45 protein-coding genes and 1 pseudogene (2 of these 46 running past the window's edge) are annotated in these 57,671 nt (G+C 71.5%); 29 read left to right on the top strand and 17 right to left on the bottom strand.

Features of this window, described 5'->3' with window-relative positions; all coding sequences use genetic code 11:
- Positions 1-1,065 carry the 5' portion of an FAD-dependent oxidoreductase gene (locus tag P3T39_RS13910; protein ID WP_280697844.1) on the bottom strand. The gene continues 651 nt to the left of window position 1, outside the view, so the window shows 1,065 of its 1,716 coding nt (coding positions 1-1,065); the start codon lies at positions 1,063-1,065; its stop codon lies beyond the left edge, outside the window.
- Between the two features lie 445 nt (positions 1,066-1,510).
- Between P3T39_RS13910 and P3T39_RS13905 the strand changes: the two genes are divergently transcribed.
- From P3T39_RS13905 to P3T39_RS13895, 3 genes are all read left to right on the top strand, one after another.
- Positions 1,511-3,484 carry an MFS transporter gene (locus P3T39_RS13905; protein ID WP_280697891.1) on the top strand — a complete coding sequence of 658 codons (1,974 nt, stop codon included), beginning with the start codon at positions 1,511-1,513 and terminating at the stop codon, positions 3,482-3,484.
- Complete coding sequence (locus P3T39_RS13900; RefSeq protein ID WP_280697843.1) at positions 3,481-4,020, top strand: MarR family transcriptional regulator; 540 nt, start codon at positions 3,481-3,483, stop codon at positions 4,018-4,020. The genes P3T39_RS13905 and P3T39_RS13900 overlap by 4 nt, the downstream gene beginning before the upstream one ends.
- A 182-nt stretch (positions 4,021-4,202) precedes the next feature.
- A complete protein-coding gene (locus P3T39_RS13895) occupies positions 4,203-5,060 on the top strand; it encodes an MBL fold metallo-hydrolase (RefSeq protein ID WP_280697842.1) in 858 nt (285 codons plus the stop codon).
- A gap of 61 nt (positions 5,061-5,121) precedes the next feature.
- Here the strand turns inward: P3T39_RS13895 and P3T39_RS13890 are convergent, their stop codons facing one another.
- Entirely contained in the window at positions 5,122-6,558 is a 1,437-nt protein-coding gene (locus tag P3T39_RS13890; protein ID WP_280697841.1) for a pyridoxal-phosphate dependent enzyme, read from the bottom strand.
- 239 nt (positions 6,559-6,797) lie between these two features.
- Here P3T39_RS13890 and P3T39_RS13885 point away from each other — a divergent pair, with 239 nt between their 5' ends.
- From P3T39_RS13885 to P3T39_RS13850, 8 genes are all read left to right on the top strand, one after another.
- Positions 6,798-7,742 (top strand): hypothetical protein, encoded by a 945-nt coding sequence (locus P3T39_RS13885; RefSeq protein ID WP_280697840.1) that lies wholly within the window; start codon positions 6,798-6,800, stop codon positions 7,740-7,742.
- Positions 7,743-8,453: 711 nt separating this feature from the next.
- A complete protein-coding gene (locus P3T39_RS13880) occupies positions 8,454-9,515 on the top strand; it encodes a 3-oxoacyl-[acyl-carrier-protein] synthase III C-terminal domain-containing protein (protein ID WP_280697839.1) in 1,062 nt (353 codons plus the stop codon).
- A gap of 3 nt (positions 9,516-9,518) precedes the next feature.
- Complete coding sequence (locus tag P3T39_RS13875) at positions 9,519-10,454, top strand: hypothetical protein (RefSeq protein WP_280697838.1); 936 nt, start codon at positions 9,519-9,521, stop codon at positions 10,452-10,454.
- 4 nt (positions 10,455-10,458) lie between these two features.
- Complete coding sequence (locus tag P3T39_RS13870; protein WP_280697837.1) at positions 10,459-12,780, top strand: fatty acid CoA ligase family protein; 2,322 nt, start codon at positions 10,459-10,461, stop codon at positions 12,778-12,780.
- Positions 12,762-13,823 carry an NAD-dependent epimerase/dehydratase family protein gene (locus P3T39_RS13865; RefSeq protein ID WP_280697836.1) on the top strand — a complete coding sequence of 354 codons (1,062 nt, stop codon included), beginning with the start codon at positions 12,762-12,764 and terminating at the stop codon, positions 13,821-13,823. Before P3T39_RS13870 ends, P3T39_RS13865 begins: the two co-directional genes overlap by 19 nt.
- A gap of 42 nt (positions 13,824-13,865) precedes the next feature.
- Positions 13,866-17,069, top strand: a complete 3,204-nt coding sequence (locus tag P3T39_RS13860; protein WP_280697835.1) for a non-ribosomal peptide synthetase — start codon at positions 13,866-13,868, stop codon at positions 17,067-17,069.
- A complete protein-coding gene (locus P3T39_RS13855; protein ID WP_280697834.1) occupies positions 17,066-17,833 on the top strand; it encodes a formyltransferase family protein in 768 nt (255 codons plus the stop codon). The genes P3T39_RS13860 and P3T39_RS13855 overlap by 4 nt, the downstream gene beginning before the upstream one ends.
- Positions 17,834-17,855: 22 nt before the next feature.
- Positions 17,856-18,686 (top strand): alpha/beta fold hydrolase, encoded by an 831-nt coding sequence (locus P3T39_RS13850; RefSeq protein WP_280697833.1) that lies wholly within the window; start codon positions 17,856-17,858, stop codon positions 18,684-18,686.
- A 34-nt stretch (positions 18,687-18,720) separates the two neighbouring features.
- On the opposite strand, the gene polX is transcribed toward P3T39_RS13850, so the two are convergent.
- Positions 18,721-20,445 (bottom strand): DNA polymerase/3'-5' exonuclease PolX, encoded by a 1,725-nt coding sequence (gene polX / locus P3T39_RS13845; protein ID WP_280697832.1) that lies wholly within the window; start codon positions 20,443-20,445, stop codon positions 18,721-18,723.
- A gap of 252 nt (positions 20,446-20,697) precedes the next feature.
- Here polX and P3T39_RS13840 point away from each other — a divergent pair, with 252 nt between their 5' ends.
- The 5 genes from P3T39_RS13840 (at position 20,698) to P3T39_RS13820 (ending at position 26,881) form a co-directional block, all read left to right on the top strand.
- Positions 20,698-21,420, top strand: a complete 723-nt coding sequence (locus tag P3T39_RS13840; RefSeq protein ID WP_280697831.1) for a WXG100 family type VII secretion target — start codon at positions 20,698-20,700, stop codon at positions 21,418-21,420.
- A complete protein-coding gene (locus P3T39_RS13835) occupies positions 21,417-25,217 on the top strand; it encodes an HYD1 signature containing ADP-ribosyltransferase family protein (RefSeq protein WP_280697830.1) in 3,801 nt (1,266 codons plus the stop codon). The genes P3T39_RS13840 and P3T39_RS13835 overlap by 4 nt, the downstream gene beginning before the upstream one ends.
- Positions 25,214-25,492, top strand: coding sequence for a hypothetical protein (locus P3T39_RS13830; protein ID WP_280697829.1), 279 nt, complete (start codon positions 25,214-25,216; stop codon positions 25,490-25,492). Before P3T39_RS13835 ends, P3T39_RS13830 begins: the two co-directional genes overlap by 4 nt.
- A gap of 42 nt (positions 25,493-25,534) precedes the next feature.
- A complete protein-coding gene (locus tag P3T39_RS13825) occupies positions 25,535-25,903 on the top strand; it encodes an NADAR family protein (RefSeq protein WP_280697889.1) in 369 nt (122 codons plus the stop codon).
- Positions 25,904-26,065: 162 nt separating this feature from the next.
- Complete coding sequence (locus P3T39_RS13820; RefSeq protein WP_280697828.1) at positions 26,066-26,881, top strand: polysaccharide deacetylase family protein; 816 nt, start codon at positions 26,066-26,068, stop codon at positions 26,879-26,881.
- 127 nt (positions 26,882-27,008) lie between these two features.
- Here P3T39_RS13820 and P3T39_RS13815 read toward each other — a convergent pair whose 3' ends face one another.
- Both P3T39_RS13815 and P3T39_RS13810 read right to left on the bottom strand, forming a co-directional pair.
- On the bottom strand, positions 27,009-30,515 hold the full coding sequence (locus P3T39_RS13815; RefSeq protein ID WP_280697827.1) for a S8 family serine peptidase: 3,507 nt from the start codon (positions 30,513-30,515) through the stop codon (positions 27,009-27,011).
- 338 nt (positions 30,516-30,853) lie between these two features.
- Complete coding sequence (locus P3T39_RS13810; protein ID WP_280697826.1) at positions 30,854-31,363, bottom strand: universal stress protein; 510 nt, start codon at positions 31,361-31,363, stop codon at positions 30,854-30,856.
- Positions 31,364-31,555: 192 nt separating this feature from the next.
- On the opposite strand from P3T39_RS13810, the gene P3T39_RS13805 reads away from it, so the two are divergent.
- The 6 genes from P3T39_RS13805 (at position 31,556) to P3T39_RS13780 (ending at position 40,100) form a co-directional block, all read left to right on the top strand.
- Positions 31,556-32,275, top strand: a complete 720-nt coding sequence (locus P3T39_RS13805; protein ID WP_348534339.1) for a 2'-5' RNA ligase family protein — start codon at positions 31,556-31,558, stop codon at positions 32,273-32,275.
- Positions 32,276-32,712: 437 nt separating this feature from the next.
- A complete protein-coding gene (locus P3T39_RS13800) occupies positions 32,713-33,975 on the top strand; it encodes an AMP-binding protein (protein WP_280697825.1) in 1,263 nt (420 codons plus the stop codon).
- Complete coding sequence (locus tag P3T39_RS13795) at positions 33,972-35,273, top strand: MFS transporter (protein ID WP_280697824.1); 1,302 nt, start codon at positions 33,972-33,974, stop codon at positions 35,271-35,273. The genes P3T39_RS13800 and P3T39_RS13795 overlap by 4 nt, the downstream gene beginning before the upstream one ends.
- On the top strand, positions 35,270-36,415 hold the full coding sequence (locus P3T39_RS13790) for a GNAT family N-acetyltransferase (RefSeq protein ID WP_280697823.1): 1,146 nt from the start codon (positions 35,270-35,272) through the stop codon (positions 36,413-36,415). The genes P3T39_RS13795 and P3T39_RS13790 overlap by 4 nt, the downstream gene beginning before the upstream one ends.
- Complete coding sequence (locus P3T39_RS13785) at positions 36,412-37,578, top strand: acyl-protein synthase (RefSeq protein ID WP_280697822.1); 1,167 nt, start codon at positions 36,412-36,414, stop codon at positions 37,576-37,578. Before P3T39_RS13790 ends, P3T39_RS13785 begins: the two co-directional genes overlap by 4 nt.
- Positions 37,575-40,100, top strand: a complete 2,526-nt coding sequence (locus P3T39_RS13780; protein ID WP_280697821.1) for an aldehyde dehydrogenase family protein — start codon at positions 37,575-37,577, stop codon at positions 40,098-40,100. The genes P3T39_RS13785 and P3T39_RS13780 overlap by 4 nt, the downstream gene beginning before the upstream one ends.
- Before the next feature lie 51 nt (positions 40,101-40,151).
- Here P3T39_RS13780 and P3T39_RS13775 read toward each other — a convergent pair whose 3' ends face one another.
- The 5 genes from P3T39_RS13775 to dacB all read right to left on the bottom strand — a co-directional run bounded on the left by P3T39_RS13775 (position 40,152) and on the right by dacB (position 46,360).
- Positions 40,152-40,985 carry a M55 family metallopeptidase gene (locus tag P3T39_RS13775; RefSeq protein WP_280697820.1) on the bottom strand — a complete coding sequence of 278 codons (834 nt, stop codon included), beginning with the start codon at positions 40,983-40,985 and terminating at the stop codon, positions 40,152-40,154.
- A 66-nt stretch (positions 40,986-41,051) separates the two neighbouring features.
- On the bottom strand, positions 41,052-42,011 hold the full coding sequence (locus tag P3T39_RS13770; RefSeq protein WP_280697819.1) for an ABC transporter permease: 960 nt from the start codon (positions 42,009-42,011) through the stop codon (positions 41,052-41,054).
- Positions 42,004-42,930, bottom strand: coding sequence for an ABC transporter permease (locus tag P3T39_RS13765; protein ID WP_280697818.1), 927 nt, complete (start codon positions 42,928-42,930; stop codon positions 42,004-42,006). The genes P3T39_RS13770 and P3T39_RS13765 overlap by 8 nt, the downstream gene beginning before the upstream one ends.
- Positions 42,931-42,999: 69 nt before the next feature.
- Positions 43,000-44,631 (bottom strand): ABC transporter substrate-binding protein, encoded by a 1,632-nt coding sequence (locus P3T39_RS13760; RefSeq protein WP_280697817.1) that lies wholly within the window; start codon positions 44,629-44,631, stop codon positions 43,000-43,002.
- Positions 44,632-44,743: 112 nt separating this feature from the next.
- On the bottom strand, positions 44,744-46,360 hold the full coding sequence (dacB, locus tag P3T39_RS13755) for a D-alanyl-D-alanine carboxypeptidase/D-alanyl-D-alanine-endopeptidase (protein WP_280697816.1): 1,617 nt from the start codon (positions 46,358-46,360) through the stop codon (positions 44,744-44,746).
- Between the two features lie 370 nt (positions 46,361-46,730).
- Between dacB and P3T39_RS13750 the strand changes: the two genes are divergently transcribed.
- Positions 46,731-47,219 carry a glutathione peroxidase gene (locus P3T39_RS13750; RefSeq protein ID WP_280697815.1) on the top strand — a complete coding sequence of 163 codons (489 nt, stop codon included), beginning with the start codon at positions 46,731-46,733 and terminating at the stop codon, positions 47,217-47,219.
- Between the two features lie 118 nt (positions 47,220-47,337).
- Here the strand turns inward: P3T39_RS13750 and P3T39_RS13745 are convergent.
- Positions 47,338-47,517, bottom strand: a pseudogene (locus P3T39_RS13745) (ATP-binding cassette domain-containing protein); the annotation flags it as partial.
- A 311-nt stretch (positions 47,518-47,828) separates the two neighbouring features.
- On the opposite strand from P3T39_RS13745, the gene P3T39_RS13740 reads away from it, so the two are divergent.
- The gene (locus tag P3T39_RS13740; RefSeq protein WP_280697814.1) at positions 47,829-50,024 is read left to right on the top strand and encodes an amino acid adenylation domain-containing protein; all 2,196 of its coding nucleotides are present in this window, start codon (positions 47,829-47,831) and stop codon (positions 50,022-50,024) included.
- 99 nt (positions 50,025-50,123) lie between these two features.
- Here the strand turns inward: P3T39_RS13740 and P3T39_RS13735 are convergent, their stop codons facing one another.
- Entirely contained in the window at positions 50,124-50,384 is a 261-nt protein-coding gene (locus P3T39_RS13735; RefSeq protein ID WP_348534338.1) for a hypothetical protein, read from the bottom strand.
- Between P3T39_RS13735 and P3T39_RS13730 the strand changes: the two genes are divergently transcribed.
- Together P3T39_RS13730 and P3T39_RS13725 are read left to right on the top strand one after the other, a co-directional pair.
- Positions 50,377-50,928, top strand: a complete 552-nt coding sequence (locus tag P3T39_RS13730) for an NAD(P)H-binding protein (protein WP_280697813.1) — start codon at positions 50,377-50,379, stop codon at positions 50,926-50,928. The two genes, P3T39_RS13735 and P3T39_RS13730, sit on opposite strands and share 8 nt — an antisense overlap.
- 36 nt (positions 50,929-50,964) lie before the next feature.
- Positions 50,965-51,411 (top strand): universal stress protein, encoded by a 447-nt coding sequence (locus tag P3T39_RS13725; protein WP_280697812.1) that lies wholly within the window; start codon positions 50,965-50,967, stop codon positions 51,409-51,411.
- Between the two features lie 28 nt (positions 51,412-51,439).
- Here the strand turns inward: P3T39_RS13725 and P3T39_RS13720 are convergent, their stop codons facing one another.
- A complete protein-coding gene (locus P3T39_RS13720) occupies positions 51,440-52,090 on the bottom strand; it encodes a DUF4232 domain-containing protein (RefSeq protein WP_280697811.1) in 651 nt (216 codons plus the stop codon).
- A 189-nt stretch (positions 52,091-52,279) separates the two neighbouring features.
- On the opposite strand from P3T39_RS13720, the gene P3T39_RS13715 reads away from it, so the two are divergent.
- Positions 52,280-52,993 carry an alpha/beta fold hydrolase gene (locus P3T39_RS13715; protein WP_280697810.1) on the top strand — a complete coding sequence of 238 codons (714 nt, stop codon included), beginning with the start codon at positions 52,280-52,282 and terminating at the stop codon, positions 52,991-52,993.
- A gap of 109 nt (positions 52,994-53,102) precedes the next feature.
- Here P3T39_RS13715 and P3T39_RS13710 read toward each other — a convergent pair whose 3' ends face one another.
- Together P3T39_RS13710 and P3T39_RS13705 are read right to left on the bottom strand one after the other, a co-directional pair.
- Positions 53,103-54,458: a hypothetical protein gene (locus P3T39_RS13710; RefSeq protein WP_280697809.1), complete on the bottom strand. Its 1,356-nt coding sequence runs from the start codon at positions 54,456-54,458 to the stop codon at positions 53,103-53,105.
- Between the two features lie 83 nt (positions 54,459-54,541).
- Positions 54,542-54,784: a hypothetical protein gene (locus tag P3T39_RS13705; RefSeq protein WP_280697808.1), complete on the bottom strand. Its 243-nt coding sequence runs from the start codon at positions 54,782-54,784 to the stop codon at positions 54,542-54,544.
- 230 nt (positions 54,785-55,014) lie between these two features.
- Here P3T39_RS13705 and P3T39_RS13700 point away from each other — a divergent pair, with 230 nt between their 5' ends.
- Positions 55,015-55,680: a hypothetical protein gene (locus P3T39_RS13700; protein ID WP_280697807.1), complete on the top strand. Its 666-nt coding sequence runs from the start codon at positions 55,015-55,017 to the stop codon at positions 55,678-55,680.
- Between the two features lie 21 nt (positions 55,681-55,701).
- On the opposite strand, the gene P3T39_RS13695 is transcribed toward P3T39_RS13700, so the two are convergent.
- Both P3T39_RS13695 and P3T39_RS13690 read right to left on the bottom strand, forming a co-directional pair.
- Positions 55,702-56,505 (bottom strand): nucleotidyltransferase domain-containing protein, encoded by an 804-nt coding sequence (locus P3T39_RS13695; RefSeq protein ID WP_280697806.1) that lies wholly within the window; start codon positions 56,503-56,505, stop codon positions 55,702-55,704.
- A 164-nt stretch (positions 56,506-56,669) separates the two neighbouring features.
- Positions 56,670-57,221 carry a GNAT family N-acetyltransferase gene (locus tag P3T39_RS13690; RefSeq protein WP_280697805.1) on the bottom strand — a complete coding sequence of 184 codons (552 nt, stop codon included), beginning with the start codon at positions 57,219-57,221 and terminating at the stop codon, positions 56,670-56,672.
- Positions 57,222-57,363: 142 nt separating this feature from the next.
- Here P3T39_RS13690 and P3T39_RS13685 point away from each other — a divergent pair, with 142 nt between their 5' ends.
- On the top strand, positions 57,364-57,671 hold the 5' portion of the coding sequence (locus P3T39_RS13685) for a metalloregulator ArsR/SmtB family transcription factor (protein WP_280697804.1). Its footprint extends 10 nt past the window's final position; only the first 308 of its 318 coding nucleotides appear in the window; it begins with the start codon at positions 57,364-57,366; the stop codon falls past the right edge of the window.

Below are 57,671 nucleotides of genomic sequence, written 5' to 3'. Positions count from 1 at the left end.
GATGCAGTAGTCGGCGTCGACCACTCGCTCCTGCCCTGTGCCGTCCTGGTAGGCAACCCGCACCCCGTGCGCGAGTTCGGTGACCGAGGTGGCCTGACAGCCCAGCCTGACGCGGCGGGGGCCGATGGCGCGGGTGAGTGCTTTCGGCAGCTGGTCCATACCGCCCACCGGCTGGAACATCACCATCGCCTGGTTGTAGTTGAGATTGAAGGAGAAGTAGCGGCCGACGCCGGATGCGAAGACCTCCGACACGCTGGGCACCGGCGACAGCTCGATTCCCGGGGTACCTGCGGCGCCCGGCCAGACGCCGAAGCCGCGCCGTGTGCTCCCTCGGTAGGCGAAGCCGTCCGCCTTCGCCCCGATGCGGCCCCACCTCTCCAGAAAGGCCAGCAGCCGCTCCCGGTCCGCGGCGGTGAGCTGCTTGTCCAACGCGCCCTGGTCGCTCGCCTTGGCGAGCAACTCGCCGACGTAGCCATAGGTGTCGGCCTCGGCCGTGCGGTAGCGCACTGGACGGCCCGGTGTCATCCCCGACTTCTCGTTGTAGATGTAGGCGTCGGCGTTGTAGTTGGTGAAGACCTCGATCGGGACGCCGAGTTCGCGGCAGTAGTCGACGGTGACCATCCACTGTGCCAGCCTCGCCGCCCCGCAGTTCATGTACTGGCCCTCGGCGAACCGCGCTGTCTGGCTGTAGCCGTGCAGCTCGCTCTGGCGCGTACCGGCTCGCGCGGTGAAGTTGCGGCCACCCGTACGGCCGCGCGGCTCCAGGATCGTACAGTCGTACCCGGCCTTGCCGAGCTCGTACGCCGAGACCAGCCCCGCGACGCCGCCGCCGAGGACGACCACGCTGGCCGCCGAGCGTCCGGTCAGACGGAAGTCCGAGGCCCGCGGGGCGCGGTACGGTGGCGCGGCCGCCGCCTCGGCGGTGGGAGCCAGCTCCAGTGCGCCCATGGCGGCGAACATGGTACTCGCGCCGCCGCTGATCCCGACCGCTCGCAGGAAGCCCCTGCGGCTGAATCCGCTCCTCCCCCGTGCCGACCCGAGCGTCCCCCGCCGTGCTTGTGTCATCGGTGATCCCTCCGGGCACGGCCGCGATCGGAGCTGCGGAAGTTCCGTCACTGGGAATCGGGGCGAACGGCTGCCTCCTCGGTCAACTGTCGCTTCGGGCAGACCTGGTGCGACACGTCCGAGGTCGGGAGAGAGCCGCGGGGGCACTCCCAGCAGATCACCGCCACCTGCCCGGCGCCACCGGGAGCGCCCCGTCCGGTGACGGCTCCGCGAAGCGTGCCCGACGGGCCGCCGCCGGGTGCAAGGGCGTTGGCCGCGTTCCGGTCGGCAGAGTTAGTTTGGACTAAGCAACTGATCCAGCTCTCCTCGTTCCGAGGAAGTGGTGCCCATGACTGCGACGTCTGCCGCGCCCCGTACGGCTCGGCGGCAGGCCAGGGCCGCCGCCGCGACCGCCCGGCCGCACTACAAGTGGATCGTGCTGTCCAACACCACGCTGGGTGTACTGATGGCCACGATCAACGGATCCATCCTGCTGATCGCGCTGCCGGACATCTTCCGGGGTGTCGGGGTCGATCCCCTGCAGTCGGGGAACGCAAGTCTGCTGCTGTGGTTGATCATGGGATATCTGGTGGTCACCGCGGTGCTGGTGGTCAGCTTTGGCCGACTGGGCGACATGTTCGGCCGGGTCCGGATGTACAACGGGGGCTTCGCGGTCTTCAGCGCGTTCTCGGTGCTGCTGTCGGTGACGTGGATGCAGGGCACGGCAGGCGCTCTGTGGCTGATCCTGATGCGGATCGGCCAGGGTGTCGGCGGTGCGATGCTGATGGCCAACTCGAACGCGATCATCACCGATGCCTTCCCGGCGGACCAGCGCGGCCTCGCGCTGGGGCTGAACCAGGTCGCGGGCATTGCCGGCTCGTTCGTGGGACTGGTGCTCGGGGGGCTGCTCGCCCCGGTGGAGTGGCATCTGGTGTTCCTGGTGTCGGTGCCGTTCGGGGTGTTCGGCACCTTCTGGGCGTACCGGAAGCTGTACGACACCGGCATCCGACGGCCCGCCCGGCTGGACTGGTGGGGAAATCTGACCTTCGCCGTCGGGCTGGTCTCGGTGATGGTGGGGATCACCTACGGCATCCAGCCCTACCGCGGGCATGCGATGGGCTGGACCAACCCGTGGGTGCTGGCCGCCCTGACCGGCGGCGTGGTCGTGCTGGTGGTCTTCGGCGTCGTGGAGACCAGGGTCGCCGAGCCGATGTTCCGGATGAGCCTGTTCCGCATCCGTGCGTTCACCGCGGGCAACCTCGCGAGCCTGCTGTCCGGGATGGGCCGCGGCGGGCTCATGTTCATCCTGATCATCTGGCTGCAGGGCATCTGGCTGCCCCGGCACGGCTATGTCTTCACCCGGACCCCGCTGTGGGCGGGCATCTACATGCTGCCGCTCACCGTCGGGTTCCTGATCGCCGGGCCGGTCTCGGGCTGGCTCTCCGACCGCTTCGGGGCGCGGCCGTTCGCCACCGGCGGCATGGTCGTGGCCGCAGGAAGCTTCGTACTGCTGACGCTCCTGCCGGTCGACTTCCACTACTGGGCCTTCGCCGCGATCCTGCTGCTCAACGGGATCGGGATGGGACTGTTCGCCTCGCCGAACCGGGCCGGGATCATGAACAGCCTGCCCGCGGACCAGCGCGGCGTGGGCGGCGGCATGAGCACCACCTTCCAGAACTCGGCGATGGTGCTGTCGATCGGGGTGTTCTTCAGCCTGATGATCCTCGGCCTGGCGAGCGCACTGCCTCACGCCCTCTCCAGCGGCCTGGTCGCCCAGGGGGTGCCCGCCGCCGACGCCGACCGGCTGGCGGCGCTGCCGCCGGTCTCGGTGCTGTTCGCCTCGCTGCTGGGCTACAACCCGGTTCAGACGCTGCTCGGCCCCGGTGTGCTGGCCCAGCTGCCGGCAGACCACGCCGCCTATCTGACCGGCCGCAGCTTCTTCCCCGCCCTGATCTCCGGGCCGTTCGCGCAGGGTCTGGACATCTCGTTCGTGTTCGCCGTCGCCGCCTGCCTGGTCGCCGCCGTGGCCTCCTGGCTGCGTGGCGGCAAGTACGTGCACACCGACCGGCCGCCCGCCGTCGACGTCTACACGGTGATCGTCACCGCGCGCGGCTACCGCTCGGCCGCGTACCGGATGGCGGCCAACGGCAACGGCCATGCCGCCACCGCAACCACCGCCCGCGCGGACGGGCAGCTCACCGGTGTGGTCTTCGGCCCGAGCCCGGACAGCCCGCTGCCCGGGGCGGCCGTACTCGCCGTCGATCCGACGGGCGCCCTTGCGGCACACACCACCACCGACCGCGACGGCCGCTTCCGGCTGCCCGGCCTGCCCCGCGGCCTCGCCACGGCAACCGGGGCCGAACCCCCGTCTGCAGCGCCGGGCACCCACGGCCGGGCCGCCGCCACCCTGCACCTCACACTGGACGGCACGTCATCATGACCGAGCCCCAGCAGGCAGAGCCCGGGCAGGCGGCACCGCCCCCGGACCGCGACGAGATCGCGGACCGGCTGCGGGCAGCAGCGCTGCGCCTGGCTCACGGGCTGCGCGCCCCGGCAGGACGCCACGACCTGACCCCGAGCCGTCTGACCGCACTCGCCGTCGTGTCCGCGCACGGCCCGCTACGGGTCGGCAGCCTGGCCCACCACATGGGGATCAGCATGCCCAGCGTCTCCCGGCTGGTCGACATCCTGGTCGCCGCCGACCTCGTCGGCCGCCGCCCCGACCCCCACGACCAGCGCGCTTCACTCCTCACCCTCACTCCGAGCGGAGCAGCCGTCCTGGACAGCATCCGCCGCGAAGGCCTCGACGCCCTGACGAGCCGCCTCGGCACGCTCACCAACGACCAGCTCGCCACGCTCGCCGCCGCACTGCCCGTACTGGACTCGCTGGCCCACCAGCTGGTCCCCGACCCGACCCACGAACTCACCGCACCCACCGCTCGGGATCGCGGCCGAGCCGGACACGTCGGCCGCTGACCTGCGCAAGGCCGCCACGGCCGGGCGGGCGGTGCCGTTCCGCGAAGAGCGCTGATCCCGCCCCGCCTTTTCGGGGTCGAGGGCCGGGTGCGAGAGGGCATCTGGACGGCAGGGCCCGCACCAGGAACAGTGAGGGCCCTGTCCGTCGGCATCTGGCGGCTCCCGGACCTGTGAGGGGCAGCATGACCATCCATCACCTCGACTGTGCCGGCATGTGTACGGTCGGAGGCCGCGCACTGCTGGGCCACGGCGGGCTGCTGACCAGCCGGATCGTGGCCCACTGCCTGCTGATCGAGACCGGTGGCGGACTGGTCCTGGTCGACACCGGGCTCGGGACGGAGGACGTGGCCGACCCCCGTCGGCTGGGCCCTGCTCTCCGGGCCTCGATCCGGCCGCAGCTGTCGCTCGCCCGTACCGCCCTGCACCAGGTACGCGCACTGGGGCACAACCCGTCGGACGTCCGCCATATCGTTCTCACGCACCTGGATCTCGACCATGCCGGCGGGCTGGGCGACTTCCCGGACGCGCAGGTCCACGTCTTCGCCGACGAGCTGAGGGCTGCCACGGCCCGCGCAACCCGCAGGGAGCGGACCCGCTACCGCCCCGCCCAGTGGAGCCACAACCCGCGCTGGGTCGAGCACGAGACGGCCGGGGACGCCTGGTTCGGCTTCGCGGCGGCCCGCCCGGTGGCCGAGTCCGTCCCCGGCGTAGTGCTGATCCCGCTGCAAGGGCACACCCGAGGGCACTGCGGGATCGCCGTCCGTCACAGCAGCGGCTGGCTGCTGCACTGCGGCGACTCCTACTTCTCGCACACCGAGGTGGACACCGACTCGCCGCGCTGTCCGCCCGGCTTCACGGCATTCCAACGCATCGTCGCCCACGACAACCCGGTGCGGATCCACAACCAGCAGCGGCTGCGTGAACTACGGCGCCACCACGGTGCCGAGGTCGAGCTGTTCTGTGCTCACGACCCGTACGAGTTCGAGCGTCTGCGCACCCGGCGGCAGTTCTCGCACCGGCCGGACGGTTCCGGCTCGTAGCACCGCCCCCGGCGCGCCCGGGTGCCGGCTGCGAACCGGCACCGGCTGTGGGCCTCGCACTTCACGGCCGCCGCGACTTCCCCACCGGCAGGCAGGCGCGCAGCTCGGCGGAGCAGATCAGAGCGACGGCATGGCCGTCGTGCAGGACGACGGCCGTGTCCACGCCGCTGTCGGCGAGCTCGGCGAGCGCCGCCTCAGCGGGCTCCCCGGATCCGAACTGGGGCAGTGGCGCCGCAAGGTGGTCGCCGACAGGGTCACCGAGCGCGGCCCTTCCGGTCTCGACGGCGGCCCTCAGCCCGTCCAGCACCACCGACCCCGCCAGCTCGGGCGCGGTGGGCCGGCGGCCAGGACCTGCCGGGCAGGGGCCGGCCGGCAGTACGGCCTGCTCGCCACCGTCGCGCCGGTTCTGCAGCGCCGCCAGCGCATCGGCGACCGTGGTGCGCCCGTTCAGGTACGGCACCGGCCGCTCCCGCACGGTCGCCGCCACCGCGTCACCGACCCGGGCGCCGGATTCGTCACCGTCCAGGAAGCCCAGACGCAGCAGCCAGGTGTCGTCGAAGTACTTCGAGAGGTACTGGCGTCCGGAATCCGGCAGGATCACCACCACGACGGCTTCCTCCGGAGCCTCGGCGGCGACCTGTCGGGCCGCCGCCACCGCTGTGCCGGAGGATCCGCCGACCAGCAGCCCCTGCTCGCGAGCCAGTCGACGGACCGTCAGCACCGAGTCCCGGTCGGCGACCGGCAGGACCCGGTCCACGACGTCCTGGTGGTACGACCGCGGCCAGACGTCCTCGACGGTCTCCGGGTGCCGCCAGTGCCCGGCGGCCTCGATGAAGTAGGGCCGGCCGTCGCCGCCGGAGTAGACGGAGGAGGCCGGGTCCGCGCCGATCACCTGGACAGAGCCGCCGCTGACCTCCTTGAGGTAGCGGCCGGTACCGCTGATGGTGCCGCCGGTGCCGACGCAGGACACCAGGTGAGTGATCCGGCCTTCGGTCTGCCGCCAGATCTCCGGCCCGGTGGTCAGGTAGTGCGCCTCGGGGTTGGCCGGGTTGTCGTACTGTCCGGCGCACCAGCCTCCCGGTGTCTCCTCGGCGATCCGCGCCGCCGCGTTGAACGGGTGCTCCGGGTGCTCGCGCGGTACTCCGGCGGGCTTGAACACCACCTCGGCGCCGAAGGCCCGCAGCGCCGCGACCTTCTCACCGCTGACCCGGTCCGTGACGACGACCACGGCCCGGTAGCCCTTCGTGGCCGCGACCAACGCGAGCCCGAGACCGGTGTTGCCGGAGCTGGCCTCGACCACCGTCCCACCCGGCAGCAGCAGCCCGTCCCGCTCCGCCTGTTCGATCATGCGCAGGCCGATCCGGTCCTTCACACTGCCGCCGACGCTCAGGTATTCGAGCTTGCCGTAGACGGCTGGGCCGCGACCCCCACCGGGCATCCGCAAGCGCAACAGCGGTGTATTGCCGATCAGTTCGGTCACAGACTCGTGGGCGTCCATCCCCGGCACAGTAGCGAATCCGCCGCCGTACGGCACGTGGAACAGGTGAATCCGGGCGCGTCCCGGCAGCCCCGCCGCCCGCCGACACCCGCCGGGCGCTCCCGCTCCCGCTCCCGGCCCCGGCCCCGGTCTCGGTCTCGGTCTCGGCGGACGAGACGGTAATACCGCTTCGACTTCCCGCGAATAACGATTTGCCCGAAGGTCTATCCGGAGTTCTGCGGCGGCCCTACTCTGCATCTGTGCCGATCTTTCGAAAGCTTCGAACCCCTGGCCCGCGTCTGGTCCCCGAACTCGACGACAGCAAACTCGGCAGGGTGCGCAAGCAACTCGGCACCCCCCCTATGCCAGGTCTGACCGATATTCAGATCGACCAGATCGAACGGGTTATTCAGGATGCGGGAACGGATTGGGACCGGCGGGCGCACCGCTTCGCCGTGCTGGCGGGATCGGCGGCGGATTCCGGTCTCGCGCGGTCCTGGCGGCTGCGCAGGACCCGGAGTGCGGACGCAATGATCTTCGAGGCGTCGGTCGAGCTGGTGCGCGGCCACCTCGCAGGGCGCATGGAGGACGCACGCTCCACGGCCGACCTCTGCTACCGCGCCGCCGACCTCCAGCCGGACGATCCGATGCCCTGGGTGGTGCTGTTCGGGGTACTGCGGCTGCTGAGGCGCGAGGCGCAGGAGATGTTCCAGGTCTGGCACGAGGTGATGGCCCGCGACCCCTGGCATCGCGAGGCGCATCTGCAGATGCTGGGCTATCTGTCACCGGAGGAGTGCGGTTCCCACGGTGAGGTGCTCGACTTCGTCGATTCCGTCCGGTCCCGGATACCTCCGGCGGTGCCGGCCGTGGGTCTGGAGCTGACGGCGGTCGTCGAGCACCATCACCGGACGGTCGCCCGTGGCGGCCTCGACGGACTGCTGGCGAGAAGACAGTGGACGCATGCGCGCGCGGCGGTGCCGTTGGAGCGTGCGCTCGCCGACTGGACCAGGCCGGGCCATCTCACTCATGCGGCGGCCCTGGCCGATCTCAACCTGCTGGCCTATGCACTGGTCCAGGCCCACCGGCTCCCGGAGGCCGCGGAGGTCTTCCGCATGATCGGCGGAATCGTCACTCCCTGGCCGTGGCGGCTGGACGGCGAGCCACTTCAGCGGTTCGTCCAGTGGCAGGCACAGACTCTGCGCTGAGCGGGGCGTCACGCTGCAACCAACCATGGCATTGCCGGTCGCAAACGGAACGCCGCCCCTACCGAAATCCCATCCGCCGGAATGTGAGACGGCATGGCGAAGTGGGATATCGACTGCGGGGCGGCCGATGTTTTTCCCGACGGAATGTCAGATCATTTGAAAGGTCGGGCGGCTGACAGAAGAGCAGTTCACTGAAAACCCGGACGTCGAGGGCGATCGAGGAGGAGAACTCTCGCGCTCCACCCGGCGCAGGACGACATCGAACCGCGCCCGGTCGCCGTGCCGGTCGCAGGCCGACGCAGGCCGACGCAGGCCGACGCAGGCCGACGCCTGACGAACCGCTCGCCGCCGGACTCTCCGAGACCGACGGATCAGGCGCCGACGGATCAGGCGCCGACGGATCAGGTGCCGACGGATCAGGTGCCGACGGCCAAGGCTTCCTCGACGCAGCCGAGTTGAAGCAAGGAGCCGCATCCGGCCGTCGGCCGGACGCTCGGCCAAGTGACAGTCGTCACTGAATCACCATCGGTTACATGTCGGCAACATACTGTCAGGTAACGTGCAGATATGACCAGATGACCGTCCGTAGGGCCCTGCCCGCCGATGGCTCCACCATGAGGCCGACCTTCGCACCCCGAGCGCGCCCTGCGCCGTTGATGGGTCCGGTGCGAACGAATTCCCGTCGGCCGTCCAGCAGATGAAAGAGGAAAGATGACCTCCGACGCACGGGGCAGTCGTTTCGAGGCCCTTGGCGCGTACCTGCCATCCACCGTCCAGTCCACGCCCGACCTGGTCGCCTCCGTGGTGCGGCCGCCGGACGTGGATCTGGAGCACATCACCGGCGTGGCCGAGCGCCGGGTGTACGACCGTCGGCCCGAGGCCGGCGAGGACTCCTACGGCCTCGCACTGAAGGCCGCCCGGGACGCGCTCGGCCACTCCCGCTACGACGCGGCCGACCTGGACGTGGTCGTATCGGCTTCCATCACCAGGTTCAGGGACGGCGACGACTTCTACTTCGAGCCCTCGTTCGCCGGGCTGCTGGCCCATGAACTCGGTGCCCGCAGGGCGATTCACTTCGATGTGTCCAACGCCTGCGCCGGCATGATGACGGGCGTCCATCTGCTGGACCGGATGATCCGCGCCGGGATTGTGCGCAACGGCCTGGTGGTCAGCGGCGAACAGGCCACCCGGGTCGCCGAGACCGCCGCCCGCGAGATGGTCGACTCCTACGACCCGCAGTTCGCATCGCTGTCGGTCGGCGACTCCGCGGTGGCCGTGGTCCTGGACCGAGCGGTCGACGAGGCGGACCGGATCCACTACGTGGACCTCATGACCTGCGCCGAGTACTCGCACCTGTGCCTCGGCATGCCCAGCGACCGGACCGAGGGGATCGCCCTCTACACGGACAACCGGCAGATGCACAAGGCGGACCGGCTGCGCATGTGGCCGGCCTTCCACGGGGACCAACTCGCCAAGCTGGGCCACGGTTTCGCGGACGAGGGTTTCGACTACATCGTTCAGCACCAGGTCGGCACCCGCTTCATCGACTACGTGAACCGCACCGGCGCACGCGAGTTCGGCACCGAGATGCCCGAATCCCTCTCGGTCGTCGAGGAGTTCGGGAACACCGCGTCAACCGCCCATTTCCTGGTGCTGCATCGGCACCTCAAGGCCGGAACGGCACGCCGCGGCGCCCGGTACCTGCTGGTGCCGGCCGCCTCCGGCGTCGTCACCGGCGCCCTGTCCGCAACCATCACCAACCTGGGGGTCTGACCGATGACGACCGTCATCAAGGCCGCTTCGACCCTCGCCGCACCGGCGGACGAGAAGGCGGCGGCCGTACTCCTCGCGGGGCAGGCCGCCAGGGAGTGCCTGGCCGAGGCCCGGCTGTCACCGGACGCGGTGGGCGTGCTGATCAACGTCGGCGTGTACCGCGAGCACAACACCTTCGAGCCCGCCGTCGGCGCCCTGGTGCAGAAGGAGGCGGGCATCAACCTCGACTACCTGGCCCACCCCGTGCCCGGCGCCGCCTTCTCCTTCGACCTGATGAACGGTGCCTGCGGGGTGCTGAACGCCGTCCAGGTCGCCCAGGCCATGTTCTCCACCGGCAGCGCCGAGCGGGTGCTGATCACCGCCGCGGACGTCCACCCGGGCGGCCGGGCCGCGCTGGACGACGGCTACCCGTACGCCGATCTCGGCGCCGCCCTGCTGCTGGAGCGCTCGGCCACCTCCGAGGGCGGCTTCGGCCCCGTCCGGACGGCCGGAAGCGGCAGCCCGTCGGAGACCGCCGGGTACCTGCCGAACGCAGGGTACCTCCCGACCGCCGGTATGGGAGCCGGCGGACGCACCCGGATCACCGTCCGCCGCGACCCCGGCTTCGCCGGGCAACTGCTCGACCTGGCCGCGGACACCACGTCCGGGTACGCCCGCACGGAGGGACTCGACCTGCACCGCACACTGCTGGTCAGCTCCCGGCCGACCGCGGACTTCGCTCAGCGGCTGGCCGATCGGCTGGGCCTGCCCCAGTCCCGCGTCCTCGCCCCCGACTCACCGGGAGGCGGTGGAGGTCTGCCGCACACGGCCGCCCCGATCCTGGGGTATCTGCGAGCGGTCGACCAGGGGCTGCCCGAGGACGTCGACCAGATCCTCTTCGTCGCCGTGGGCGCCGGTCCGAGTGCCGCGTGCGTGAGCTACCGCCCCCAGGACCGGTGACCCGTTGACCACCGCATCGGAGCTGCTCAGCGGTGACTTCGGCCTAGCCGAGCACCTGGAACGCAACGCCCTGGCCTTCCCTGAGAAGACCGCGATCATCCACCCGGACGGCAAGGACGCCGACGGGAGCATCCGCTACACCGAGTTGACGTACGGTCAGTTATGGTCGGACGTAGCGGGTTTGGCGGATTCGCTGACCGAGATCGGCATCGGGTACGGCACCCGGACGGTACTCATGGCCGCACCGGGCCCCGACCTCTTCGCCCTGCTCTTCGCCCTGCTGCGGATCGGCGCCGTACCGGTCGTGGTCGACCCGGGCATGGGCGTCCGGCGCATGCTGCACTGCTACCGGGCGGTGGGCGCCGAGGCGTTCATCGGGCCGCCGCTCGCCCACGCCGTACGGGTGCTGGGCCGACGCGCGTTCGCCGAAGTCCAGGTCCTGGTGACCCTCGGCCGGCGCTGGTGCTGGGGCGGGCACACGCTCGCGGCCCTGCGCACCCGCGAACGCGGCGGCTCGGTGCCGCTGCCGGCCGTCCGCGGCGAGGACCTGATGATGATCGGGTTCACCACCGGAAGCACCGGACCCGCCAAGGGCGTGCAGTACACCCACCGGATGGCGGCCGCGATGGCCCGCGCGGTGCACACCGCCCACGCCCGCGACCGCGACGAGGTCTCCCTCGTCACACTGCCCCTGTACGGCATGCTCGACCTGCTCTTCGGCTCCACTCTGGTGCTGGCGCCGGTCTCCCCCGCCCGGGTCGGCGAGGCCGACCCGGCTCCGCTGGTGGAAGCGATGAGCAGGTTCCGGACCTCCACGATGTTCGCCTCCCCCGCGCTGCTGCGCCGACTGGGTGACCATCTGACGGAGCATCGGATCCCGTTGCCCGACCTGCGCTGTGTCGTGTCCGGCGGTGCACCCGTACCGCCGGAGGTGGTCACCACGCTGCGCCGGGCCCTCGACGAGAAGGCCGCGATCCACGTGACCTACGGCGCCACCGAGGCGCTGCCGATCACCTCGATCGAGTCCGAGGAGATCCTGGAGGAGACCGCCGCCCTCGCGCCGCTCGGCGCCGGCACCTGCGTGGGGCACCCGGTACCCGGTACCGAGGTGCGGATCGTCCGGGTCTCGGACGGCCCGCTGCCGCACTGGGACGAGGACCTCGTGGCCGCGCAGGGCGCCGTAGGCGAGATCGTCGTCCGTGGGGAGTCCGTCAGCCCCCGCTACCACGCGGCACCCGCCGCCGACGCCGCACACAAGATCAGGGACGCCGCCACCGGTCGCTCCTGGCACCGCACCGGTGACCTCGGCCGGCTCGACCACCAGGGCCGTCTGTGGTTCTGCGGGCGCAAGACCCAGCGGGTCCGTACCGCCGACGGCGACCTGTACACCGTCTGCTGCGAGGGAGTGTTCAACGCCCATCCGCTGGTCCGGCGCACCGCCCTGGTCGGCGTCGGCGAACCCGGCGCGCAGCGTCCCGTGGTGTGCGTGGAGACCGAGCCCGGTGTCACGGACGACCAGTGGGCAACGCTCGTGCCCGAGCTGCGCGCACTGGGCGCCGCGCAGGTGCAGACCGCAGGCCTTGAGGTCTTCCTGCGGCATCGCGCGTTCCCGGTCGATATCCGGCACAACGCCAAGATCGGGCGCGAGCGGCTCGCCGTCTGGGCCGGACAGCAGCTCCGCACGGCCGGCGAGGGAAGGTCCGGACCCCGCGCCCGCACGGACGCAGCCGCGACGGCATCGCGGATGACGCCGACCATACGCGCCGACGGGGGTTCCCTTTCCGCAACTTCCGTGGCTTCCACGGCCTCCGCGGCCTCCGCGGCCTCCGCAACGCCACTCGTGGCGCGCCGACAGCGCATCCGCCCGCGCCGGGGACGGGCGTGGCTGCTGCGCGGCATCCCGCTGGCCGGCTGGGCCTACCTGGCCGCCGGCCTGATCCGTCCCGTCGGCCAGCCGGTCCTGGTCGCCCTGTGGTGGATCGACGCCTTCCTGAGCGTCGTCGTGCACGCCGCGCAGATCCCGCAGGCGCTGCCCCGAGGCCGGGCGGCCGGGCGGGGTGCGGCCGCAACTGCCGCGCTGACCATGCTGTACGGCGCCACCTGGTGGCGGCTGCTGCCCGCTGCGGACGCCGGGGCCTGCTCCGGGGATCGGGCCGGATCTGACCCCGCATCCGGTGCCGGGCCGGAGGCCGGAGGAGCACCGCAGAGCGGTGGAGAGAGTCCATGCGAAGCATCGGCAACCGACGACGACGCGGCGAGCCGCCGTGCCGGGCGTCGCAGGCTCGGGCCGGCCCGCAGGACGCGCTCGTGGCGGGCGGACCGGTGAGGGTCCTGGTGACCGGCGCGTCCGGCTTCCTCGGTGGGCATCTGGCCGAGGGCGCGCTCCGGGCCGGGCACGAGGTCCGCGCGCTGGTGCGCCCCACCAGCGACGTCACTCGGCTGCGGGGGATTCCCGGACTGACACTGGCCTACGGCGATCTCGGCGACAGCGAGTCGCTGCATCGCGCCGTCGAGGGCGTGGACGTCGTGCACCACAGCGCTGCCCGGGTGGTCGACTTCGGCACCCGAGCGCAGTTCACGGCGGAGAACGTCGAAGGCACGGCGCGCCTGCTGGCGGCCGCGCGGTCAGCCGGCAGTCACCGGTTCGTGTTCATCTCCAGCCCCAGCGCGCTGATGGGCCCGGACGACGGCGACCGGCTGGGCATCGACGAGGACACCCCGTACCCGGACCGCTGGCTGAACCTGTACTCCGAGACCAAGGCCGCCGCCGAGCAACTGGTCCTCTCGCAGAACCGGCCCGGCTTCACCACCGTCGCGCTGCGTCCCCGAGGCATCTGGGGTCCCCGGGACCACTCGGGCTTCCTGCCTCGACTGGTGGCCAGGATGCTGGCCGGCCGGCTGCCGGACCTGTCCGGCGGCCGGCGGGTGCTGGTCTCGCTCTGCCACTGCGACAACGCGGTCCTGGCCGCGCTGCGCGCCGCCGAGGCCCCGGGGATGCGGATCGGTGGCAGAGCGTACTTCGTCGCCGACCGGGAGCAGACCGACCTCTGGGCGTTCCTCACCCGGCTGGCCGAACTGTTCGGCGGCACGCCACCGACCCGCCGCATCCCGCCGCCGGTCCGGGACGCTCTGGTGGAGGTTGCGGAACTGCTCTGGCGGGTACCGGCGTTGGCCGCCCGCCGGGAGGCTCCGCTCAGCCGCTACTCGGTGGCCCTGCTCACCCGATCCGCGACGTACAGCACGGCGGCAGCCGAGCGGGACTTCGGCTACCTGCCCATGACCGACCAGGAGACCGGCCTTCGGCTGCTGCTCGAATGGGTCGAATCAATCGGCGGAGCAACGGAGTTCGTCCGGCTCGGGCGCCGATAGACACTGTTCGCCACGACTGACGCAACGCCAGAAAGCACTGTGATGACAACACACGACAGGACACCTGGCTCCCGGCCGGCCCCGGCGGCCTTCCGGCGCCCGGTCTCGGCCACGGAGTGGCTCTACCTCGGCGCGCACCGACTCGGCCGCGCCATGGTGCTGCAGCTCGTCGTCGAAGGCGACGGCGCCCTGCACCCGGACGAACTCCGTACGGCCGTGGCGGTCGCGGCCGAGTCCTGCCCGGGCTCCCGGCTGGTGCGTCACGGCCGCACCTGGATCGACTCGGGGCGTCCGCCGCAGGTGCGGGTGGCCGAGGAGGGCAGCGGTCCCGATGCCGAACTGCGCAGCGGGACATCCCTGTTGGAGGATCCGCTGAACCTGCTGCGGGGTCCGGGCTGCGAGGTGCTGCTGCTGCCCCGCACTGCGGCGGGCCCCGCCGCCCTCGTCTTCCGTGCCTTCCACGGCGTGATGGACGGGCACGGCGCGCAGCTCTGGATGGGCGAGGTCTTCCGGGCCTTGCGCGGCGAGGCGCCCCGGCCGGCCCCCTCACCGCTCACCGATGCCCGGCTGCTGGCCGAGGTCGGCGCCACCGGCCGCCGGCCCGCTCTGCTGCTCGACCAGCCCTCGCCCCTGGCCGCACCGGCCGCTCGCCCGACGGGCGCCGAACGGCCGGCGGCGCTGTGGCGCCGATGCACGCTGCCTGGCCGCCACCCCTCGCTCACCGCCCGGCTCGCCCAGGCGGTGGCCGATGCCACCGGGGCACCGCGCGCCCGCGTCATGGTGCCGGTGGACCTTCGACGCCATCACAAGGGTCCGCCGGCCACCGGCAATCTGGCCCTGCCCGTCTTTCTCGATCTCGGAGCGGGCGAGTCCTGGCACTCCGCCCGATCGCAGCTGCTGCTGGCGCTGACCAGGCGGAGGGAACTGTCCGACGGCTTCGAGTCGGCGCTGGCCCGGCTGCCGCTGCCCGCCACCGCCCTGCTGCTGCGGGCAGGCCAGGCCATGGCGCTTCGACACGACCGGTACATGGCCTCGGCGATCGTCTCCCACCTGGGCCGGATCAGCCCGGCGGACTGCTCCGGCGGTGGCTTCACCGCCCGGTCGGTCTACGCGCTTCCGGTCCATGCGCCGCTGGTGCCGGTCTCGTGTGTGGCGGTCGAGCTCCCCGACCGCACAGAGCTGACCGTCGGATTCCAGGGCGGCACGGGTCTGGCCCAGCGGGCGGACGAGTTGATGGACCGCCTGGTCACGGCGGTGGCCGGGCCGGGGCCCGCAGAACCTGCACGCCCCGCGTGCACTGCTCCTTCTGCTCCCTCTGCTCCCTCCGGGCCTCAACCCGAAGCAGCCGAGGCTGTCGAGGCTGCCGACATGGCCGGCGCGACCGTGGTCCGGCTGCTCCGACGACAGGCCGCACGGACGCCGCACGCGACCGTGCTCGACGGCCCGGCCGGCCCCGTCGGTTATGCCGAGCTGGACCGCCGCTCGGACGCCGTGGCGGCGGAGCTGCTGCGCTGCGGTGTCTCCCGCGAGGACGTGGTCGGACTGCTCGTGGAGCGCTCGCCGGCCGGCGTCGCAGGACTGTGGGGCATCCTCAAGGCCGGGGCCGCGTACCTGCCGCTGGACCCGAACCAGCCGGATGCCAGGATCGCCCAGGTCCTCCGGGAGTCCGGCTCGGCCTTCTGCGTGACGGAGCGTCATCTGCTGAACCGTTCGGCAGGCGTTTCGCCCTGTCCCGTCCTGGCCGCCGAGGACGTCCCCGAAGCGCCGGCCGACGTCCGGCTGCCGGACCCCGACCCCGAGCAACTCGCCTACGTCATCTTCACCTCGGGCTCCACCGGCCGCCCCAAGGGTGTGCAGATCGAGCACCGGAGCCTGCTCGCCTTCGCCCGGTGGGCGGCCCGACTCTGCCAGGTGGACGAGCGGACCCGATTCGCCTTCCTGTCCTCCTTCTCCTTCGACATCTCCTGCTTTCCGCTGTTCCTGCCGCTGCTGCACGGAGGGACGACGGTGCTCGTCCCCGGCGAGCCGACCCGGCCGGTCCTGCGCGATCTGCTGGACCGCCACCGTGCGGACACGCTCGCGGTGACGCCGACTCATCTCGACCTGATCGAGCACTACGGCCTCGACCTCTCGGGGCTGCGGACCCTGCTCGTCGGCGGCGAGCAGTTCACCCGCTCCGCCGCCGAACGGGCCAGGCTCCGCCTCGGTCCTGACGGCCGGATCGTCAACGCGTACGGCCCCACCGAGGCGACGGTCGGCTGTCTGGCACACGTGCTCGACGGCACCGAGGCCGGACCGGTCGTCCCGATCGGACACCCCGCCCCGTCCGTCCGGGTCGAGCTGGTCGGCGGCGGGGGCGGGGGCGAGCCGATCGGACCGGAACAGACCGGGGCGGTCGGTGAGATCCTGCTCTCCGGGCTCCAACTGGCCCGTGGCTACCTGGACCGTCCCGACCTGGACGCGGACTCCTTCCCCGTCGGCGCCGACGGTGTACGCCGGTACCGGACGGGCGACCTGGGCCGCCGACTTCCCGGTGGCGCGATGGAGTTCGTCGGCCGCAACGACGATCAGCTGAAGATCGCCGGGCACCGGATCGAACCCGCCGAGGTGCGGACGGCCCTGGAGGGCCACCCCGCGGTGCGCACCGCCGTCGTGGCCGTGCGCACCCGCCCGGGCGGCGGGGCCGCGCTGTGCGCGTATGTACTGGCCGCCGACGGCGACGGGGCCGCACCGGAGCTGGGAGCGGCACTGCGCGAGCATCTCGCCGAGCGGCTGCCCGCCCATCTGGTGCCCGCAGTCGTCCTGCCGATCGCCGCCCTCCCCCGTACGGTCGGCGGCAAGGCCGACCTCGCGGCGCTCCCTGATCCCTTCGCAGCCCTGCCCGACCCGTCGGCGGCCCGGGCATCGGCGGACGCCGAGCCGACCGTGGACGCCGAGCCGACGGCGGGCGGTGACGTCGTCGAGCGGCTGGCCGTGCTGTGGTCGCGCACGCTCGGGATCGACCGTCGGCTGATAGACGTCCACTCCGACTTCCAGCAGCTGGGCGGCGACTCACTGGCGGTGCTGGAGATGCTCTCGGTGGTCGCCGAGGAACTGCTGGGCCCGGCCGAGGTGGACGGCTTCATGGCCGACATCGGCGGTGTGTCGGCGGAGTTGACCCTCGGGCGGGTCTGCGACGCCGTCCGCCGTGCTCGACGGGACACCGGCAGGGCCCCGGCGGCAGGGACACCGGAGGCCTCGGCGTGATCTTCGTCGGACGCGGCGCCCTGCTCGGGCGAGCCGTCACCCATGCCCTGAGTTCGGGCCACCGGGTCGACCTGGTCGTCTCGGACGACCCTGCGGACGACCCGGGCGCCGCAGCAGCGGTACCGCACCTGACCACCGCGGACGTCAACACCGTGGCCGACCGGCTACTTGTCCGATGCACGGACGGTGTGGTCTGGTCGATCAACAATCGGATGATCTTCCGCGCACCACTGCTCTCCCAGGGGCTGCGGATCTACAACATCCACAACGGACTGCTGCCGCAGCACCGCGGCCTGCCCTCGGCCGCCGTGGCCTTCGCGCTGCTCCGGGGCGACCCGGAGTACGGTGCCACGCTGCACGAGGTCGACGCGGGCGTGGACACCGGCCGGGTGCTCACCGAGCTGCGCTTCCCCCTGACCGGGGACGCCAGGTATCACCAGGTACTGCTGCGCGGTATCCGAGCGTGCCATCAGCTGTTCCAGAGCTCGGTGGACAGCGTGGCGGCCGGGCGCGCACCGCAGCCGCCGGCCGTCCGCGAACCGGGCCCACCCGGTTACTTCGGCTTGCGAGCGCTGCGCGAACTGTCGTCCTACGCCGCGCATCCGGCCTATCCGCGGGCCACCGATGTCGGGGTCGCCGCACCCTTCGTGCCCGAGCTGGTCGAGGCGCTGCGCGGCGGTCGGGAGAGGGCCGCAGCGACAGCACCGAGGAGCGACTTCCGGACTATTGACGATAGTTCTCACAATGGAGTGACCGGCCGGTAACTTTCGCCCTACCCTCGTCGTCATGGACCTCGTACACGAGCGCCGGGGCGACGGCCCGCCGCTGCTTCTGCTGCACGGCATAGGGCACCGCTGGCAGGGTTGGAAGCCCGTACTCGACCTGCTGGCCCGCGAGCGGGAGGTGATCGCCGTCGACCTTCCGGGCTTCGGCGCCTCACCACCACTGCCTGCGGGCATGCCCTACACCATCGGCAGTGCGATCACGGTGCTCGGCGACTTCCTGGAGTCCATCGGCATCGAACGGCCGCACGTGGCCGGGAACTCGCTCGGTGGACTGTTCACCCTGCACGCCGCACGGCACGGTCTCGCATCCTCGGCCACCGTGCTGTCGCCGGCGGGCTTCTACCGCAGGACCGGCCTCCGCTACGCCTCCGGTGTACTCAGTCTGCACCGGTTCGCCGCCCGCACCCCCGAAGTGCTCCGCGCCAGGCTGGCGGAGCACCCGCAGGGACGCAAGGCCATGTTCGGCATGATCTACGGGCGGCCCGAGCGACTCGACCCGCGCGAACTCCTGCTCGACACCAGGGCGTTGCTCCAGGCACCCGGTTTCCGGCAGACCCTGCACGCCGGGCGGGCCGAGCTGGCGCCGCGCTTCCCGGCGGACCTCCCGGCCCAGGTGCCGGTGACCATCGCGTGGGGCACCCGTGACCGCCTGCTGCCGAACGTCCAGGGCCGCCGCGCCCGCCGGATCCTGCCGACGGCGCGCTTCGTCCCGCTGCCGGGCTGCGGTCACGTCCCGATGGGCGACGACCCGGCGCTGGTGGCCCGGGTCCTTCTCGACGGGAGCAGCTCACCCCTCCTCGGCCTGCCACACGCGACCGCGCAGGAGATCTGACCGGTTGCGGCCCCGCCCCCGCGGCGACCGGTTCTCACGGCCGCCGCTTGCGGAGGAAGCTCTGCAGCCGCCGGAGCGGCCAGGTGTTGATCACCTCGTCCTTGGTGAGCCAGCCGCGCTGGGCGGTGCCGATGCCGTAGCGCAGGTTCGCCAGGTGGACGGTGGAGTGTGCGTCGGTGTTCACGGCGAAGCGGACGCCGTGCCGGCGGGCGGCCGGAATCCGCTCGTCGCCGAGGTCCAGGCGCTCGGGCGAGGCGTTGATCTCCAGCGCGGTTCCGGTACGGGCGCAGGCGGCGTAGACGGCGTCGAAGTCCGCGTCGACGGCGGGCCGGCGGCCCAGCAGCCGGGTGGTCGGATGGCCGATGATGTGCACGTAAGGGTTCTCGCAGGCCCGGATCAGCCGACGGGTCTGCGCATCCCGGTCGGCACCGAAGTGGGAGTGGATCGAGGCCACACAGAGGTCGAAGCCGGCCAGGAAGTCCTCCGGCCAGTCCACACCTCCGTCCGGGTCGATGTTGAGCTCGGTGCCGTGCAGAACCCTCATGCCCTTGTAGTGGCGGTCCAGCGCGCGTACCCGCTGACGCTGCGCCAGCATCTTCTCGTCCGTCATCCGCTGCATCGCCAGGTTGGGGGCGTGGTCGGTGACGGCGCAGTATCCGAGGCCCCGGTCGGCGGCAGCGGCGAGCATCTGCTCCAGCGGGGCCAGCCCGTCGGTGAGGTCGGTGTGGACGTGCAGGTCGCCCCGGATGTCCTGCTCGGTGACCGGCTCGGGCAGCTCGCCGCCCAGGGCGGCGTCGATCTCGCCGCGGTCCTCGCGCAGGGTGGGCGGGATCCAGGGCAGGCCGAGCGCCTCGTACACCTCCTCCTCGGTCGCCGAGGCGATCTTCTCGCCGCTCGCGACCTCGAACAGGCCGTATTCGGAGAGCTTGAGCCCGGCCTTGACGGCCCGGCTCCGCAGCCGGATGTTGTGCGCCTTGGAGCCGGTGAAGTAGACCATCGCCGCGCCCCAGTCCTCGGGCGGGACGACCCGCAGATCCAGCTGCATGCCCTTGGCGGTGCGGACCGAGGTCTTGGTGGCGCCCCGGACCAGCACGTCGGCGACGTACGGGAGAGCGGCCACCGCCTCCATCAGTGCCGCCGAGTCCTCGGCGGCCGCCAGTACGTCGATGTCGCCGATCGTCTCCCGCATCCGCCGCAGCGAGCCGGCGTACGCACAGCGCACGCAGCCGGTGACTCCGGCGAGTTCCGCGACGACCTCCTCGGCCTGTTCCAGGGCCACGTTGAGGAGCACCCGGCCGCTGCTCTGCCGCATCACCTCGATGCCGTGCACGATGTTCTCGGCCGTCCGATCGCCCAGCCCGCGCAGGCCGCCCAGCCGCTCGTCCTTCGCCGCGTCCAGCAGTTCGTCGACCGAGGAGATGCCGAGTTCCTTGTGCAGCATCACCGCGGTCCTGGGACCGACGGTGGGGATGGCCATGATCTCCCGCACCCCGGGCGGGACCTCGGCGCGGAGTTTCTCCAGGGCCGCCACCCGGCCGGTGGCGAGATACTCGGTGATCTTCTCTGCGGTCGACTTCCCGACACCGGGGATCTCCAGGAGCCCCTTGAAGTCCAGTTCTCCGACATCCGCGTGGTAGCCGCCGACCGACCGCGCCGCCTTCTCGTAGGCACGCGCCCGGTAGGCGTCCCCGCCGGTGAGCAGGATGAGGTCGGAGTACTCCTGGAGCAGCGCCTCGACCTCTTCGTTGAGCCGGGCCATACCGCCAAGTCTAGGAGTGCTCGACAGCAGCGAGCATGCGGAACGGAGACTCCCTGCGTGATCTCCGGGGGTCCGGCGGGATCCGCGACGGGACACCGGGCGGCCGGCCGCGCCAGGCCCTGTCCGGCCGATCTTGCCGGACAAGGCCTGGCCACCGACGCGTCAGCCGCCCGTCGTCTTTTCCGTCTCCGGGTACCGCCGCCGCGGAGCGTGGGCTAGCCTCAGTCGGACGACCTGCCCGAGGGGGGCGCTGTGGCGATTGAACTGCCTGGTGAGGTGGTGTCGTTCCTGCAGTTCATCGGCATCAACTGGCCATCGGTGAACGAGGACAAGGTTCGTGAGTTCGCTTCCCACGTGCGGGAGTTCGCCACCGATATGGAGGGCACGCACCGGGACTCCACGGCGACGGTGCAGCGGCTGGGCGAGTCCTACGAGGGGGCGTCGTACGAGGCGCTGACCGCCAAGTGGAACCAGCTGTCGAGCAGTCATATGAATGATCTGGTCCAGGCGTGCCACGTGGTGGCCACGGCCCTCGACGCGGCTGCGGACGTGATCGTGGCGATGAAGGCCGAGGCGATCGCCGAACTGGTGGCGATGGCGGCCGCGTTCGTCGCGGATCAGGCGGCCGCGGTGGCCACGTTCGGTCTGGCCGAGGCGGCGGTGGTGCTGATCGAGGAGGCGGCCAAGAAGCTCGTCAACTTCCTTGAGCAGCAGTTGGAGCAGTACATCATCGGTCAGGTGATCGAGGCTGCCGTCGACCCGCTGGTGGAGGTGGTGGGGCGCGCGGTGTCCGGACTGGTGTTCCAGGCCGCCGAGTCGGCCCTCGGGGGCGGCGGTTCGACGGCGGGCACCGGCTTCCGGATCGACCCGGCCGCGCTGGAGGCGCATGCGCAGACCATGCACGAGCATGCCGAGACGGTGGCCGCCCACGCGGAGGCGTTCCGGTCGAAGATCGCGGGGGTGAGTTTCGAGTGAGCAACCAGATCGTCAGGGCCCTGGAGCACGGGGCGCAGAAGCTGGGCAAGACCCTGGCCGAGGATGCCGGCAAGGCCGTGAAGGACTTCTACCACTCGGCCGGGAACAACCTGAAGAAGGTCGCCAGGAACACCCGCGAGACCGATGCCAAGCACGAGGCCGAGCTCAAGAAGATCCTCGGGTCCGGCAGGAAGGACCTGCCCCACGCGCCGCACCCGCCCGGCGGTGGCACCCGCTCCGGCAGGGGTGGGCCTTCGGGCGGCGGCCGCGGTCGCAAGCAGGTCGAGCGGCCGCGCGAGTCGGGCCGGAAGGAGGACTCCATCTGCCCCGGCGGCGAGCCGGTCGACATGGCCACCGGCCGCATGTTCATCAAGCAGACGGACATGTCCCTGCCCGGTTCACTGCCGCTGGTGTTCACCCGGTCGTTCGAGGCAGGTTACGCGGCCGGGCGCTGGATGGGCCCGCGCTGGGTGTGCACCTTCGACGAACGCCTGGAGATCGACGCCGAGGGCGTGGTCTACCTCGGCCCGGACCTGGTGTCGCAGGCATACCCGCACCCGGAGCCGGGCGAGGCCGCACGGGCAAGTGCCGGTGCACGGTGGGATCTCGAGGTGGACGCCGATTCGGGCGACTACACACTGACCGACGTGTCCCAGGGTCTGGTACGGGAGTTCACCCTCTGCCCGGACCGCCGGACGGCGCTGCTGACCAGCCTGCGTGACCGCTTCGGCCGCCGCTTCGACCTCGCGTACGACGAGGACGGCACGCCGCTGAGCATCACCCACTCCGGTGGCTACCGCCTCCTCGTCACGGTGGACGCGGGCCGGATCACCGCGCTGCGGCTCGCGGGTGCGGGCGAGGGCGGCCGCGATGCACTGCTGCTGCGCTACGGCTACACCGACGGCCATCTGACCTCGGTGTACAACTCCTCCGGCAGGCCGATGCGCTTCGCCAACGACGCCACCGGCCGGATCCTGTCCTGGACCGACCGCAACGACAGCCACTACGTCTACCGGTACGACCAGTTCGACCGGGTCGTCGACGAAGGCGGCGCCGACGGCACTCTCCGCTTCCACTTCACCTACGGCGAGCCGGACCCGGTCACCGGAATCAAGGTCCACTCCGAGACCAACGCGCTGGGGCACACCACCCGCTACCACGTCAACGAACACGCGCAGATCACCGCCCAGACCGACCCGCTCGGGAACACCATCCGCTTCGAACGTGACGAGTACGACCGCCTGTTGGCCGAGACCGACCCGCTCGGCCGCACCACCCGCTACGAGTACGACGGCGCCGGCGACCTGATATCCGTCACCCGCCCGGACGGCGAACGGACCACCGTCTCCTACGCCGGCGAGCTCAGCCTCCCCGCGGTGATCACCCAGCCGGGCGGCGCCGTCTGGCGCCACACCTATGACGAGACCGGCCGCCGGACCCTCTCCACCGACCCCACCGGAGCGCTCACCCGCTACTCCTACGACGACCTCGGCCACCTGGCCTCCGTCACCGACGCCCTCGGCCACACCACGCTGGTCCGCTGCAACGCCGCCGGCCTCCCGGTCGAGATCACCGACCCGACCGGGGCCACCACCGGCTACGAGCGGGACGCCTTCGGCCGCACCAGCGCCATCACCGATCAGTCGGGCACCGTCACCCGGCTGACCTGGACCACCGAGGGCCACCCGGCCTCGCGCACGAGTCCGGACGGGGCCACCGAATCCTGGACCTACGACGGCGAGGGCAACCTCCTCGCCCACACCGATCAACTCGGCCAGGTCAGCACCTTCGAGTACACCCACTTCGAGACCCTCGCCGCCCGCACCGGCCCGGACGGCAGTCGCACGACCTTCACCCACGACGCCCATATGCAGCTCGCGGCCGTGACCAACGCCCTCGGCCAGACCTGGAACTACAGCTACGACGCGGCCGGCCGGCTCGTCGGCGAGAGCGACTTCAACGGCCGCAACGTCAGCTACCGGCTGGATGCCGACGGCCGGATCCTCACCCGCACCGACCCGCTCGGCCGGGACACCCGCTACACCTACGATCTGCTCGGCCGCACCAGTACCAAGGACGCCGACGGCCGCGTCACCACCTACACCTACAACACCGCCGGGCAGCTGATCCGCGCGACCAACCCCGACACGGACCTGGTCCGCACCGTCGACGCGCTGGGCAATCTGCTCACCGAGACCGTCAACGGCCGTGCCCTCACCCATACCCGGGACATCCTCGGCCGTCGCACCAGCCGCACCACTCCGACCGGCCACACCAGCACCTGGGCCTACGACGCGGTCGGCCGCCCCACCGCCCTCGCCACCCCGGCGGGAAACCTGGAGTTCGCCTACGACGCCCTCGGCCGCGAACACCGGCGCACCCTCGGCGACCGCCTCACCCTGGCCAGCACCTGGGACACCCTGAACCGTCTCACCGGCCAGACCCTCCACGCCCGGCAGTCGGTGCTCCAACGCCGCGACTACACCTACCGCGTGGACAGCAGCCTCACCGGCGTCGACGACCAGCTCACCGGCCCCCGCAGCTTCGACCTCGACCCCGCCGGGCGGGTCACCGCCGTCCACGCCACCACCTGGACCGAGAGCTACGCCTACGACCAGGCCGGCAACCTCACCCACGCCGACTGGCCCGCCACCGGCAGCACCCAGGCAGCCCTCGGCACCCGCACCTACACCGGCACCCAGCTCACCACCGCGGGCCGCGTCCGCTACGAGTACGACGCCGCCGGCCGTATCACGCTCCGTCAGGCCACCCGGCTCTCCAGGAAGCCAGACACCTGGTACTACACCTGGGACGCCGAGGACCGCCTCGCCCACGTCACCACCCCCGACGGCACCGGCTGGCGCTACCTCTACGACCCCTTCGGCCGCCGCACGGCCAAACAGCGCCTGGCCGACGACGGCGCCACCGTCGTGGAGCAGACCGACTTCACCTGGGACGGCCCCACCCTCGCCGAACAGACCACCCACGCCCCCTATCTCCCGGGGCCGCACACCCTCAGCTGGGACCACAACGGCCTCCACCCCCTCACCCAGACCGAGACCATCACCACCCCGGCCACCGCCGACACACCCCAGACCCAGATCGACCGGCGCTTCTTCGCCATCGTCACCGACCTGGTCGGCACCCCCGTCGAACTCGTCGACCCCGCCACCGAAACCATCGCCTGGCACACCACCCCCACCGTCTGGGGCCACACCACCTGGCCCAGCGACAGCACGACCTACACCCCGCTTCGCTTCCCCGGCCAGTACTTCGACCCGGAGACCCGCCTCCACTACAACCTCAACCGCTACTACGACCCCGAAACCGCCCGCTACACCACTCCCGACCCGCTCGGCCTCGACCCGGCCCCCAACCCCGACACCTACGTCCACAACCCGCACACCTGGACCGACCCCCTCGGCCTCTCACCGCACGAGCACACCGAACCGCCCGCCCCCAGGTCGCTCTACCACTACACGAACCAGGAGGGGCACGACGGAATCATCGCCAGTCAGGAGCTGCGCCCGTCCCTGAAGGCGAACAATCCGAAGGACGCGCGCTACGGGGACGGGCAGTATCTGACCGACATCGAGCCGGGGACCAAGACTCAGGGGCAGCTCTCCGCCGCCTTCCTCCGAGTACCATGGGCCGGACAGAAGTTCACGCACTACATCGAGGTCGACGTGAGCGGGCTCCAGGTGAACGAGGGTCGGCCCGGCGTCTTCGTCATCCCCAACAGTGGATCGCTCGATCTCACCGGGCGCATCCTGGGGCACGGGAGGAACCAGCCGTGAGGTACGTCAAGGTCGCATGGCATCATGATTTTGACGACGAGCCGGTGCTCTATCTGAGCGAACTCGGCGAGGACGGCTATGAAACCCGGAAGGTCCAGGTCTTCCGGGACGGTCGAAGCGAGTGGGCCGACGAGGACCACGAAACGGCCGGCGTGGGGCTGTCCGAGATCGCATTCCCGCCCGTGAGCGAAATTGCCGCCCAGCCGGAATTCGACGCCGAAGAGATCAGCTCGACGGAGTTCGAGCAGGCATGGGGAGCAGCTCGCGCGCAGTGACAGCGGTTCGCGCCGACTCGGGCGACCGCCTGGACGACGGACCTGACCGGCGCGTCGCGGAAACCGAGAACCCGCCATGCCGATCTCATCCGCCGGGCCCGCACGCCGCTGCGGGCTGCCGAGCTGGGCCGTGACTCGTCCAGACCGCTGCGGCGGGACTGGGACCGGGTCAAGGACGACGTGATGCGCTCTGCGGTGGCGGCCAAGTTCCGTACGCACGCGGACATCCGCGACATCCTGTTGTCCACCGGCGACGAAGAGATCGTCGAGGACACCGCCACCGGCCACTACTGGGGTCGCGGGAGAACCGGGACGGGCAAGAACATGCTCGGCCGGATCCTGATGCGCACTCGTGGCCGACTCCGCGCCGAACTCGCCGAAGTACAGCGGAATCAGGGCCGCCGTGGATAGTGCCGGAAGGCGACCGGCCGTGCGGAACCGGCTCGGAGCAATCGGCGTCGATTGAGGTGGTGGCGTCGGGGAACACGGTTACCGACCGGACGAGCCGCCGAGGGGGAGAGGAAGCAGATGGAAGAGCAGCGAGCGGCGCACCCGACCGGCCGGAGCGATGACGTGACCCGACGCCGTCTGATCGCCTGGACGGCCGCCGCTGCGGCGGCGTTCGGAGCGGGCGGCACACTGACCGCCTGCAGCAGTTCACCCGGCTCCGCCTCGGCCCCGCCCCCGCCGTCGGAGGGCCCCTCCGACTCCTTCTCCCCCACCGCGCCGACCGAGCCACCGGGCGTCTTAGGCCTGCCCGACCCGTCGGCCTCCCCGGTGGCGGTGCGCAGCAAGCCCGTCTTCAAGGTCCACGACCTGCTGCCGAACGCTCCGTCGAACGCGGTCGCACTGACCATCGACGACGGTCCGAGCCGGCGCTACACGCCGGAGGTCCTTCAGCTGCTGCGCAAGTACGACGTCCGGGCGACGTTCTCGGTGGTCGGAATCGAGGCCCATGCCGACAAGGACCTCATCCGGCAGATCGCCGCGGACGGCCACACCCTCGCCAACCACACGATGACCCACCCGCAGCCGTTCTCGCGGCGCAGCGAGGCACAGATCCAACAGCAGATCGCCGACACCCAGTCCGTCGTCGTGGACGCCGCAGGAGCCGAGCCGAAGCTCTTCCGCTCGCCCGGCGGCGACTGGTCCCCCGCCGTGTTCGCCGCTGTCGCCAAGTACGGTATGACCCCCATCGACTGGGACGTCGACCCCAGGGACTGGTCGCGCCCCGGCACCAGGAAGATCAGCGAGAAGCTGCTGGCCGCCAAGCCGGGCGACATCCTGCTCTGCCACGACGGCGGTGGCGACCGCTCGCAGACCGTCGAGGCGCTGCGCACCGTGCTGCCCGCCCTCAAGGCCAAGGGCTACTCCTTCGTCACCCTCTGACCCGCTGACCCGCTGCGGCACGCGTCGCGCCGGCCGTCGCCCCCGGACAGCAGCCGAGGCTGCCCCGGAGTTCGGGGCAGCCTCGGCGCTCTGGTGTCCGGCTTCGGCTACGGCACTGCGCCGCAGCTCAGCCGATCGTGTAGCTGTACGGGACCGCGGCGAGGATGGAACCCGTGATCCCCAGCGAGTTGTTGGCCGTGGCCACCCCGCCCGGGGCGGACACCAGGTACAGGACACCGCTGACGGTGCTGCCCTTGGCGCCGCTCGGGGTGAGGGAGATCCGCACGGTGCCCACCTCGCCCGGCTCGACCGCCACCGGAGTGGCCGCCGGCGCCGAGGCGTTCACCGCTGCCGCGAACGGGTCGCCGGTGGTGGAGGTGATGGCCGGGTCGAACGCCCGGGTGTGGGCGGTAGCCGTGATCGTCGAGGTACCGGAGGGTGCCCCCGCGTTCGAGAACGGACCGATCTGCTGGACGTACGTGCTCCAGTAGCCGGGGACGATCGGCTGAGCGCTGCTGCCGGCCGACTTCGCGACCGAGATCGTCGAGCCGCCCTGCGCCTTCTTCAGGTCGCCGAACACGTCGGGCGAACCGGTCGTGGCGCCGATCTCCAGCTGTGCGGGAACGGAGGAGGCCGCCACCGCGGTCAGCCGGTCGGTGTCCGGGGGCACCAGGAAGGCGGGCACCGATGCGCTGCTGGCCAGCGGCAGCGACACCGTCGCGGACGCGCCCTGCGGCACCAGCGGCAGATCCACCCGGGCGTCGAGGCGCGGGTCGGCGTAGATCTGCTGCACCGCGCCCGTGAGGTTTTGGTAGCTGACGTCGAGCGCGACCTGCTTACCGGCGGGCAGTACGGTCTTTGCGCTCCGCGGCAGCCCGGCCACCTGCGCCTCGGTCCGGTTGACGCCGACCGTCGCGGTGAACGGCTGGTCGAGCTCCGCACCGCTGACCGGGTTGAGGACCACCAGGACGAAGCGCCAGCGCCCCGGTGCCGGGGAGAGCGCGGTGGTGGCCAGAGCGGCGCCGGTACCGGTGAGTTGGCCCTGAGCGTCCAGCAGCGCGTTGCTCTCCGAGTCGACCGGTGTGCCGTTCGGGCTGATCAGCACACCCTGCATCAGCAGCTTCGGGTCCTTGGCGACGGCCAGCCTGACCTGGACGTCACGCTGCCCCTTCGGCAGGTCGAAGGCGTAGGTGAAGGACTGCGCCGGGGATGCGTCCCGGGCGTTGCCGCCGGTGATCGCCCCGGTGAAGCTGCCCGCGCCGCCCTTGAGTTCGACCAGGCTGCGCAGTATCACGGGCACCGAGGTGGTACGGCCGTTGTCGCCGGCCACGGTGATCGACTGTCCGGCGTCACCGCCGGCCGCCGCAGTGGTGAGCCGGACGTGCAGCGTCCGGCTGGCTCCCGGCGCCAGGGTGACCACCTGAGGGCTCACCGCACCGGCCGGTACCGCGCGTTGGGTGGCGGTCTCCAGGGTGACCGGGCCGGTGAAGCCGTCGGTACTGGCCGGGGTGTAGAGGACTCCCGTCCACTCGCCGGCGACCGGATGCGGGACGTCCACGAGGCCGAAGTTGGGCGACACCGCGCCGCCCTGGGGACGGGTGTTGGTCTCGAACCGCCCGGACGGGTCCAGCAGGGTCAGCCGGACCACCGGGGTCACCGTGCGGTCGCCGGACTTCTGCGGCGCACCCTGCCAGGCGATCGAGGCCGCCAGACGGTCGGCACCCGGTGGAACGTCGAACTTCACCTCGCGGTGCACCCAGGTCGCGCCGTTGGTCGCGTAGTTGAACGTCCGGTCGGTGCCGGAGTTCAACTGGACGGTCTGCCGGGAGTCGGCCAGCGGGGCGAAGGTACGGGTCGCGCCGCTCACCGTCCTCGCGGTGCTGCCGGTGTTGGTCACCGTGATGTCCGCGGTGTGCGTGGATGCGGGCTGTGCGGTGATGTCCACCTGGCCGTTGGTGACCAGGACGGTCCCGCTGTCCTTCGCGCCCGAGCCGTGGTCGTAGCCCCGGGCAGCCTCCACTGCGGCGCGGACGTTCAACAGGCCCGCGCCCTGCTCCTGGGCCGGCAGGCCCAGGTCCTGGGCGGTACCGGTGAGGAACGTCTTCACCAGCGCGGGAGTCGGCGAGGCGCCCTTGTGCGTGTCGCGGTACGCCTGGATCACCACCGCGGCGGCACCGGCCGTCATCGGCGCGGACTGGCTGGTCCCGCCGAACGGCTGGATCGGGCTGGCGCCGCCCGCGAAGTTGGTGCACTCGGTGAAGCGGGTCAGGTCCGGCGTGCAGAGTGCCCAGTCCGACTCGCCCGGCGCGACCAGGTCCACGGTCCGCCCGGCCTGGGTGATCCCGCCGGAGGAGAGCGCGGAGATGGTGTTGTTCGCCCAGGTCCCGTTGGAGAACTGCGCGGCGGCGTAACCGGTCTGCTGGTAGAGCTGCGAGTCGGTGGAGGCACCGGCCGCGATCACCCTGGGGTCGGTCGCGGGTGTGCCGATGGTCCCGTTGATACCGGCGTCGCCCGTGGAGACCGTCACCGTCACGCCGGCCGCGACCGCCTGGTCGTTGAAGAGTGCGACTGTGTCGTGCACTCCGCTGTCCGGGGCCGTGTTGGAGCCGAAGGACTCGTTGAGCACATCGACGTGGGCCACCGACACCGCGTAGTCGATGGACTGCAGGATCGCCGAGTTCGGGAAGGTCTCACCGCCCGCCTTCAGCGCCACCAGCGAGGCCCCGGGGGCGATGCCCTCGATCCGGATGTTGCAGCCGGTCGGCAGCGGGTGCGTGGGGTTGACGAACTTCGACAGGTCGTACACCTGGCGCCCCTGCGCGATCATCGCCGAGGCGTCGCCGAACGCCTCGGCGGCCCCGCTCGGCGCGTCCGGGCCCTCGCCCGAGAAGTCCTGGTAGTCGACCACCGCATGGGAGCCGTCCGCCCGGATGAAGTCCGGGTTGTTCGGGTCGATGCCGTCCGCGATGTAGGCGACCTTGACTCCCCTGCCGTCGGCGAAGTCGCGGGCGCCGGGGGCGCCGGGCGAACTCACCACGTGCGTGGAGTGGAGCGCCTCCGGCTCGAGCAGCGGCTTCGACGGGTCGCTCGGGCAGATCGCATCCGACGGCCGCGTGCCACCTGCTCCCGGCGCGGCCGAGCCCTTCGGCACGTTCGGTGCGGCAGATCCGGCACCGCCCTTCGCCGCACCGCCGTCCACCGGACTCCCGGGCGCCGTGCCCCGGTTCGGCGGAGCGACGGCGACCTGCTCGTCCGCCACCACCGAGGCCACGGCCGGGTCTGCCACCAGCGCGGCCCGCAGCGCCGGGCTCACCGTGGCTGAGAAGGCGTTCCCGACCACGAAGCTCTTGATGCGGGTACCGCCACCGGCCCTGACCCTGGCCAGCAGCGGTGCCTGTGCGGACTGGGCCTTCTTCTTCCGGTCACCCAGATGTCCCGAATCCGCAGGCACATCCGGTATCTGGTCCTTGAGCACCACGATCACCGGCACCGGCGACCCACTGTCGGATACCGACAGCGCGTCCGCCGGTACGGGCAGAGGCGCACCGTTCGCGCTGCTCCCGAAGGCCAGTACCACGAAGGCGGCGGTGGCCGTGGCAGCCGCCGCCAACTGAGACCTACGCCAACTGATCACGCATATCCCCTCTGTCTGACACAACGTCAGGAGGGCGGCCGCAGAATGCGCGTGGCCAGGTTCGGACGCACGAATACTTCCGGGGACGCCCAACCCGACAAGCCACGGGCATTTCACCGCACCCGCCACCACGTCCACAAGGGGTCTACCACTCCCCACCCGGAAACCACGCCCAGCCACTCCGCCGCCCTGCCCGACAGACCCCCTGGTCAGTGGTATCGGCACCCCGAAGGAAAAGACCTGACAAAATGTCAGGCACCGCTACGGGCAGCGGCAGCGGGGCGGCAGGCGCTCCGTCCGTTCGCGTCCTGCCTGCCGCAACCGTGCGGCTGCGGCGATCAGGCGGCGTGCGACAGCTCTCGAAGGTCGACGATGTGCGCCACCCGGCGCAGGTCGGAGTGGAGGGTGGACGGCGGAACAGCGACAACGGGGCAGGTGGCATGCGCCAGGCAGTAGCGGCTCACCGAACCGTGCAGGAGGCGACGCAGGCCGCCCTGGCGTCCGGTGCTGACGACCAGTAGGTCGTTCGGCCGGTCGGCGATTCGGGTAAGCATCGGTCCGGTCTCGCCACGGACCACCAGCGGCTCCACCCGGACGCCGACGGGGAAGCCGCCGAAGGCGTCCCGGAAGGCGCGCTCCAGTCGCTCGTCGGCAGCCTCCTCCCAGGCGCGGAGAAGCGGCGGACAAGGCTGGGCACGGTAGTTGCGCTCGCCGCCGACGGGCGTCCAGGCGAGCACGGGAACGAGCACCGCCCGGCGGGCACGAGCCTCGTCGACCGCACGATGCAGTGCGGTCAAACTGTTCAACGAGCCGCTGACTCCGACGATGACGCGCGCGCCGTCCGACATTGGACCCTTGCTTCCTTCCACTCTCGTCCGCCCCTCCGAGATCGCTGCGGACTCCTGCGATTATATTGGCACAACCTCCGAACGGCATGCAAATCAAAGGCATGGCCTCTGTTTAACCTTGCATACCTTGGTATTTTTGCGGTGTCAGCCTGGCATGGTTCGAGGCGGCCCGGCCGCCCGGCGGGGCTCTCCATGTCGGACCATTGGGGTGTGGACGTGCACCGGGCTCCCGGAGACGGGTTCGACCTTCCGGGCGTGGTCGACATCGCGCCGACGCCCCGCACTGCGGTGGCGTGGCTCCCCCCTGGGGAGCTGTGGCCCGCGATCCAGCAGATCCGCCAGGAGCACGATCCGCAGATCCGCCGCTGGCCACCGCACGTGAACCTGCTCTTCGGCTTCGTACCGGAGTCCGACTTCGAGCAGGCCGCCCCGTTGCTGGCCGCAGCAGCGGCCGAGACCGCACCGTTCGCCATCCGACTCAGGGGCGTGCACAGCTTCAGGCACCGCAGCGATGCCACCGTGTGGCTCGATCCCGCAGCGGCCGGCCCGGCGCCCTGGGCCGGGCTGCATCGCGCGCTGGAGGAGCGGTTTCCGCGCTGCCGGGGCCACGCCGGCGGCTTCACGCCGCACCTGTCCCTGGGGCGGACCCGGGATCCGCGTCGGCTCTGCGCAGAGTGCGCCGCCCGGCTGGGCAGCATGCCGGCCCGGGTCGACGAGGTGGTCCTGCTCTCACGCCGGGGCGACGGGCCGATGCGGCCACGGGCCACGATCACCCTGGGGACGGGCGAGGTGCGATGGCTGCCCGAGAGCCACTCCGCAATAAGCGGTCCTAATCAGCCGGAAGAGAGAACCGGCCACCGGCCGTCCCCGCCTCGGACGGTGAACTGCGCAGACGCTCTTCATATGTCTTGAATTCAACTATTCGACCGTACCCACACAGTGACTCGCCCCGCCCCGGCCTCGACGCGCCCGTGGCATGAGATCTACCTCACCACAGTTTTCTGGAACGGACGGGAACTCCGTTGTCAGAGCGCCAGACCATGGTGAGTCGAGGCTGGCGTCCCGATGCACCTGGAATCCGAAGGCTTACCGGGGTGATAGCCTAACGTTCCGTCAGCCGGGGGGTTGGTAGCCAAGCGCTCTCGGCGTCAGTTCAGTTGACTGACATTCAGTGTTCACTCAATTGAGTTGGCACCCCACTCTGATCCGCCACAATCCAGCGGTATCAGTCCGGCCCCCGGCAGGATACCGATTTGCCGCGGACCCACCGGCGGTCACCCACAACCATCTGGCGCTGCCACGCCTCTCGTGGCAGCGCTTCACCCTCGCATGCCCCAAAGCAGGAATCAATGCCCGTTCAACCAATAACGGAACTCATACGCTTCGTGCGCCGCAATTCACCCTTCTATGCGGAGCTCTACGCCGGTCTACCCGACCGGGTGACGGAGTTGACGGAACTTCCGGTCGTGCCTCAGGCGGAGTTCTGGCAGGCGAACACACCCCGGGACAACCGCCTGCTGACCGCGCCGCTGGACGAGGCGGTGGTCTTCAAGAGCGGCGGCACGACGGGCTCCCCGAAGTTCTCCTTCTACAGCCGTGAGGAATGGCGGGAATTCACCACCGCGTTCGGCGCCGGCCTCGTCGACGCCGGGCTGCGTCCCGGGCACCGGGTCGCCGACCTCTTCTACGCCGGGGATCTCTACGCGAGCTTCAGCTTCATCCTCGACTCACTGCACCGCTCCCCCGTCGCCAATGTCCGGCTGCCGATCGGCGGTGCGGCACCGCTGGAGTCGACCGTGCAGACGCTGGAGCAGTTCGACGTCGAGGTGCTCGCCGGCACGCCGACCACGCTGTGCGCGCTGGCCGACCACCTGATGACCTCAGGGCGGCAGCTTCCGCAGGTGGAGCTGCTCCTCTTCGGCGGCGAGGGCCTCTACCAGGACCAGCAGCCGCTGCTGGCCAGGGCCTTCCCCAACGCCCGTGCCTCGTCGGTCGGTTACGCCGCCGTCGATGCCGGACTGCTCGGTCGGCCGGTGCCGGGTCCGGACCCGCGGGTGCATCGGGCCTTCACACCGCACACCGTGGTGGAGATCCTCGACGACCACACCGGCGAGCCCGTCACCCGCGACGGCGTTCCCGGCCGGGTCGTGGTGACCGACCTGCGGCGGAGGCTGATGCCCGTGCTGCGCTACCCCGTCGGTGACCGTGCCGAGTGGACCGATGCCGCCACCGGACACTTCCGCATCCTCGGCCGGGCCGAGGAGGGCGTCCGGGTGGGGCCGGTGTCGCTGTACACGCAGGACGTGCTCGACCTCGTCCGGACTGCCGATCCCGCCGGCCGGGTGACCGGCGTGCAGCTGGTGGTGCGCCGCTGGGAGCAGCGGGACGGCCTGCTGCTGCGCCTCGCCTGCGACGGGAACACGGCCGGACTTCCGGACCTGGCGACCGCCATCGGCGACGGGATCCTGGCGGCCCGGGCGCTCTACGCCGAGGCGGTCGCCGCCGGGTACATCCATCCGCTGTCCGTGGAGTGGGTGCGGCAGCAGGATCTCGCCGTCAACTCGCGCTCGGGCAAGCTGATCCGCGTCATCGACGAACGGCCGCACTCATGACGGTCTCCACCGGGGCGTCCCGGCAGCTTCCGATAGTCCTGCGCAACCGTGTCTTCGGGTCGGTGTGGGCCGCACAGGTCCTCACCCAGGCCGCGGGCCGGATGTTCCAGGTCGGCATGGTCTGGTGGCTGGTGGGCTACTCGGCCGGTGCCGACCGCGGCCTCGCCTCAGGGGCGTTCCTCGCCGTCAGCACCCTTCCCGCGGTGGTCCTGGCGCCGCTGGTGGCCTCGCTCATCGCGCGCTGCCCGCACCGGACGGTACTGGGCGGTGCGGCCGCGGTCGCCGGCCTGGTGGCCGCCGGCACGGCCGGCTGGACGTACGCCACGGCGCTGCCCACAGGGGTCGCGTACGGTGCGGCGCTGCTGCTGGCCGGCTGCCAGGCGGTGTTCGACCCCTGCCTGACCACGTCCGTTCCCGAACTGGTCGACGACGCCGACATCGAGGCTGCGACCGGCTTCGAACTCGCCACCCAGTCCCTGGCCGCTCTCGCGGGCGGGCTGCTGGGCCCGCTGGTGGTCGACGCCTGGGGCCTGGCCGGCATCGTGGCCGGGTGTGCCGGCGCTTACCTCCTGGCGGCCGCTCTCATCGGCGTGACCCGCTTTCCTGCTGCCGCCACCGGGTCCGAGGTCATCGGAGAGGACGCCTCGGCCGCCCCTCGGCGGACGTTGCGTCAGATCCTGGCCGACCTGCCGTTCATCCGCCGGGTGCTGCTCTGCTTCACGGCAGCGAACGTGTTCACCACCGCGGTGTTCGTCGTGATGCCGCTCTACACCCGCTCGGTGCTGCAGGCCCACGGCTCGACCGTCGCCGCACTGGAAGCGGCGCTGGGCGCGGGCACACTGGTGGGCTCGTTCACCGGCGGCCGGCTGCCCGGCTCGCCCACCACGATCGGTGCGGGCTGCCTGACCCTGATGGCAGCCGCGCTGGGCCTGCCGGGGCTGCTGGCCACCCAGGCCGCCGCCGTGGGCTCGCTGGCCGTCGCGGGCTGGTGCGTCGGCGTCATCGGGGTGCGTTTCGTGGCCCTGTTCCAACGGCTGGTACCCGTCGGCGACCGGCCTGGTTTCTTCGCCGTGATGCAGTCGCTGCTGGGCGCCACCTTCCCGCTGTCCTCACTCGTCTTCGGCCTGCTCGGCGACCACCTGTCGCCGCGCTCGCTGTGTGTGGTCCAGGCTGTCGGCCTGGTGCCGGTCGCGCTCGTCCTCCTGCTGCTCGGCAGGTCCGACCGGACGGCCCGTCAGGTCCCCGACCCGGAACCGGTGCTGATCACCTCCGCGCTGCCGATGGGGGAACAGCGATGACCGTGACGATCTCCCCCGCGACGCTCCAGGACATCGCCCATCTGCGCCAGTTGTACTTCGACGTCTACGGCCACGGCTATCCGGTGGCTCTGGGCAGCGACCCGGCGGAGATGCGACGGCTGATCGCGGACCCGCACACCCACTGGCTGACCGCCCGCCGGGCCGGCGCAGGCCAGTTGGCCGGGTCGGTGGCGGTGCAGACCGACCCCGGCAGCCGGATCGGCAAGCTGGTCGGCCTGGCCGTCCACCCGGAGCACCGCCAGGGCGGACTGGCCGGGCGGTTGACGAGCACGGTGTGCGCGGACGCCTTCGCCGCCGGCACCGTCGACTCGATCTACGCCACCGTCCGCGTGGTGACCCAGGGCCCGCAACAGGTCTTCGCACGCAGCGGATTCCGGCCGCTGGGCCTGCTGCCCAACGCCGTCGAAGTCGCGGGGTGCGAGAGTCTGGCGCTGTTCGCCCGCTACGCGGACGGGGTACTGGACCGCCGCGAGACGGTCACCCACGTGCCCGCCGCCCTGGTGCCGCTGCTCGACGCGGCGCACAAGAGCACCGGTATCGACTACAGCGGTGTGCGGCCCGGGGTCGCTCCCCGGGCTCCTGAGGGACGGATCGCGCCCGTGACCGCGACGATGGAGGTCATCACCGCACCCGGCTTCGTGAACCGCCGCTTCCTGGAGCTCTTCCCCGATCCGGCGGAGCGCTTCTTCCCGCTGCACGCCCCGAACGCCGTACTGACACCGCCGGACGGCTCGTTCGAGGCCTACGCCGACCTGGACCCGGTCGCGGCGAGCTGCTCGCTCGTCGCGGTGTACCCCTGCCCGGCAGCGGCCACCGACGCCCTCGAACCGCTGATGGCAGCCGTCACCCGCGCGGGGGCCGACTACGTCGAGACCCTGCTGCCGTTGTCCGACACCGCAGGGCTGAGTGCCTTTCTGGCCTCCGGGTTCATCCCCAGTGCCGTCTACCCGGCCATGCGCCGGATCGGCGACCGCTTCCACGACTACGTCGTACTCTCCCGAACCAGCCGTCAGATCGACTTCAGGACCACCGCCGTCGGCGGGCTGCTCCAGCCGTACCTGGTCTCCTATCTGACCGCCTGGACCTCGACCTATCTACCCCTTCACGAGGTTGCCTCATGAATCCCCATCTCGCCCCCGTCGAGGTCCCCGACCCCGCGGCGCTCCCGCACGTGCAGCAGCTGTGCGACCTCTCCTCGCCCTACACGGCGGGACTCGAGACCGACGCTCTGTTCGCCGCCGCGATGGCCGAGAGCAACGACTGGCACGCACAGCGCTCTCCGTTCTTCCGCGCCCTGCTGGAGGACACGCCACGGACCTCGTCGCCCACCGTCGGCGAGGCGATCCGCACGCCGCTGGTGCACGCCAACTTCTTCAAGCGGCACGAGGTCCTCTCCATCCCGCGCGAGGAGGTCTTCCTGCACCTCACCTCCTCCGGCACCACCGGCCAGAAGTCGCAGATGTTCTTCGACACCTGGACCATCCGCTCCGCGCAGCGCATGGTGGCCCGCATCTTCGACCACTACGGCTGGATCACACCGGATCAGCCCGTCAACTACCTTCTGTACAGCTACGAACCAGCCCCGCAGCTGAAGCTCGGCACCTCCTTCACCGACAACTACCTGTGCGACTTCGCCCCGGCCCGGCACACCACGCACGCCCTGCGGCACACCGGCACCGGCCACGAGTTCGACGTCCACGGCTGTATCAGGGCGCTCCAGCGGTACGCCGAGGACGGGCTGCCGGTGCGGATCCTGGGCTTCCCTGCCTTCCTGCACTTCACCCTGGAACGGATGCGCGCCCTCGGCATGCCCCCGCTCCAGCTGCCCGCCGGCTCCCTGGTGCTCCTCGGCGGCGGCTGGAAGGGGCACACCGACCGGCAGATCGGCAAGGAGGAGTTCTACGCGGAGGTCACCGGGCAACTGGGCATCCCGTCGGAGCGGATCCGCGACACCTTCGGCTCGGTCGAGCACTGCGTGCCGTACATCGAGTGCGAGCAGCACCGCCTGCACGTACCGGTGTGGTCCCGTGCGGCGGTGCGCGACACCAGGACCCTGCAACCGCTTCCCCACGGCGAACGCGGCTTTCTGCACCTGGTCTCGCCGTACATCACCTCGGTGCCGGCGCAGAGCGTCGTCATGGGAGACCTCGCCTCGCTGCACCCCGCGCAGGACTGCCCCTGCCCGCTCCCCACGCCGTGGTTCACCATCCACGGCCGCGCCGGGGTGAGCCGCAACCGCAACTGCGCGGCCGCCGCCGCCGAACTCCTGAAGGGAATGTCGTGACCACCGCACCCCACTTCTGGCAGGGCTCGTTCATCGACGACGCCGAGGCGGCCCGACGGCTGGCAGAGCTGCCCGCCCTCGCCGAGCAGGCGCTCACCGAAGTCCTGTCCACCGAGACCGTACTGAGTGCCTGTGCGGCGCTCGGCGCCGAACTGGGCACGCCCGGCAGCCCCGTGCACACCCGCCTGGCCGCCTGTCTCACCGACGGCGGGAGTGATCCCGAGGAGGCCGCGGCGACTCTCGCCGAACTCGCCGCCGCGCTCGGCCGCCCGGCGCTGGAGCGCAAGCTCCGGCGCGAGCTCGGCGGGCCGAACCCCGAGCGGTTCACCCGCCCCGACGCCCGGGAGACCGTCTTCGAGGCCTGGGCGCCGGTCGGTCTGCTGGTCCACATCGCCCCGGGCAACGCCGCTGCCGTCGCACCGCTGAGCGTCGTCGAAGGACTGCTCACGGGGAACCTCAACGTCCTGAAGACCAGCAGCACGGACACCCTCCTCGCCCAGCACCTGCTCGCCGAACTGGCGGACGCGGACCCGACCGGGGTCCTGGCGCGGCGGACCGTCGTGCTGCGCTTCCCCTCCGCCCGCAAGGAGTGGCTGCAGCTGCTGTGCGCAGCCGCCGACGCCGTGGCGGTCTGGGGCGGTGAGGACGCCGTCCAGGCGGTCTCCGAACTCGTCACCCCCGGCTGCCGGTTGGTCGAGTGGGGTCACAGGATCTCGTTCGCCTATCTGACCCGCGACGCCTGGTCCGACCAGGCGACGCAGGATGCCCTCGCCGCCGACATCTGCCGCTTCGAGCAGCAGGCCTGTTCCAGTCCGCAGGTGGTCTACCTGGACACCGACGACGCCGACGAGGTCTTCGCCTTCGCCGAGAGCTTCGCGGCCCGACTCGCCGAGGCCTCCGCCAAGTGCCCGCGACCGGAGCTCGAAGCGGCGGAGCACGCCGAGATCACCACCACCGAACTGATCGCCCGTCTCGAACAGCACCTGGGCCTGACCAAGGTGGTCGCGGCCGACGACGGCTCCTGGCGCGTCCTGGCCGACACCCGGTCCGCGCTCGCCGCCTCGCCTCTGCACCGCAGCATCTGGGTCAAGCCACTGCCCCGCACGGCCGTCATGGCGACCCTGCGTCCCATGCGCCGCTACCTGCAGACCGTCGCGATCGGCGGCAGCCGCACCGACATCGCCCGGCTCTCGCAGGCCGTCATCGCGGCCGGTGCGCTGCGGGTCACCCCGGTCGGCGCGATGCTCGACAGCTACCACGGCGAACCGCACGACGGCGTCTACGCGCTGCAACGCTACAGCCGCCGGGTCGGTGTGCAGGCGGACGCCGGCTTCGGCGCCACGGCCTGCCTGGACGACCTGGTCGCCCCCGCAGCCCTGCCCGCTGCACCGACCGGCCCCCTGCTGGACAAGGCCGGAGTACAGGAGCAACTGCGCACCCTCGCAGCCGAACACGCCCACCTGTACTTCCGCAGCGGCGGCACCACCGGGGCGCCGGCCCTCTCGGTGTTCACCAACGGCGACTACGACACCCAGATGCGCGCCGCCGCCGACGGCCTGCTCGCCGCCGGATTCGACCCCGCCCACGACCGCGCCGCCAACCTCTTCTACTGCGGCGGCATGTACGGGAGCTTCATCAGCTTCTTCTCCATCCTGGAGCGCCTCAACGCCACCCAGATCCCGATGGCCGCAGGCCCCGACCACGCCGCCACGGCCCAGGCTCTGGTCATGTACCGGGCGGACACCCTCTTCGGCATGCCCTCCTATCTGTGGCAGCTGTTCCACTCCCAGGGCGAGCTGCTGCGCGAGTACGGCGGGATCCGGAAGGTGTTCTACGGCGGCGAGCACTTCACCGCGGAGCAACGCCGGGTCCTCACCGAGGACTTCGGCGTCCAGGTGATCCGTTCCGCCGCCTACGGCAGCACCGACCTGGGCCCGCTCGGCTACCAGTGCACCCACTCCGAAGGATCGGTTCACCACGTCCTGACCGACCTGCACACCCTGGAGATCCTGGACCCGGCGGCCGACCTGCCCGTCCCCACGGGACAGCCGGGACGCCTCGTCTTCACCAGCCGCACCCGGGCCGGACAGCGCCTGGAGCGCTACCAGATCGGCGACCTCGGCCGAGCCCTGGAGGGCGTCTGCCCCTGCGGCAGCCACACCCCCCGGATCGAGCTCCTCGGCCGTTATGGAGACGTCGTCCGGGTCGGCACGTACTTCTACAACTACCGGCGGTTCGTCGAGATCGCGGAGGAGGAACTCGGCTACCGGGGCGAGTTGCAGCTCGTCCTGGCCCCGGGAGAGGACCGGGAACGCCTGACCGTCCGACTCGACGAGCGGTACGCACCCGCTCCGGACGCAGCCCGTACCGTCTTCCTGACGGCCATCGCGGATCTGGGCTCCGCCGTGGCGGAGGGACTGCTCACCTGCACGGTCGAGACGGCTGACACCCAGGCCTTCGAGCGGACCCCGACCAGCGGCAAGCTGCGCGCGGTGATCGACCGACGGCCGGCAACCGCATGACCGCGTGGGGCCGAGGCACCCCGCCTCGGCCCCACGCCGCACGGACGCCGGTCAGCCGAAGCGGTCCTCGGCGGACGCGCCGGCGACGGTGCTGCAGATCCTGAACGTCCTGAGGGCCCGGGTGGCGGTGGGTGCGGTGAAGGCGACCGTGCGGGGGCCCGTCTGTTCGACCGTGGGGATTCCCGCCACAGCCTCGGCGAGGTGGGTGGCGTGGAAGTCGATCTCGAAGTGGTGCGGCCCGGTGACCGGCTCGGGACGTCCCCGCACGGCGTGTTCGCTCACCGCCAGTTCGGCCTGTTCCCGGATCAGCGCGGCGCTGCGGCTGGGCGGCAGACAGACGGCCGCGAACCGGCTGACGCACTCCTTGACCGCGGCGGTACGGGCGCCCGGCGCCCACCGGGCCGCGGCGGCGCAGGTGAGGTCGTCGCCGGTCACCAGAATGACCGGGACTCCGTACTCGGCCGCGGCCAGCGCGTTCATCCGCCCTTCGTCGGCGTGTTCGCCGTCGATCCTGAAACCCGTCAGCGCGGAGGCCAGGTAGGTGTGGGAGAGGACGCCCTGGGCCCCGGCGCCGGTGTGGTAGCCGAGGAACACGGCGGCGTCGGCTTCCTGGATGCCCTGCACCATCCCGAGCGGCTTGTGACGTCCGATCAACAGACGGGCCCGATGGTCGAGTTCGTCGAGAAGGATGTTGCGCTGGGTCTCATGGGACTCGTTGACCACCACCTCGTCCGCGCCACCGGAGAACAGGCCCTCCACACACGCGTTGACGTCGGAGGTGAGCAGGCGCCGCATGCGTTCCCACGCGGGGGTGCCGGGCTCGACGTCCTTGGGCCAGGTGGTTCCCGTGGCGCCTTCCATGTCGGCGGAGATCAGGACACGCATCGGAGTTCCTCCCGGGGGTGACGCGGTGGCAGGGGCGGTTCGCGGAGGCCGGCACAGGAGTGGCCCTCACCTCAGCTTGGGGTCGTAGGCGTCCCGGACCGCGTCGCCGAGCAGGATGAAGCTCAGCACGGTGACGGACAGGAACAGCGCCGGAAAGACGAGCAGGTGCGGGAAGTCGAGGAAGTAGCTCTGCGCGGCGTTGAGTTGCAGGCCCCAGGAGAGGGCGGGGTACTGCAGCCCGACGCCGAGGAAGTCCAGGGTCGCCTCTCCGGAGATGACGTTCCCGATGTTCAGCATGGCGACCACCACCACCGGCGTCACGGCGTTGGGCAGAATATGACGGATCATCAGGCGAAGCGGCCCGGCGCCGGTCGAGCGCGCGGCGTGGACGTAGTCGGCGTCCTTCAGCCCGATCACCTGGGCGCGCATCACCCGGGCCATGGTCGTCCAGCCGAGGGCCACCAGGACGAGCGTCATGGCGCCGAGACCGTGGTCGGGGAAGGCGACCAGGATGACGGTGGCACCGAGGATGAACGGCAGGCCGAAGAACACATCGGTGGTCCGGGAGAGCAGCGCGTCGACCCAGCCGCCGTAGAAGCCGGCCAGCAGGCCGAGCAGGACGGACAGGACCAGCGCGCCGGCCGTGACGGAGAGGCCGATGACGAGTGAGGGCCGGGTGCCGCGGACGATCTGGGCGAGGTAGTCGCACCCTTGCAGGTCGAAGCCGAAGGGGTGGTCGAGGCTCGGGCCGACCCGGGAGTCGGCGAGTTCGCACCGTCCGCTGTCGTTCGTCAGCAGGGCGATGAACGGGCTCGGGACGGCGGCCATCGAGGCGACCAGCAGCACCACGGCCGCACACACCCCGACCAGCGGGCGCGAGCGCAGCTCGCGCCAGGCGTCCGAGGCCAGGGAGCCTGCCGCCGGCCGCTCCTCGGCCTTCGGCGGACCGGCCGGCGGCAGGACCAGATCCTCGACGGGTGGAGCCGGCGTCGGCTGCGGGGCCGGTACGGGCTGCGGGCTAGTCATGGCGGATCCTCGGGTCGAGCAGTCCGTACAGGACGTCCACCAGCAGGTTCGCCAGGCAGAAGACCAGCACCAGCGCGGTGGTGATGCCCACCACCGTCGGGCCTTCGCGCAGTTGGATGGCCTGGAAGACCTGCTGGCCGATGCCGGGAAGATTGAAGATGTACTCGGTCACGACGGCCCCCGCCATCAGCGAGCCCAGCTCGACGCCGAGGAAGGTCACCACCGGGATGAGCGAGTTGCGCAGCGTGTGCACGATCACCACCCGGCGCCGTGACAGCCCCTTGGCGTCGGCGGTGCGTACGTAGTCCGCGCGCAGGTTCTCCAGCAGGGAGGAGCGGGTGAGCCTGGCGACATAGGCGACTCCGAACGAGGCCAGGACCAGTCCTGGCAGCAGGTAGGCGGCCGGCCAGCCCGCCTCCTCGCCGGAGACCGGGAACCAGCCGAGCCTTACGCCGAAGGTCAGTTGGGCGAGGTAGCCGACGATGAAGACGGGGACGGCGATCACCAGGGTGGTACCGCCCAGGACGAGACCGTCGGCCCATCTGCCCCGGTGCAGCCCGGCCCAGACCCCGAGCGCGATGCCGAGGACGGTCTCGAAGAACCACGCGGTGAGTCCGAGTCTGAGGGTGACCTGCCAGCGTCCGGCGAGGACGTCCGCGACGGGCTCTCCGGTGAACGTCCGGCCGAGGTCGCCGGTGAGCAGACCGCCGAGGTACTTGGCGTACTGGACGACGAGCGGGTCGTCGAGGTGGTAGCGCCGGTGCAGCTCCGCGAGGACCGACGGGGCGACGGGGCGGTCACCGGCCAGTCCCTGGATCGGGTCGCCGGGCAGCACGAAGACCAGCGAGTAGATCAGGAAGGTGGTGGCCAGCAGCACGGGGACGGCGTACATCAGACGGCGGGCGATGAATCGGCCCATCGAACCCCTAGGTCTCTCGTGTCGATATCGGTGCGGGTGCGGGTGCGGGTGCGGGTGTCGCGGTCGGTGTCAGTGTCTGACGGTCACTCGGTCCAGGTGCAGGCCGGCGGCATACGGGTCGATCAGGACGTTGCCGACTCTGCTGCTCCAGGCGGACTGGTCCCGCCAGTTCCACAGCGGGATCAGCGGCAGCTCGGCCAGGGCGATGTCCTCGGCCCGGCGGTAGTAGGCGATGCTCTCCGGTGCGCTCGAAGCGGCGTTGCCACGGGAGAGCAGGTCGTCGAACTGCGGGTTGTGCCAGCCCGTGCGGTTGCCGCGGAGGTAGAGGCCGGCCAGGTAGTTCTGCATGCTGGGGTAGTCGACGACCCAGTTCTGCCGGTACGGGCCCGTGGCCCTGCCGCCGTTGAGGATCGGGCCGAGGTCGGCGCTCGCCATCTTGCGGAATCGGATGTCGCGGATGCCGAGGTTCTGCCGGAGCTCGTTGGCCACGGCGGTCATCCACTGTTCGTAGGTGGGATCCGAGTTGGCGAAGTAGAGTTCCAGCGGTCCGGTGAATCCCCCTGCGCGGTCGAACAGCTCTCTGGCCTTGGCGGGCTGGTAGGTACAGGTCTCGCCGCAGGCGCCGTCGCGGTGCCCCGGGATCGTCGCGGCGACGATCGAGTCGGCGGGCAGATAGACCTCGTTGTAGATGGCCCGGGTGATGCCCTTGCGGTCGATGGCCATCGACAGGGCGCGGCGTAACTCCGGATTGGCGTAGCGGGGATCGGCGAGTGGCAGCCCGAGGTAGTCCATGGTGCCGCTGGGCCGGACCGAGTAGCGCCTGCCGAAGGTGCGTCTGGCCTCGTAGGCGCGGGCGGCCGGTACGGTGGTCACGAAGTCCACGTGTCCGGCGCGGAGTTCGGTGAAGGCGGTGTCCTTGCTGGTGAAGATCTTGAAGTGGACGGCATCGGCCATCGGCGGCCTGGCGCCGGTGTAGGAGGCTGCCCGCCTGAGGTCGATCCGCTGGTTGTGCTGCCAGTCTCCGTCCATCTCGAACGGGCCGTTTCCGACGGGATGCCGGTCGTAGCCGCTCGGGTCGGCGAGCGCGGCCCTGGGCAGTGGTGCGAACGCGGGGAAGGCGAGCAGCATGGGGAACTGGCTGAACGGGGCGCTGAGGGTGACTCGCAGGGTGGTGTCGTCGAGCACGGTGAGGCCGGACAGGTGGTCGGTCGTGGGCCTCTGTCCGTCGGCGGGGTTGAGGTCGGCGTAGCCGTCGATCTGGGCGAAGTAGGAGTTGGCGTCCCAGCCGTTGGGGCCGTAGGCGGCGGCGTTCCAGGCGTCGGCGAAACTGCGGGCGGTGACCGGCTCCCCGTTGTGGAAGACCGCGTTCGCCGGGAACTTCAGGGTCCACACCCGCTGGTCGTCCGATTCGACGGACTCGGCTGCCAGCGGGACGACGTGGCCGTCCCCGGGGTCCAGGGTGACGGGGGTGTCGAACAGGCCCTGGAGGACCTGGAGTGCATAGCTGCTGGTGGTCCGGCCGGGGGTGAGGTGGTCGGGCTCGGTGAGGGCCACGGAGTACGCGCCCCCCGGCACCGGGGGGAAGTCGCGGTTGCCGTCGTCGGTGGAGCGGGTGCATGCGGGCACCGCGGCGACCAGCAGGACGGCCAGCGCAGACAGGGCGGCTGCGGACCGGACGGGTCGGTGCACCGAGGTCTTCATGGGTCGCGGGGTTCCTCGCTCTTCCTGGTGCCAGTGGTACCTGGTTCCGGTGCCGCTTGGTGCCGGTGCCGCTTGGTCGGGTAACCGAGTAACCCCCATATCTGACGATTCGTCAACACTGGTCACTGGACGCACAGTTGTTCTCCCAGTCGCGGGCGTCCCTGCCGGCGCGGTGCCCGGGTGCGCTCTGCAGCGCTGCGCCGGTGCTGTCGGCGGAGCCGGCGACGGTGCCGGAGGCGGCGGCAGCGAGGCGGACGGCGAAGGCGTCGATGACCGGGCGGGGGTTGCTGCCGACGAAGTTGTTGAACAGCAGCGTGAAACCGAGCGTGCGCCCGTCCCGCCGCTCGACGTACCCGGCCAGGTTGTCCACCCCGCTCATGGACCCGGTCTTGGCGTGGACCCGGCCCTCGGCCTCGGTGCCCAGCATCCGCCTGGAGAGGGTACCGCCGACCATCCGGCGCGGGTCCCCGGCCACCGGAAGCGCCTCGTACCAGGGCGCGAACCACGGCTGCCGTCGAGCGAACTCCAGGAGTTTCACCAGCCGTTGAGCGGTCAGCAGGTTGTGCCGGGACAGGCCGGAGCCGTCGGTCTGCCGGGCGGCGGTCGGTTCAAGACCACTGCGGTGCACAAAGGAGGCGATCTGGTCGAGCCCGGCCCGCCAGCTGCCGGATCCGGCTCTCACCCGGCCGATCTCCTTGACCAGGTGCTCGGCGATCCCGTTGTTGCTGAGTTTGAGGAACGGCACCATGAGCGCGGAGATCGGCGCCGAGTCGTGGCGCGCCAGCACGGCGGCGTCCGCCGGGGCCGAGCCCGCCCGCACTGCTCCCTGGACACTCACCCCGTGGCGCGCCAGGGCGGCCGAGAACACCGTCGCGGTCACCCGCGCCGGGTCCTCCACGGTGACCCACTCCTCACTCGTACCTCCGTCCACCGGAAGGCTGCCCGCCAGGACGATCTCATTGGTCCCCGGGGTCCGGGTCACGTTCACGGTGTACTCGCTGCCCGCCGCCGCGGTGTCGATCCGGCCGCCGAGCTTCACCGGGGCCTCGGCGGGCATGAGCTGCACGGCGGCGGGCCGCCCCGGCGCCGGATCCGGCGTCAGCGTGAGCCGGACGGTGCCCGGGTCGTAGTCGGTGTCGCTGGCGAGGGTGAGCGCGGAGATCTGCGGACTGTAGTACGCGGACTGGTCGTCCCAGGCCCAGTTGTCCCCGAGCGGCACGCTGTCGTAGCGGGAGGCGTCCGCCAGTACGCCGCCGGAGACCGTGGTGATCCCGGCCGTCGCCACCTGCGCGGCGAGCGCGTCCAGATCGGCGGGCAGCAGACTGGGGTCTCCCCCGCCCCGCAGGACGAGATCGCCGTCGAGCTTCGAGCCGACGCGTCCGCCTGCCGCGAGGACCTCGGTCCCGAAGCGGTGGTCCGCGCCCAGGAGGTCGAGAGCGGCAGCGGCCGTGAAAGTCTTCAGGGTGGAGGCGGGCAGCATCAGTGCACCGGGTGAACGCCGGTAGAGCACCTCACCGGTCGCGACATCGGTGACCAGTGCGGACACCTGAGCGCCCGTCAGGCGCGGGTCTTCGAGCAGCCGGTCCAGATCCGAGGAGAGCGACGAGGCCGCCGGTGACGAGGCCATCGCAGTCGCGCCGGGGGCCGCCGGGGCGGAGCCCGTGAGCAGCAGGGCAGCCAGGACAGCGGCCAGCGGCACGCTGGGCCGCCGGACCGAAACGGTACGCACAGGGCCTCCAGGGGCGGACGAGCAGCAGCCGGAGCCGGCCCCGGTCGCTCACACCGCCCACACCGGCCGACCGCCACCACCTTGGCGCCCCCGGCCCGGAACGGCCCCGCTGACACGCGGCGCGCGCGAAATCCCCCGCGCCGACCACTCCCCCTCAGCACGTGGGCCAATGTATCGAACGTGCAATCGGTTCCGTTCGACTCCGTATCGGCCGTCAAGGAGAGCGGTGAGTGCCGGCGTCCGCCGTCCTCCCGGCCGGTGCGGCGACCAGCAGCTGCCTCACCCCGGCATCCCTGCCAGGCTGACCGGGAACACCCGGGCCGGGCGGGCAGTTGTCCGCTGCGGCGAACACCTACCGAAGGGGCCTTCCATGAGCCTGTACGACATCCCGCTGCACACCCTGGCCGGCCGGCCCGCCTCGCTCGGCGACTACAAGGGCAAGGTGCTGCTTCTGGTCAACGTCGCGTCGAAGTGCGGCCTGACGCCGCAGTACGCGGGTCTGGAGCGGCTGCAGCAGCGCTACGCCGAGCGCGGCTTCACCGTACTCGGCTTCCCCTGCAACCAGTTCATGGGCCAGGAGCCGGGCAGCGCCGAGGAGATCCAGACCTTCTGCTCGACCACCTACGGTGTCTCCTTCCCGCTCTTCGAGAAGATCGAGGTCAACGGGGACGGCCGGCACCCGCTGTACGCGGAGCTCACCGAGACGGCCGATGCCGAGGGCCAGGCCGGTGACGTCACCTGGAACTTCGAGAAGTTCGTCATCGGCACCGACGGTGCGGTTCTCGGCCGCTTCCGCCCCCGCACCGAGCCGGAGTCCGCGGAGCTGATCGCCGCCATCGAGGCCCATCTGCCCGCCTGACCCCGGTCACAGGCAGTCACCGCACGCCGTCGCCCCGCCACCCCGCCGCCCTCGTACCGAGGGGCTCAGACGCCCGCCGGGCGGCGGGGTTCGGCCCGGGCGCTCCAGCGGCCGTCGTGGCGCCCAGCAGGCCGAGCAGGGTGCTCTTGCCCGCGCCGTTGGCGCCGAGCAGCGCCCAGTGCTGGCCCGGCTCGACGGTGAGCGAGACCGCCCGCAGCAGATAGCGGCCGTCGCGGACGACGTCCACCTCCCTGGTGCGCAACAGCGGTCCCCGGGGCGGTACTTCGACGCTGGTCATGCCGGTCCTCCCCGGTACGAACGAACGGCCGCCAGGCTAACAGTGCGGCCCTTGCGGTTGCCGGGCCGTCCACCCACCGGTCGGCCGGGCGCCGCCGAGCCGTACCCGGCTCCCGTTCGGCCGCCGGGCAGGGCCCGGCGGCCGATGGGAATCCCTTGCGGCCCAGGGGAATTCCTGCGACCGTCCCGAAGCGGTGACAGCTCTGCAACTACTCCGCACCCAAGGAGGATCACTCAGCCGATCTGGCCGCACACTGTCAGTGGAGGCGGGGAGGATCTGAACGGTGCCACCGATGAGGGAGGGAACGCGCGATGAGCAGTGCGGCAGGGGCATTGGGGGAGGTGCACGCCGTCCACCAGCTGTTCGAGGAGCACGCCCGCAGGGCGCCCGAGGCAGTGGCGGTGGTCTGCGGCGACGAGCGTCTCACATACACCGAGTTGAATACCCGGGCGGACCGACTGGCCCATCGGCTGGCCGGGTCGGGCCTCGGCTCCGGCGGTCTTGCCGCGGTGGCGCTGGCGCGCGGGCCCGGGTTGCTCACGGCCCTGCTCGCGGTGCTCAAGACGGGCGCCGCGTACGTTCCGCTGGAGCCAACGGCCCCGGACGCGGCGGTGCGCCATGTGCTCGCCGATGCCGACCCGCTGGTGCTGCTGACGGAGGAGGCGTACCGGGTCAGGCTGACGGATACGAGCAGCCGCACCGTGCTGTGCGTGGACACGGCCGCCGAGTCGATCGCCGCCGAGGCGGCCACTCCACTCGGTGTCACCGTCCAGCCGTCCGATCCGGCCTGCGTGTTCTACACCTCGGGCTCGACCGGCCTGCCCAAGGGCGCGCTGGTCGAGCACCGCAATCTGCTGCACTCCTACCGGGGTTGGCAGTCGGTCTACCGGCTCTCCCCCACCGACCGCTTCCTCCAGACGGCGACGCTGGAGTTCGACGTCTTCACCGCCGACTGGATCCGCGCCCTGGGCGCGGGCGGCACCCTGGTGATGGCCCGGCGCAACTTCACCCTCGACCGCACCACCGAGATCTCCGAACTGCACGAGCTGGTGCTCCGCGAAGCGGTGACGGTCATGGAGACCAATGTGCACACCCTCCGACGGCTGTTCGCCCATCTCCTGCCGCGCGGGCTCGAGTTGGGCGAGGTCAGGCTGCTCTCGGTGGGCGCGGAGAAGTGGTACCTGGACGAGCAGCTCCGTCTGCAGCGCTACCTCGGCCCGGGTGTCCGCCACATCAATGTGTACGGCGTGGCGGAGGCGGCGGTCGACAGCACCTACTTCGACAGTTCGACGCTGGCCGAGGCGCCCGAGGACGCCGAGCGGATCTCGCTGATCGGGCAGCCCTTCCCGGGCACCCGGGTGCACCTGCTGGACGCTTCCGGGCGGCCGGTGCCACCCGGTCGACCGGGCGAGATCTGTCTCGCCGGGCCGGGCGTCGGCCGAGGCTATCTCAACCGTCCCGAGCTCACCGCAGCCCGGTTCCAGGCCGCCGAGTTCGACCAGGACGGCCGGATCTACCGGACGGGCGACATCGGACGGCTGCGTCCTGACGGTCTGCTGGAGTACATCGGCCGCGCCACCGACCGCGCCGACGGTACGGGCACCGCCGATGCGAGCGAGGTCACGGCGCTCGCGGAGATCGAGGCCGAGCTGCGCACCCACCCGGACGTGCGGGAGAGCGCGGTCGCCCGGATCGAGACGGCACCGGGCCAACACCGGCTGGTCGCCTACGCGGTGACCGCCGCCACGGCGGACGCCGGATCGCAGGACACCGGCTCCGAGCACGCCGTGCCCGAGGGCCTCCGGGTCACGGAGGGCGTGACGGACGGTTGGGTCCTGCGCACGTACCTCGCCGAACGGCTTCCCGAGCGGCTGCTGCCGGACGCCGTGGTGCCGCTGCCCGCCATGCCGCTGACCCGCGCGGGGAAGCTGGACCGCCGCAGCCTGCCGCAGCCCGCCCCGCGCGACCACGCGGCCGGGACGGCGCGCCCCGGCCCTGGCAAGACGTCGGTTCAACGTCGTGGCAGCGCAAAGGCGGGCTACCGCCCGCCGCGCACCGGTGGCGGCGGGGCCGCATCCTCGCGCGGGGCGTCGGCCGTAGTGCTGACACTGCTGTTCGCGGTACTGGCCTTCGCCACCACCGACGTTTTCTGGCCGGGTTCGACGGACGTCACCGCCGTGCCCTCGCCCTGGGCCGCCCTCTTCCAAGTGCTCTACGTCTGCGAGTGGTTGGGCTTCGGAGCGGGCATGGCCTTCCTCTTCCTGGGCCAAGCGGTCCTGGAGCGCCAGCGTCCGGCCCGCCCGGCCCGACTGACCGGCTTGACGGTCGCCGCCATCGCCTGGCTGCTGATCGCCTGGTGGCCGCAGGACAACTGGTACCGCACCAGCTCGCCGACCGACTGGCCCCGGCAGGCCGCGCTGGTCTACGGCTTCAACGTGACGCTGATCATCGCCGCCCTGGTGGTCGTCCGCTTCCTGGCCTGGCAACCACAGACGCCCAAGCGCTGAACCGAGCCCGGGGCCCGGTCCCGTCCTACCGGGGCCCGGGCGCGAGGATCACACGACGACTCGCCAGAGCGGCGCAGGCGCAGGCGGCGCCGCGGCGAGTCAGTGCCTGGTGTCGCCGAGAGACTCCAGGAGGTTCCGGAGGCCTTCGGCGAGGGTATCGCGCTGGGCTTCGGTGAGACCGGCGAGCAGCCGGTTCTCGGTGTCGATGTGCTCGGGCAGGGCCTTGTCGATGAGCGCATGCCCCTCGTCGGTGAGAGCGACCTGCACGCTGCGGCCGTCCGACTCGCTGGAGCTGCGGATCACCGGGCCGCGAGCCTCCAGCCGGTCGAGGCGCTGGGTGATGGCCCCCGAGGTGACCATCGCCCGTGGCCACGAGGTCACCGCCCTGGTACGCAGTCCGAGCCGCTTCCCGGAGCTGCCGGCAGCGGTCGTGGCGCGTACCGGCGATGCCGGAAACGTCGAGGACGTCGCCGAGTTGAGCGCCGGTCAGGACCTCGTGATCAGCACCACCCGTCCGGCACCCGGCAGTGAGGGCGACCTCATCACGACCACCAAGGCGCTGCTGGCCGGGCTCGCCCGGACCGGCGTGCGGCTGCTGGTCGTCGGCGGTGCCGGAAGCCTGACCGTCCCCGGCACCGGTGGTGCCACCGCACCACCGCACCAGGTTCACCGTCGCCTACTGACCTTCCCCCGAGGCCGCCTTGGAGCAGCCGTGGCCCGCACCGCCCGTCACCGTCCCGGCTCCCGGCCCCCGGCTCCCGGCTCCCGGCTCCCGGCACGGACGCGGTGCGACCACAGCCGCCTCGGAGGCACGTCCGGCGGGTCACCGTCGAGACCCTGCTCGGAAGACGTGATCGAACGCACCGTTCCGGCGTATTACCTGCCGTTCGCCCTGCGTACGTAAACTGAATTGCATCCGCTTCGGAGGGAAGGCCCGGCGATGTTCGAACGTGGCACGGACGGCCCCAAGGTGATCGTTGTCGGAGTCGACGGCTCGGACTCCTCCTGGCGGGCCGCTGCCTACGCCGCAGGGCTCGCCCGCCGACAGGGCTCGCTCCTCGCCATGGTCTACATCCAGCCGGTGTCCGCCATGCTGGCGATGACCGGCTTCGGCGGGGAGCTCAGCGGCACCACCGGGAGCGTCGCCGAGGACATCGTGCAGCAGGCCCGCGAGGCCGCCGAACGACTCGGTGAGACCCTCAGCGTGCGCTGGGAGTTCCACACCTCGATCGGTGATCCGTTCAGCGGCCTCGCCAAGGCGGCCGATGACCTGCGCGCCGACGCTGTGGTGGTCGGCGCATCCGAACAGGCCGGCCACCGGGTCATGGGCTCGATCGCCGTCCGCCTGGTCAAGGCCGCCCGCTGGCCGGTCACCGTGGTGCCCTGACAGATCACCAAGGCGCCACGGACAGGTCCTAACCCTGCTCGATCGGGCCGATGGTCAGGGCGTGGACGGTCGGGCCCGCGCAGTGTTCGGTCTTCCACGGGAGGAAGATCGCGGCCTGCTCGTTCGGCGGGTAGATCCGCAGGCCCTGCGCGGGGGTGAGCCGGCACTCCTTCGGGTCGTAGCCCCCGATGCCGTTGCTGTCGTGCAGCTTCGCGTTCGCCGTCCGGCCCGGCTTGAGGGTCACGGTGACGACACTGCCCTCGGCGCGCACGGCGGGATTCCCGGACTGCACACCGTTCGCGGCGACATAGGAGACGCCCGGATAGCCGGTCAGCGTGCAGCTGGTGGCCGAGGTGTTGGTGAAGACCAGGGTCGAGTAGTACTGACCGGCGCCGACGCTGGGATCCTTCTGCACGACCGAGAGCTGGCTGCTGGTACACGCGTGCGTCGAGTTCCCCGCCTGGACCGGGGTGACCCCGGCCGACGACGACTGACCGCCCGAGGCCGAACCGCCCGAGCTGCCCGGACCTCCCACTGCCGACGACCCGGACGACCCCGCCGAAGGGGAGGGCGAGGCCGAGCAGGCGGTGCTCGTCAGCGCTACAGCGGCGATGACGACGGCCGGGACGGCGACCGAACGCCGTATCGCACTCAACCGGTGAACAGACTTGACCGACATTGGCTGCACCCCTTGCAACGAACCTGATCCTTCGTCCCCTGACAACCTCAGCCTGCCCCGCCGAGCACCGGCTACCGCCTGCGTTACAGAGCCGTAGCACAGGCCGGACAGCCCTGGGACCGACCCCGGCGGGTTCGGCCGTCCGCGAACCCCGCTCGGGCGACGCTGACCTGCGGGTAGCTTCGCAGCATGGCTGATCATCACAGGGTCCGCGTCGGTGACGTGTCGATGGCGTACCGGGTGTCCGGCGATCCCGACGCCCCGCCACTCGTACTGCTGCACGCTCTCGGCGAGAACGCGACGGACTGGGCCGGTGTGGCACCCGCCTTCACGCGCCACTGGCGGGTGTACGCGCCGGACCTGCGCGGTCACGGGGAGAGCGACCATCCCGGTGACTACTCCTTCGACCTCATGCGGGACGACGTCGTCGGGTTCCTGGATGCGCTGGGGCTCACCCGGGTGGATCTGATCGGCCACTCGATGGGCGGGGTGGTGGCGTACCTGCTCGCCGGGAAGCACCCCGAGCGGGTCGGTCGACTCGTCCTCGAGGACGTCCCGCCGCCGCTCCCGCGCGAGCCGACCCTCTCGACCAGGCCCGAAGGACCGCTCTCCTTCGACTGGGCGGCGGTAGCGGCCGTCAAGGCGCAGGTCGACGTCCCCGACCCGGCCTGGCTGGCGGGGCTGGGCGGGATCGGCGCACCGACGCTCGTCGTGGCCGGCGGCCCGCAGAGCCACGTACCTCAGGACCGGATCGCGGAGATGGCCCACCGGATCCCCGACTGCCGGGTCGTCACCATCCCTGCCGGGCATCTGGTGCACGCTGCCATGCCGGCCGAGTTCACGGAGACCGTCCTGCGGTTCCTACGCCCTGCGGACGCGCGGAACCAGACCCACGGACGCTGACTCGGACGGCGTTCCCCGCCCTCGCGCAGGGCACGGCCCGGCGACCGGTCTGCGGTCTGCGGTCTGCGGTCTGCGGTCTGCGGTCTGCGGTCTGCGGTCTGCCCTGGCCCTACCCGAACCCGGCCGGCGTGGGCAAGTCGCCCCAGGAGTCGCCGAGTTCGCGGGCCGCGGCGCGCAGCACGGCCTCGGCCGCGGTGAGGGCGTCCAGTGACCGGGCGGCCAAGGCGACGCCCACGGTGGGGAATTCCTCGAAACCGGCGGTGACGATGGTGGGCAGGAGGGTCGCCCCGAGCGGGGCGCAGCGGGCGGCCATGCGTCGCAGCTGCTCCAGCAGGGCCGGCTGCGAGAGGCGGGCCCCGAGCGGGACTTGGTCGATGGTGCGGACGTAGTGGCCGGGCCGGTCCCGGACGGCGTCGAGGCGGGCCTGCACCATGAAGGCCACGGCAGGTCCGGTGAGGCGGACGTTGGTCTCGGTCGGGGCGAGGCGGCCGCCCGGGTCCACGACGAAGTCGATGTCGTACCAGCCCCGGTGGCCCGCTTCGGCCAGCGCCCGACCCACCGCCGTCCCGAAAGCCGCAGCCGGGGCGGCGAGCGGCCGCGGTACGAGTCCGGGGCCGACCGTCGCTCCCCGGTAGTGGGCGTCCTCGACGTCCATCAGGGCCACGCCCACCGGGTGGACGCTGCCGTCCTCGGCGATCACTCCGTCGAAGGTGAGGTCGGGGAAGCGGCGGTGGCCCGCTATGTGCTCCTCGACCAGCACTCCGCCGCTGCTCGGCGGAAGGACCCGGGCTGCCGTCAGCCCCCGCAGCAATGCCCTGGGGCCACCCGCCTCCGCGACCTGGCCCGGTGTCAGGATGACGGTGCCGTAGCCGCCGACACCGTGCGGCGCCTTGAGGACGACGGTCCGCCCGAGGGCTGCCTGCTCACCGAGCAGCCGGACGAGTCGCCGCGGCGACTCGACTGCCCGCTGTCCGGGTACCCGGACGGCCGGGTGGTGAGCGGCGATCTTACTGAACAGGGCGTGCGACTCCGCCTTCGACTCGAAGCGGTGGACGGCTGCGAGAGCCGCGCCCGGCGAGCCGCCCGCCATCGTCTCGGTGGCAGCGGTCCGCCCCCAGCAGCGGAGCGGCAGCCCGAGGCCGGTGATCCGCTGCCGCAGGGCGGGGCGCGCCGCGAGCCCCTCGGCCACCGTGCTGTGGTCGGTCGCGATACCGCAGTGCACCTCCACCGAGTCCCAGGCGAGGACCTCGCCCAGGAGGCGGAGCCAGCCCTCCTCGACGTGCTGCGGGAGGACGAGCAGGCCCGGCTCGGGGGTGTAGAAGGCGGCCAGGCAGGAGTAGTGGTGTCCCTGGCGCCGCAGCTCACGGGTCTGCGGGAGGAACTGCGCGTTGAAGTCGGCGACATTGCCGAGGTGGACGGCCCGTCGGCCACCTGTCCAGGCGTCCTGCCACGGTGCGGCTCGCATCCTGTGAGCCTACGGTCCCGATGGGCGCACCGGGACCGCTTCGCGGCCAACGGGCCGTCAGCGCGGATAGGGAAGCTCTGCGATCAGGCTTCCCCCGGGTGCCAGGCCGGCCACTCCCACGGGCGATCGGCCCACTGCACCCGGACGGGGTCGTGCGGGTCCAGATCGGGGAAGAGTTGCTTGATCCGGGGCTCGAACTCCTCGGGAGCGAGCGGCTCCCAGCCCACGTCGCGGAAGTGCACCAGGCGGTAGCGGCTGTCCGTACGGAACTCGGCGATCTTCACCAGCGGCGTCTCTTCGGCCGCGTCGTCCTTGTTGCTGCTCATGCCCACAGCATCGGCCGGGCGACCGGTTCGCGCACCCGCACGACCGCCGTGCGGATGCCGTCCCGGAACTGACGGACCGCCGGGCTGCCGGATCCGCCCGACCTCGAAGCCACCGGCCGGTCGAGGGCACTGGCAGTACCTCTCGGACGTGGGCGTTCCGCTGTACGGGCGTGACTCGTTGAACACGGTGACCCGCCACCCGAGCGGGACCGGAGTGTGCGGGAGGACGTATGGACGAGAAGTGGCAGGCCCCGTTGCAGTACGGGTGGGAGCAGCAACCGGCATCGCCGCCACCGCCTCCTCCCCTGGCTCCACCGACCCCCTGGGAGCCACCGGTCACTCCCCCGCCACCACCGGGTCGGCTCACCCGCAGGGCGGTGATGGCCGCGGCGGGCCTCGGCGGCCTGGCCTTGCTGGGCGGGTTGCTGGCCACCTGCGGGCCGTCCGGCGGGAGTGCGGGCGCACTGGTCCCCGAAGCCTCGCCGAGCGGCAGCCAGAGCGACCGCCCAAACAGCAGCCCGAGCCAGGATCTGAGCGCCTTCCCCGGTGTCGGCCTCAGCCCCACCGCCGGGCCCGGCGCCGAATCCGCCTCGCCGAGCCCGAGCCCGTCGGCCTCGCCGTCGGCCACCCCGAGTGACAGCCCCGAGGCGGAGTCCGCCGCGTCAGGGGACGGGTCCGACCAGCAGGGGGCTCAGTCACAGACAGCTCGTCAGCACAGCCGGCCCCGTCCTGCCGTGCCGCCACGCCCGGGACCTCACACGGGGGCGGGGCGGCCTTCGAGCGCTGCGACCGAGGTGTTCCCGTCGCTGAGGGTGTGCGCCGAGGCCGAGCGGCTCGGCGAGTGGGCCCCGGGCTCGGAGCAGGCGAAGCTCTGCCGCAGCCTCTACGGCAGCTGAGACGCCGTCCGGGGCATCGGCTCAGTCGCGCGGGGTCTTGTCCCCGTGGACGGCGGTGTACTCGGCGGCCAGCCAGGGCGCGAGTTCCTCGATGAGCGCCGTCAGCACGTCCGCCTCACCGCTCGGTGTACGGGCGACGGCCGAAGCCGTACGCATCTGCTCGGCCCGTTCGGGGTAGTAGCGCGCGAAGATCTCGGCAGCGGCGGCCAGATCGCTGGTCCATCCGCCCCAGCGCGGCATCACCAGCGTGAATCCGGTGCGGACGAGCCTGCGGGCGACCCCTCGGCCGAGCACGCGCAGCTCCGCCTCCGAGCCGCCCGCCAGGCGCTCGCGCCAGCGCGGAATGGCGAGGGCGAGATCGCCGTTGGTCTCGCGGGCCAGCAGCGAGGTCGGGCGGTACCGGGGCAGCCGGGCGGCGAGGTCGACGCCGAGCAGCGGGGTGCACAGGCAGGCGACGAACCAGCCCAGGTCGTACCGTTCGAGCTCGCTCAGCAGCCCGGCCTCGCTGAAGAGCAGGATCCCGGCGCCGACGATCTGCGGGAACTCGGCGTCGAGCTCGGCCTCCAGAGCATCGGCCTGCGCCCGGTCCGCGGCCGTGGGCTCGCTGCGAAGCGCCAGCAGCAGGTCGAGGTCGGAGACCCCGGGGACGGCGGTGCCGCGCGGGATGCTGCCGTAGAGGTAGGCGCTGTGCAGCGAGGAGGGACCGAAGCGCGCGGCGATCCGGGCACGGGCCGCGTCCACCACGGGCGCGAAGGCTGCCGGTACCCGGCTCAGCGATCCCTCGCGTGCGATGTACCCGTCGGAATCCAGCCCTCGGTCCGTCATTCGGTCCGTCATTCGGTCCGTCATGGAGCACCTCCCGATCACGATCCTGGGAGCACTCTGCCCCGCGCCCGCCTCGCGTGGCGAGCGGATTCCACCCGGCGCGCCTTCGCCCGGCCTCCTGCGCCGTCCGGTCTCTTGCGTCGTCCGGTCCTTCGCTGAAGCCGTCAGAGCTGCTTGACCAGCTTCTCGAAGCGCAGGTCGGGTCGGCGCGGTATGCCGAAGCGCTCGTCGCCGTACGGGAAGGGCTGGTAGATGCCCGTCCGGTGGAAGCCGCGGCGTTCGTACCAGGCGATCAGGTCGGCGCGCTGCTCGATGACGGTCATCTCCAGTTCCTCGGCGCCCCACTGTTCACGCGCGACGTGCTCGGCGTGTTCGAGGACGGCTCTGCCGAGCCCACCGCCCTGGAGCGTGGGGCGGACCGAGAACATGCCGAAGTACGCGCTGGCGCCGCGACGTTCGAGCTGGCAGCAGGCGAGCAGCTCACCCGCCCGTTCGGCGACCAGCACCAGGCCGTGCGGATGTTCGATCGCCTCGGCAACGCCATCGGCGTCGGTACGGCGGCCGTCCAGCAGGTCTGCCTCGGTGGTCCACCCGGCCCGGCTGGCCTCGCCCCGGTAGGCGGATTCGACCAGGGCCACCAGCTCCGGCACATCGGCCGCCACCGCCGGACGGAACGTCAGCCCAGCACCCTCGCCTGCATCCTTGGACCACGACACCCGATCCTCCATCTCTCGAACCCGCACTGCCGTGGCCGCCGGACCAGTTCCGATCAAGCCCAGCTGCATCGTGCCACACCCCCGGGCCCGTCCAGATCCCGGCCTTGATTACGAATTTAGCTACTGTGCTAATAATGTAGCCATGCACCAGACGGACGAAGACGAGGTGAGCGTCTTCCGCGCGCTCGCCGACCCCACCCGGCGGCAGATCCTGGAGGACCTGCGCGACGGTGAGCTGGCGGCGGGTGAGATCGCGGCAAGGTTCCCGATCAGCGCGCCATCGGTCTCACGGCACCTCGGCGTGCTCAAGTCGGCCGGGCTGGTCCGCGAGCGCCGCGATGCCAACCGGATCCTGTACTCGCTGGTCGAGGAACGGCTGGCGACCTGCGTCGGCCGCTTCCTCAGCGCCGTCTGCCCGGAGCAGGTCGTCCTACGGCACGTCAGGCGCCG

The organism is Kitasatospora sp. GP82, assembly GCF_029892105.1.
Classification (GTDB): Bacteria; Actinomycetota; Actinomycetes; order Streptomycetales; family Streptomycetaceae; genus Kitasatospora.
Note: the sequence above shows the minus strand (reverse complement) of the source record. Positions and strands in the feature narration are given on the sequence as shown.

Excerpts from the sequence above, each read along its gene's own strand:
- P3T39_RS13905 (WP_280697891.1), top strand. The coding sequence starts at position 1,511 with ATGGCCACGATCAACGGATCCATCCTGCTGATCGCGCTGCCGGACATC.
- P3T39_RS13900 (WP_280697843.1), top strand. The coding sequence starts at position 3,481 with ATGACCGAGCCCCAGCAGGCAGAGCCCGGGCAGGCGGCACCGCCCCCG.
- P3T39_RS13895 (WP_280697842.1), top strand. The coding sequence starts at position 4,203 with ATGACCATCCATCACCTCGACTGTGCCGGCATGTGTACGGTCGGAGGC.
- P3T39_RS13890 (WP_280697841.1), bottom strand. The coding sequence starts at position 6,558 with ATGGACGCCCACGAGTCTGTGACCGAACTGATCGGCAATACACCGCTG.
- P3T39_RS13880 (WP_280697839.1), top strand. The coding sequence starts at position 8,454 with ATGACCTCCGACGCACGGGGCAGTCGTTTCGAGGCCCTTGGCGCGTAC.
- P3T39_RS13875 (WP_280697838.1), top strand. The coding sequence starts at position 9,519 with ATGACGACCGTCATCAAGGCCGCTTCGACCCTCGCCGCACCGGCGGAC.
- P3T39_RS13860 (WP_280697835.1), top strand. The coding sequence starts at position 13,866 with ATGACAACACACGACAGGACACCTGGCTCCCGGCCGGCCCCGGCGGCC.
- P3T39_RS13850 (WP_280697833.1), top strand. The coding sequence starts at position 17,856 with ATGGACCTCGTACACGAGCGCCGGGGCGACGGCCCGCCGCTGCTTCTG.
- polX (WP_280697832.1), bottom strand. The coding sequence starts at position 20,445 with ATGGCCCGGCTCAACGAAGAGGTCGAGGCGCTGCTCCAGGAGTACTCC.
- P3T39_RS13810 (WP_280697826.1), bottom strand. The coding sequence starts at position 31,363 with ATGTCGGACGGCGCGCGCGTCATCGTCGGAGTCAGCGGCTCGTTGAAC.
- P3T39_RS13805 (WP_348534339.1), top strand. The coding sequence starts at position 31,556 with ATGTCGGACCATTGGGGTGTGGACGTGCACCGGGCTCCCGGAGACGGG.
- P3T39_RS13800 (WP_280697825.1), top strand. The coding sequence starts at position 32,713 with ATGCCCGTTCAACCAATAACGGAACTCATACGCTTCGTGCGCCGCAAT.
- P3T39_RS13795 (WP_280697824.1), top strand. The coding sequence starts at position 33,972 with ATGACGGTCTCCACCGGGGCGTCCCGGCAGCTTCCGATAGTCCTGCGC.
- P3T39_RS13790 (WP_280697823.1), top strand. The coding sequence starts at position 35,270 with ATGACCGTGACGATCTCCCCCGCGACGCTCCAGGACATCGCCCATCTG.
- P3T39_RS13785 (WP_280697822.1), top strand. The coding sequence starts at position 36,412 with ATGAATCCCCATCTCGCCCCCGTCGAGGTCCCCGACCCCGCGGCGCTC.
- P3T39_RS13775 (WP_280697820.1), bottom strand. The coding sequence starts at position 40,985 with ATGCGTGTCCTGATCTCCGCCGACATGGAAGGCGCCACGGGAACCACC.
- P3T39_RS13770 (WP_280697819.1), bottom strand. The coding sequence starts at position 42,011 with ATGACTAGCCCGCAGCCCGTACCGGCCCCGCAGCCGACGCCGGCTCCA.
- P3T39_RS13765 (WP_280697818.1), bottom strand. The coding sequence starts at position 42,930 with ATGGGCCGATTCATCGCCCGCCGTCTGATGTACGCCGTCCCCGTGCTG.
- P3T39_RS13760 (WP_280697817.1), bottom strand. The coding sequence starts at position 44,631 with ATGAAGACCTCGGTGCACCGACCCGTCCGGTCCGCAGCCGCCCTGTCT.
- P3T39_RS13750 (WP_280697815.1), top strand. The coding sequence starts at position 46,731 with ATGAGCCTGTACGACATCCCGCTGCACACCCTGGCCGGCCGGCCCGCC.
- P3T39_RS13740 (WP_280697814.1), top strand. The coding sequence starts at position 47,829 with ATGAGCAGTGCGGCAGGGGCATTGGGGGAGGTGCACGCCGTCCACCAG.
- P3T39_RS13735 (WP_348534338.1), bottom strand. The coding sequence starts at position 50,384 with ATGGTCACCTCGGGGGCCATCACCCAGCGCCTCGACCGGCTGGAGGCT.
- P3T39_RS13725 (WP_280697812.1), top strand. The coding sequence starts at position 50,965 with ATGTTCGAACGTGGCACGGACGGCCCCAAGGTGATCGTTGTCGGAGTC.
- P3T39_RS13720 (WP_280697811.1), bottom strand. The coding sequence starts at position 52,090 with ATGTCGGTCAAGTCTGTTCACCGGTTGAGTGCGATACGGCGTTCGGTC.
- P3T39_RS13715 (WP_280697810.1), top strand. The coding sequence starts at position 52,280 with ATGGCTGATCATCACAGGGTCCGCGTCGGTGACGTGTCGATGGCGTAC.
- P3T39_RS13710 (WP_280697809.1), bottom strand. The coding sequence starts at position 54,458 with ATGCGAGCCGCACCGTGGCAGGACGCCTGGACAGGTGGCCGACGGGCC.
- P3T39_RS13705 (WP_280697808.1), bottom strand. The coding sequence starts at position 54,784 with ATGAGCAGCAACAAGGACGACGCGGCCGAAGAGACGCCGCTGGTGAAG.
- P3T39_RS13700 (WP_280697807.1), top strand. The coding sequence starts at position 55,015 with ATGGACGAGAAGTGGCAGGCCCCGTTGCAGTACGGGTGGGAGCAGCAA.
- P3T39_RS13695 (WP_280697806.1), bottom strand. The coding sequence starts at position 56,505 with ATGACGGACCGAGGGCTGGATTCCGACGGGTACATCGCACGCGAGGGA.